Source organism: Pseudomonas sp. RG1, from assembly GCF_025910115.1.
Lineage (GTDB): Bacteria > Pseudomonadota > Gammaproteobacteria > Pseudomonadales > Pseudomonadaceae > Aquipseudomonas > Aquipseudomonas atacamensis.
The window spans coordinates 56,162-112,453 of record NZ_JAPCIK010000001.1 but is presented as its reverse complement, the minus strand read 5'-3'; the positions used below and the strand labels follow the sequence as shown (position 1 = coordinate 112,453).

At 58.2% G+C, this 56,292-nt stretch carries 56 protein-coding genes and 2 pseudogenes (2 of these 58 only partly in view); 30 read left to right on the top strand and 28 right to left on the bottom strand.

What is annotated here, in order from left to right; genetic code table 11:
* From OK411_RS00555 to OK411_RS00510, 10 genes are all read left to right on the top strand, one after another.
* Positions 1–2,203 carry the 3' portion of a hypothetical protein gene (locus OK411_RS00555; protein ID WP_264364259.1) on the top strand. The gene continues 944 nt to the left of window position 1, outside the view, so 2,203 of the gene's 3,147 nt are visible here — the last part of the coding sequence; the start codon falls outside the window, past its left edge; the stop codon is at positions 2,201–2,203.
* The gene (locus tag OK411_RS00550) at positions 2,200–3,300 is read left to right on the top strand and encodes a tetratricopeptide repeat protein (protein WP_264364258.1); all 1,101 of its coding nucleotides are present in this window, start codon (positions 2,200–2,202) and stop codon (positions 3,298–3,300) included. Before OK411_RS00555 ends, OK411_RS00550 begins: the two co-directional genes overlap by 4 nt.
* A gap of 134 nt (positions 3,301–3,434) precedes the next feature.
* Positions 3,435–4,022 (top strand): hypothetical protein, encoded by a 588-nt coding sequence (locus OK411_RS00545; RefSeq protein ID WP_186546054.1) that lies wholly within the window; start codon positions 3,435–3,437, stop codon positions 4,020–4,022.
* Positions 4,023–4,156: 134 nt separating this feature from the next.
* Entirely contained in the window at positions 4,157–4,768 is a 612-nt protein-coding gene (locus OK411_RS00540; RefSeq protein ID WP_122506234.1) for a hypothetical protein, read from the top strand.
* An 86-nt stretch (positions 4,769–4,854) separates the two neighbouring features.
* Complete coding sequence (locus tag OK411_RS00535; RefSeq protein WP_225922743.1) at positions 4,855–5,025, top strand: hypothetical protein; 171 nt, start codon at positions 4,855–4,857, stop codon at positions 5,023–5,025.
* A gap of 18 nt (positions 5,026–5,043) precedes the next feature.
* A complete protein-coding gene (locus OK411_RS00530) occupies positions 5,044–6,411 on the top strand; it encodes a lysozyme inhibitor LprI family protein (protein ID WP_264364257.1) in 1,368 nt (455 codons plus the stop codon).
* Between the two features lie 137 nt (positions 6,412–6,548).
* On the top strand, positions 6,549–7,004 hold the full coding sequence (locus OK411_RS00525; RefSeq protein ID WP_264364256.1) for a cell division protein: 456 nt from the start codon (positions 6,549–6,551) through the stop codon (positions 7,002–7,004).
* A 90-nt stretch (positions 7,005–7,094) separates the two neighbouring features.
* Positions 7,095–7,595 (top strand): lysozyme inhibitor LprI family protein, encoded by a 501-nt coding sequence (locus OK411_RS00520; protein ID WP_264364255.1) that lies wholly within the window; start codon positions 7,095–7,097, stop codon positions 7,593–7,595.
* Positions 7,596–7,608: 13 nt separating this feature from the next.
* Positions 7,609–8,040 carry a hypothetical protein gene (locus tag OK411_RS00515; RefSeq protein WP_264364254.1) on the top strand — a complete coding sequence of 144 codons (432 nt, stop codon included), beginning with the start codon at positions 7,609–7,611 and terminating at the stop codon, positions 8,038–8,040.
* 83 nt (positions 8,041–8,123) lie between these two features.
* Positions 8,124–9,227: a hypothetical protein gene (locus tag OK411_RS00510; RefSeq protein ID WP_264364253.1), complete on the top strand. Its 1,104-nt coding sequence runs from the start codon at positions 8,124–8,126 to the stop codon at positions 9,225–9,227.
* A gap of 57 nt (positions 9,228–9,284) precedes the next feature.
* Here the strand turns inward: OK411_RS00510 and OK411_RS00505 are convergent.
* Positions 9,285–9,655, bottom strand: a pseudogene (locus tag OK411_RS00505) (DUF6124 family protein).
* 584 nt (positions 9,656–10,239) lie between these two features.
* Here OK411_RS00505 and OK411_RS00500 point away from each other — a divergent pair.
* Both OK411_RS00500 and OK411_RS00495 read left to right on the top strand, forming a co-directional pair.
* Positions 10,240–10,623 carry an SCP2 sterol-binding domain-containing protein gene (locus OK411_RS00500; RefSeq protein ID WP_264364252.1) on the top strand — a complete coding sequence of 128 codons (384 nt, stop codon included), beginning with the start codon at positions 10,240–10,242 and terminating at the stop codon, positions 10,621–10,623.
* 163 nt (positions 10,624–10,786) lie between these two features.
* Entirely contained in the window at positions 10,787–12,145 is a 1,359-nt protein-coding gene (locus OK411_RS00495; RefSeq protein ID WP_264364251.1) for a hypothetical protein, read from the top strand.
* A gap of 62 nt (positions 12,146–12,207) precedes the next feature.
* Here the strand turns inward: OK411_RS00495 and OK411_RS00490 are convergent, their stop codons facing one another.
* From OK411_RS00490 to exbB, 6 genes are all read right to left on the bottom strand, one after another.
* Positions 12,208–13,608 carry an aminoacyl-tRNA deacylase and HDOD domain-containing protein gene (locus OK411_RS00490; RefSeq protein WP_041476626.1) on the bottom strand — a complete coding sequence of 467 codons (1,401 nt, stop codon included), beginning with the start codon at positions 13,606–13,608 and terminating at the stop codon, positions 12,208–12,210.
* A 79-nt stretch (positions 13,609–13,687) separates the two neighbouring features.
* Positions 13,688–15,763, bottom strand: coding sequence for an ATP-dependent DNA helicase RecG (gene recG, locus OK411_RS00485; RefSeq protein ID WP_264364250.1), 2,076 nt, complete (start codon positions 15,761–15,763; stop codon positions 13,688–13,690).
* Positions 15,764–15,772: 9 nt separating this feature from the next.
* Positions 15,773–16,702: a hydrogen peroxide-inducible genes activator gene (locus OK411_RS00480; RefSeq protein WP_264364249.1), complete on the bottom strand. Its 930-nt coding sequence runs from the start codon at positions 16,700–16,702 to the stop codon at positions 15,773–15,775.
* 263 nt (positions 16,703–16,965) lie between these two features.
* The gene (locus OK411_RS00475) at positions 16,966–17,712 is read right to left on the bottom strand and encodes a TonB family protein (protein ID WP_042608108.1); all 747 of its coding nucleotides are present in this window, start codon (positions 17,710–17,712) and stop codon (positions 16,966–16,968) included.
* Complete coding sequence (gene exbD, locus OK411_RS00470; protein ID WP_016772535.1) at positions 17,709–18,137, bottom strand: TonB system transport protein ExbD; 429 nt, start codon at positions 18,135–18,137, stop codon at positions 17,709–17,711. The genes OK411_RS00475 and exbD overlap by 4 nt, the downstream gene beginning before the upstream one ends.
* Positions 18,138–18,143: 6 nt before the next feature.
* A complete protein-coding gene (gene exbB, locus OK411_RS00465) occupies positions 18,144–19,097 on the bottom strand; it encodes a tonB-system energizer ExbB (protein WP_024014803.1) in 954 nt (317 codons plus the stop codon).
* Between the two features lie 188 nt (positions 19,098–19,285).
* Here exbB and OK411_RS00460 point away from each other — a divergent pair, with 188 nt between their 5' ends.
* The gene (locus tag OK411_RS00460) at positions 19,286–20,143 is read left to right on the top strand and encodes an SDR family oxidoreductase (RefSeq protein WP_264364248.1); all 858 of its coding nucleotides are present in this window, start codon (positions 19,286–19,288) and stop codon (positions 20,141–20,143) included.
* A gap of 140 nt (positions 20,144–20,283) precedes the next feature.
* Here OK411_RS00460 and OK411_RS00455 read toward each other — a convergent pair whose 3' ends face one another.
* The 6 genes from OK411_RS00455 to OK411_RS00430 all read right to left on the bottom strand — a co-directional run bounded on the left by OK411_RS00455 (position 20,284) and on the right by OK411_RS00430 (position 25,585).
* On the bottom strand, positions 20,284–21,024 hold the full coding sequence (locus OK411_RS00455) for a hypothetical protein (protein WP_125927416.1): 741 nt from the start codon (positions 21,022–21,024) through the stop codon (positions 20,284–20,286).
* A gap of 65 nt (positions 21,025–21,089) precedes the next feature.
* On the bottom strand, positions 21,090–21,470 hold the full coding sequence (locus OK411_RS00450; protein WP_014340863.1) for a RidA family protein: 381 nt from the start codon (positions 21,468–21,470) through the stop codon (positions 21,090–21,092).
* 24 nt (positions 21,471–21,494) lie between these two features.
* A complete protein-coding gene (gene spoT / locus OK411_RS00445) occupies positions 21,495–23,600 on the bottom strand; it encodes a bifunctional GTP diphosphokinase/guanosine-3',5'-bis pyrophosphate 3'-pyrophosphohydrolase (RefSeq protein ID WP_007920338.1) in 2,106 nt (701 codons plus the stop codon).
* A gap of 57 nt (positions 23,601–23,657) precedes the next feature.
* Complete coding sequence (rpoZ, locus tag OK411_RS00440; protein ID WP_008030604.1) at positions 23,658–23,921, bottom strand: DNA-directed RNA polymerase subunit omega; 264 nt, start codon at positions 23,919–23,921, stop codon at positions 23,658–23,660.
* Between the two features lie 168 nt (positions 23,922–24,089).
* Positions 24,090–24,710 carry a guanylate kinase gene (gmk, locus tag OK411_RS00435; protein ID WP_039757364.1) on the bottom strand — a complete coding sequence of 207 codons (621 nt, stop codon included), beginning with the start codon at positions 24,708–24,710 and terminating at the stop codon, positions 24,090–24,092.
* An 11-nt stretch (positions 24,711–24,721) separates the two neighbouring features.
* Positions 24,722–25,585, bottom strand: a complete 864-nt coding sequence (locus tag OK411_RS00430) for a YicC/YloC family endoribonuclease (protein WP_264364247.1) — start codon at positions 25,583–25,585, stop codon at positions 24,722–24,724.
* Positions 25,586–25,853: 268 nt separating this feature from the next.
* On the opposite strand from OK411_RS00430, the gene rph reads away from it, so the two are divergent.
* The 3 genes from rph (at position 25,854) to gltS (ending at position 28,548) form a co-directional block, all read left to right on the top strand.
* Positions 25,854–26,576, top strand: a complete 723-nt coding sequence (rph, locus tag OK411_RS00425) for a ribonuclease PH (RefSeq protein ID WP_024014799.1) — start codon at positions 25,854–25,856, stop codon at positions 26,574–26,576.
* Between the two features lie 24 nt (positions 26,577–26,600).
* Positions 26,601–26,969, top strand: a complete 369-nt coding sequence (locus OK411_RS00420) for a DUF4870 domain-containing protein (RefSeq protein ID WP_016772541.1) — start codon at positions 26,601–26,603, stop codon at positions 26,967–26,969.
* 370 nt (positions 26,970–27,339) lie between these two features.
* Complete coding sequence (gene gltS / locus OK411_RS00415) at positions 27,340–28,548, top strand: sodium/glutamate symporter (protein ID WP_264364246.1); 1,209 nt, start codon at positions 27,340–27,342, stop codon at positions 28,546–28,548.
* A gap of 65 nt (positions 28,549–28,613) precedes the next feature.
* On the opposite strand, the gene OK411_RS00410 is transcribed toward gltS, so the two are convergent.
* Complete coding sequence (locus OK411_RS00410; protein WP_016772543.1) at positions 28,614–29,393, bottom strand: exodeoxyribonuclease III; 780 nt, start codon at positions 29,391–29,393, stop codon at positions 28,614–28,616.
* Between the two features lie 82 nt (positions 29,394–29,475).
* On the opposite strand from OK411_RS00410, the gene pyrE reads away from it, so the two are divergent.
* Positions 29,476–30,120 carry an orotate phosphoribosyltransferase gene (gene pyrE, locus OK411_RS00405; RefSeq protein ID WP_016772544.1) on the top strand — a complete coding sequence of 215 codons (645 nt, stop codon included), beginning with the start codon at positions 29,476–29,478 and terminating at the stop codon, positions 30,118–30,120.
* Positions 30,121–30,261: 141 nt separating this feature from the next.
* Here the strand turns inward: pyrE and OK411_RS00400 are convergent, their stop codons facing one another.
* The 6 genes and pseudogenes from OK411_RS00400 to coaBC all read right to left on the bottom strand — a co-directional run bounded on the left by OK411_RS00400 (position 30,262) and on the right by coaBC (position 35,876).
* Positions 30,262–30,645 (bottom strand): hypothetical protein, encoded by a 384-nt coding sequence (locus OK411_RS00400; protein WP_125916843.1) that lies wholly within the window; start codon positions 30,643–30,645, stop codon positions 30,262–30,264.
* A complete protein-coding gene (locus OK411_RS00395) occupies positions 30,632–31,204 on the bottom strand; it encodes a hypothetical protein (protein WP_016772546.1) in 573 nt (190 codons plus the stop codon). Before OK411_RS00395 ends, OK411_RS00400 begins: the two co-directional genes overlap by 14 nt.
* A 436-nt stretch (positions 31,205–31,640) precedes the next feature.
* The gene (gene argB / locus OK411_RS00390) at positions 31,641–32,546 is read right to left on the bottom strand and encodes an acetylglutamate kinase (protein ID WP_264364245.1); all 906 of its coding nucleotides are present in this window, start codon (positions 32,544–32,546) and stop codon (positions 31,641–31,643) included.
* Between the two features lie 17 nt (positions 32,547–32,563).
* A pseudogene (locus OK411_RS00385) lies at positions 32,564–33,967 on the bottom strand (phosphomannomutase/phosphoglucomutase); the annotation flags it as partial.
* 239 nt (positions 33,968–34,206) lie between these two features.
* Entirely contained in the window at positions 34,207–34,662 is a 456-nt protein-coding gene (gene dut / locus OK411_RS00380; protein ID WP_016772550.1) for a dUTP diphosphatase, read from the bottom strand.
* A 5-nt stretch (positions 34,663–34,667) separates the two neighbouring features.
* On the bottom strand, positions 34,668–35,876 hold the full coding sequence (gene coaBC / locus OK411_RS00375) for a bifunctional phosphopantothenoylcysteine decarboxylase/phosphopantothenate--cysteine ligase CoaBC (RefSeq protein WP_016772551.1): 1,209 nt from the start codon (positions 35,874–35,876) through the stop codon (positions 34,668–34,670).
* Positions 35,877–36,009: 133 nt separating this feature from the next.
* Here coaBC and radC point away from each other — a divergent pair, with 133 nt between their 5' ends.
* Positions 36,010–36,684: a RadC family protein gene (gene radC / locus OK411_RS00370; RefSeq protein ID WP_041476636.1), complete on the top strand. Its 675-nt coding sequence runs from the start codon at positions 36,010–36,012 to the stop codon at positions 36,682–36,684.
* Positions 36,685–36,832: 148 nt separating this feature from the next.
* On the opposite strand, the gene OK411_RS00365 is transcribed toward radC, so the two are convergent.
* On the bottom strand, positions 36,833–38,419 hold the full coding sequence (locus tag OK411_RS00365) for an ABC transporter substrate-binding protein (RefSeq protein ID WP_130901949.1): 1,587 nt from the start codon (positions 38,417–38,419) through the stop codon (positions 36,833–36,835).
* 446 nt (positions 38,420–38,865) lie between these two features.
* On the opposite strand from OK411_RS00365, the gene rpmB reads away from it, so the two are divergent.
* Together rpmB and rpmG are read left to right on the top strand one after the other, a co-directional pair.
* Positions 38,866–39,099 carry a 50S ribosomal protein L28 gene (gene rpmB, locus OK411_RS00360; protein ID WP_007920377.1) on the top strand — a complete coding sequence of 78 codons (234 nt, stop codon included), beginning with the start codon at positions 38,866–38,868 and terminating at the stop codon, positions 39,097–39,099.
* Between the two features lie 11 nt (positions 39,100–39,110).
* Positions 39,111–39,266, top strand: a complete 156-nt coding sequence (gene rpmG / locus OK411_RS00355) for a 50S ribosomal protein L33 (RefSeq protein ID WP_016772554.1) — start codon at positions 39,111–39,113, stop codon at positions 39,264–39,266.
* A gap of 161 nt (positions 39,267–39,427) precedes the next feature.
* On the opposite strand, the gene OK411_RS00350 is transcribed toward rpmG, so the two are convergent.
* Positions 39,428–39,790 (bottom strand): cupin domain-containing protein, encoded by a 363-nt coding sequence (locus OK411_RS00350; protein ID WP_071172114.1) that lies wholly within the window; start codon positions 39,788–39,790, stop codon positions 39,428–39,430.
* A gap of 236 nt (positions 39,791–40,026) precedes the next feature.
* Here OK411_RS00350 and OK411_RS00345 point away from each other — a divergent pair, with 236 nt between their 5' ends.
* Positions 40,027–41,520 carry an aldehyde dehydrogenase gene (locus OK411_RS00345; protein ID WP_016772556.1) on the top strand — a complete coding sequence of 498 codons (1,494 nt, stop codon included), beginning with the start codon at positions 40,027–40,029 and terminating at the stop codon, positions 41,518–41,520.
* A gap of 260 nt (positions 41,521–41,780) precedes the next feature.
* On the top strand, positions 41,781–42,923 hold the full coding sequence (locus tag OK411_RS00340) for an MFS transporter (protein ID WP_136493181.1): 1,143 nt from the start codon (positions 41,781–41,783) through the stop codon (positions 42,921–42,923).
* 87 nt (positions 42,924–43,010) lie between these two features.
* Here the strand turns inward: OK411_RS00340 and OK411_RS00335 are convergent, their stop codons facing one another.
* Both OK411_RS00335 and OK411_RS00330 read right to left on the bottom strand, forming a co-directional pair.
* Entirely contained in the window at positions 43,011–44,579 is a 1,569-nt protein-coding gene (locus tag OK411_RS00335; protein WP_024014795.1) for a phospholipase D family protein, read from the bottom strand.
* Positions 44,580–44,640: 61 nt separating this feature from the next.
* Positions 44,641–46,062 (bottom strand): PLP-dependent aminotransferase family protein, encoded by a 1,422-nt coding sequence (locus OK411_RS00330; protein ID WP_041476641.1) that lies wholly within the window; start codon positions 46,060–46,062, stop codon positions 44,641–44,643.
* Between the two features lie 175 nt (positions 46,063–46,237).
* Here OK411_RS00330 and OK411_RS00325 point away from each other — a divergent pair, with 175 nt between their 5' ends.
* Positions 46,238–46,480, top strand: coding sequence for a DUF1127 domain-containing protein (locus OK411_RS00325; RefSeq protein WP_122692327.1), 243 nt, complete (start codon positions 46,238–46,240; stop codon positions 46,478–46,480).
* A 120-nt stretch (positions 46,481–46,600) separates the two neighbouring features.
* Here OK411_RS00325 and OK411_RS00320 read toward each other — a convergent pair whose 3' ends face one another.
* A complete protein-coding gene (locus tag OK411_RS00320) occupies positions 46,601–47,911 on the bottom strand; it encodes an NAD(P)/FAD-dependent oxidoreductase (protein ID WP_264364244.1) in 1,311 nt (436 codons plus the stop codon).
* A 146-nt stretch (positions 47,912–48,057) separates the two neighbouring features.
* On the opposite strand from OK411_RS00320, the gene OK411_RS00315 reads away from it, so the two are divergent.
* Positions 48,058–48,411 (top strand): YkgJ family cysteine cluster protein, encoded by a 354-nt coding sequence (locus OK411_RS00315; RefSeq protein WP_123441968.1) that lies wholly within the window; start codon positions 48,058–48,060, stop codon positions 48,409–48,411.
* A gap of 120 nt (positions 48,412–48,531) precedes the next feature.
* Here OK411_RS00315 and OK411_RS00310 read toward each other — a convergent pair whose 3' ends face one another.
* On the bottom strand, positions 48,532–49,020 hold the full coding sequence (locus tag OK411_RS00310) for an Lrp/AsnC ligand binding domain-containing protein (RefSeq protein ID WP_010465173.1): 489 nt from the start codon (positions 49,018–49,020) through the stop codon (positions 48,532–48,534).
* A gap of 153 nt (positions 49,021–49,173) precedes the next feature.
* On the opposite strand from OK411_RS00310, the gene dadA reads away from it, so the two are divergent.
* The 6 genes from dadA to OK411_RS00280 all read left to right on the top strand — a co-directional run bounded on the left by dadA (position 49,174) and on the right by OK411_RS00280 (position 55,294).
* Positions 49,174–50,478, top strand: coding sequence for a D-amino acid dehydrogenase (dadA, locus tag OK411_RS00305; RefSeq protein ID WP_122506211.1), 1,305 nt, complete (start codon positions 49,174–49,176; stop codon positions 50,476–50,478).
* The gene (locus OK411_RS00300) at positions 50,450–50,803 is read left to right on the top strand and encodes a RidA family protein (RefSeq protein ID WP_016772564.1); all 354 of its coding nucleotides are present in this window, start codon (positions 50,450–50,452) and stop codon (positions 50,801–50,803) included. The genes dadA and OK411_RS00300 overlap by 29 nt, the downstream gene beginning before the upstream one ends.
* Before the next feature lie 93 nt (positions 50,804–50,896).
* Complete coding sequence (alr, locus tag OK411_RS00295; RefSeq protein WP_051600813.1) at positions 50,897–51,970, top strand: alanine racemase; 1,074 nt, start codon at positions 50,897–50,899, stop codon at positions 51,968–51,970.
* A gap of 88 nt (positions 51,971–52,058) precedes the next feature.
* Complete coding sequence (locus OK411_RS00290) at positions 52,059–52,607, top strand: cupin domain-containing protein (protein ID WP_016772566.1); 549 nt, start codon at positions 52,059–52,061, stop codon at positions 52,605–52,607.
* A gap of 181 nt (positions 52,608–52,788) precedes the next feature.
* Positions 52,789–53,202, top strand: coding sequence for a c-type cytochrome (locus tag OK411_RS00285; RefSeq protein WP_039757383.1), 414 nt, complete (start codon positions 52,789–52,791; stop codon positions 53,200–53,202).
* A 169-nt stretch (positions 53,203–53,371) separates the two neighbouring features.
* Complete coding sequence (locus OK411_RS00280; protein ID WP_136493176.1) at positions 53,372–55,294, top strand: acetyl-CoA hydrolase/transferase C-terminal domain-containing protein; 1,923 nt, start codon at positions 53,372–53,374, stop codon at positions 55,292–55,294.
* Between the two features lie 132 nt (positions 55,295–55,426).
* Here the strand turns inward: OK411_RS00280 and OK411_RS00275 are convergent, their stop codons facing one another.
* The gene (locus OK411_RS00275; RefSeq protein WP_016772573.1) at positions 55,427–55,999 is read right to left on the bottom strand and encodes a xanthine phosphoribosyltransferase; all 573 of its coding nucleotides are present in this window, start codon (positions 55,997–55,999) and stop codon (positions 55,427–55,429) included.
* 57 nt (positions 56,000–56,056) lie between these two features.
* On the bottom strand, positions 56,057–56,292 hold the 3' portion of the coding sequence (gene rep / locus OK411_RS00270; protein WP_016772574.1) for a DNA helicase Rep. It continues 1,774 nt past the right edge of the window; the window shows 236 of its 2,010 coding nt (coding positions 1,775–2,010); its start codon lies off the right edge, out of view — the gene reads right to left on this strand; its stop codon occupies positions 56,057–56,059.

The window sequence follows — 56,292 nt, the reverse complement described above, 5'->3', positions numbered from 1 at the left end:
AATGCAGGTCAATGATTTTAAAGCATATGACGAATTGCCAGTGTCATCTAGTATTGTGTCTGTGGGTAAGTTAAACAAAGACTCGAAACTTGAAATCTTAGATCAAAGTCCGGTCGCGGGTACAGACCGAATTTATGCTAAAGGTAAAATCATATCTGGAAGTGTGCAGCTAAACTCACAAAAGACACGAGAAATAGGGAGTGAAGTCTGGTTTGCGTACTTAAAGGCCGGCGAACCCTATAAAAACAACGCCGGTGATAGAGTTTGGTTGGAAGAAAAGTTACCAGAGCGAGAGCGGCCAACCTATTGGCAGGGCAAGGTTCATGGGACAGTAGTTAATAAGCTTCCCCTTTTCGGTGCACCGTCAGATCCTACTAATGGCAAGCCAGCGGGTGCTTCGCTCGGTGCCTTGCAATTGATGATGAACAGCGTCGTAGCTTTTGATAGTCAAAAAGTTTTGAATTTAGTTGTCGGGCCATCCCTGCAGCGTATGGCCGAATGCACGCTGGTGAGTGGTGGTCCGGTCGCCACAGGAAATGTGCCACCGACATTCTGGGCGTGTGTTGAAAATACTTCGGAAAATAATGTTCTAAAATGGAGTTTAGCTGAACCGGCATCTGTTGACACTGTTTTGAACATAGGAGTTGGAATTAAGGCGGGAGATCCTGTCGGTTACCTTGGGCAAATGGAGAATGTCACTGAAGCTGGGGAGGTTAGTAGTAAGTTTCAAGCCCATATAGAAATTTTTACCGCTGATACAGGTATAGAAGACTTTTTGAATAATACTGCTGCCTTAAAAGTTGGCAGACAGTATTTGTATTTAGCCAAAAATTCTCTGGTTAAGTTAAAGGCCCCAGCCACTGGGGAAGTTTCTCTGAAAGAACTGCTTGTTGTAGAGTTAAGCAAAGCGCCGATTTATAAAGATGCACAAGAGTGGTATGAGATCAATGTAATAGACGAAGGGCAAAACGTGGTCGGTTTAGTACGTAAGGCTGGCGCCACTTTAATATCGCAGCATGATTGGGCGAAGCTGGGCTTTCAGATAGTGGAGGAGTCAAACGCTGCTGCTGATGGATTTCTCGATCCAAACGATATGCCCGTTTTCTTCAAAAGATTGTTTGAAAAAATCGATAAAGATAATAATAAAGAGATAGACGCATCAGAGTTGGCCGACGCGTTGAAGGATACTGACACACGCTCTCAATGGTCAAAGCTTGTCGCCAAGCATCCAACGGAATGGAAGGATAGAGCTAATCAACCAAAATGGGCTCGGCTGGATGATATTTTAGAGCATTCGCCAAAATTAAAGGCTCATGAAAAAGAGAGGATAGATAAATTTATCTTCTGGGATGAGCTATCTGGAAAAGCGTCAGTTGAATCCAGTCTAGTTTGGCACTTTCATCCGATAGAGTTCATAGCTGGGTTTACTTCGTCGGCCGCGGAACTGATCTCTTTCGATCAAATGAAGAAAATGTTCCCAGACTCTACCGATCAAAAGCGTGAGGAGGTAAGGGGGTTATTTAATAAGTATGCTGATCGATTTGAAATTAATACCGCGCCGAAAATGGCTCAGTTTTTTGCTCAAGTGAAGACCGAGGTTGGTAGCGCGTTGGTAGGTAAGGTAGAAGATCTTTGGTATTCAGCTGAAGCTCTCAGGTCTAAGTTTGGAAGGTATTTCAACACATATCCTGCGGAAGCTGAACTGTATGGATATAAACGCATTACAATGGCGCAGTATAATGCACTAAGCCCTGCGGCAAAGAGCGCCTATACGATTCGTAAAAATAAAGCATATTCTCAATTCCCAAATGAAGACGAGATCGCGAAGCGTATTTATTGCTGCAACTCAGTTCAAGGTGGATTTGTATTGACTGCGGGTGGCTGTGAAGAAGGTAAGAAGTATAAAGGCAAAGGTTTTATTCAGCTGACGTGGAAATCAAACTATCAGGCGGTAGAGGACCGCTTAAAGCAAAAAATACCTGAGGAAACCATTGAAATGGTTTCCAATCCAGACCAGTTGCTGGATACAAAAATAGGATTATTATCGGCTATGGGGTTTTGGGATGTAAATAATATAAATAATTTAGTCGCGCCAAATACGGACTCTACTAATAAAATTACTGAAGTAGTTAATAAGCATACTGATAGTTATGCGGAGCGCAGGACTAATTTTACAGCTATTTATCAGGAGCTTAATAAATGATTTTTTTAAAAAAATTTTGGTGTCTACAGATTTTTTTATTTATTTTTTTTGCTGGCCAGTCTTCACTTGGTACTGCAAACGATAGTCTTCCTCCTGCAGAAATGGTGAAGAAACAGTTTGATGTTGGTTTGGTTCCTGGATTAAAGTCTCCAAGACTCCTAGTCGTGAAAAATGAAGATGCTGCACTTCCCGACAAACTAGTCTTGGTTGCTGAGGTGTCTGGGGAAGACTCGGTTATATTGAGCGCAAAATCCGCATTGGCGAAAATTAATAATGTCTATTCGCCTAAAAGTTATGACGGCTTCAATGTTTCTGTTGTTAAAGGCGCCGATAAAACTATAGGTGTTGTGGATTCTCAAGGGGAAATATACACCTTCAATTCAGACGCTCACGTTGTGGGAGATGTTTTGAATTTGATTACAAAAAAAGAAGACCAAACGTCGCAGAATTTTAATGTTCAATTTGAATATGATGCTCCTCGCAAAAGTGTGGCAGTTAGCCGGGTTGTCTATACGGTTAATAATGAATCGTGCGATAGATCTCTTAAGAGCGCTTATATTTTACCTCTGAATGTTTTGATTTCTAAATCACTTGAAGATTTCGACGGTGCGACTGCATTTGAATATCTTCAAAAGTTAAATTTGGACATTCAGGCGGGGCGGGTGAAAGGTGAAAAACTCATGTCATCCTTTGTTGTCTTGACGGCAGACCAAGCACTCGTTGCATACAAAAATAATGATAAAAATAAGCTCATAGAATCTATGGGTTATCTTGTTGCCGATGGGGGCAGTAGTGAGTCGTGTGCACCTGAAAGCTACATAGCTGAAGCGTATTTCTATCCTGACAAGGTGGGTTGGTCCAATGATCTCGGATTTTTGTTTGCTGAGGCAGGATATTATTCAGAATCGGTTGAACTACTAAGAAAGGTGATTTCTGAAAACCCAGAGAGAACTGTCGCTTACTTGAATATAGCTGATGCATATTGGGGGTTGAGCCAAAAAGATTTGGCTGCAGAGAACTATAAAAAATATATCTCTATGATGCAGCAGTCGGGAAAAGCCATGAAAATTCCTAAGAGAGTTTTAGAGCGATCGTAATAAGAGGGACGGATTTATTTTTTTAGTCCGTCCCGCGGGCAACTCTTAGGGTGAAATTAGGACAGATCACGGTTTTAGTATTTGCCACGAAAAACGTGGTCTGTTCCTTTTTTTCCTCAAAAGGATATATAAAGTTGAAAAAATATTTAACTCTATTTAAGCGGCATTTTATTCCGTATGTAGTTTTTGGTTTCGTAGCGTCCAATGTGTTTGCGGATGCCGCACCCACAATAGGTGAATTCCATCCTACGGTGGTAGCCTCTTTGGGCGAAGAAAAGATCGCTGTATTTTTTTTGAAAAATAGTCTGAAGGCGATAGCTAAAGAAGAGCATGTTGCCGATGCTGAGATATATTACTCATCATTGAGCTCCGGTAAACCCTCTCTAAACTATGTATGGAAGGTTGAGGGGGATCAGATCGCTTCTGTATTTTTCTACGAGTGGAAGTCCCCTGCGAGAGCCGGAAAATCTATGTTTGTGTTGACAAAAAGAAAATTGTCGAACTCGGCATTTGACGGTTTTGCTTATTCGGTAATGGAGCTTCCAATAAGGAGAGATGGTGGACGTGTATCCTTGCTTCATTTTAGTGGCGATTTGCCTGACCCATCTCTAGATAATTGTATGGAGGGAGCAGATCTGGTTAGGGGAAATAAAGTGGTCTGTGCTTATAAAGATGCGGCGAGCATTAAAAATTACTTTAGCTTGCAGGACAAAAAACATTAAAAGTTGTGTGCGCGGCAATGGAGAAAACGGGGCGGTTCACTTTTAGCTGAATCCGTCCCGCGGAAATGGGGACAGACCACGATTATCCGAAAAACGTAGTCTGTCCCCTTTTTTTCGTTTCTGAGGTCAGCCGGATGATTCGATTAATTATATTGCTTTTGTCTGTTTATAGTGGCGCCGCTTATTCTGGCTCAGCTGAGCATAGCCTATTATGCAAAGAACCTGGTCAGAGTTCTGACGCGGCTAGGTTGACTCTTTCGTTTGAAGAGGAAATCTTTTTTCTTGACAACACTGATCGCGGATGTCGGTCAGATTATGTCGTTAGACAAGCGCAAGGAACGGAAAATGAGTCGATCATATTTTCTTATCCGACGAGTGACGATATGGGCTTAAATGCTCAAATAATGATTTTTGCTGCTCCAGCTAATGGCGGAGAAGCCCACTATATCGGAGATATTCCTGCTGGTGCTTCAGAACTAAAGGATGGAAATTATCAAGATATTCAGCAGGCTGGTGATTCAATCTACGAGAATATCTACCGTGTTGATGGTTCTAAAGTTATTACTTTGATGCCAGGGAAGGAGTTAATCATTTCCGGCGAACAGTGTGTTTATAAGAAAGCAGGTGACGCTGTTTGTCAGAAAATGCGAGGTAGCTTTGAAAAACCTATGTGTGTCCTTAATGATGGTACGCGTAAAATCCTCGCCGTTGCGAGTGACTGCACAGAGCTGAAAGAAAACCTTTAAGGTGAAATGGGGACAGACCACGGTTTTAGTAATTGCCCGACAACGCGACAACATGGTCTGTCCCCTTTTTTCACGACTACTACCGTGTGTTCATTTACCAAGTCAAAACCGGCACCTTCGAAGAGTTACAGCCGGACTGCGGCGACGACTTCGTTAACCTGCGCGTCGACAAAAAACGCAAAGCGTTGCTCAGCACTTACTGGGAAATGAACATCCCCAAGCAATGCATCACCCGATTCACCAAACGCAAAGTCTGAATGACTCAAGGATGAACAGTGAACCGTTTTGTTTTAACCCTGCTAGCCGCGCTGCTGCTGCCAGTTTCAGCGGCCTATGCGCAGAACGACTGCAGCCATGTCACCTCAAGCCTGGAAATGGTGCCCTGCTCGGAGGCGGCGAAGAAGGCTGCCGATGCGCAATTGAACGTCAGCTACAAGCAGTTGATGACGCGGCTTGAGTCTGACTATCGAACAGATCCGGCGTTGGGCGCGGAGTACGCGGCGAAGGTCAAGGAGTCGCAACGTGCGTGGCTGAAATTGCGCGATGCGAACTGCCCTTTGGAGGCATTCGAAATCGAGACGGGGATGCCGGCGCATGTGTTCGCTGTCAACTCGTGCATCGCCAGAATGAGTCGTGAGCGCTCGGCGTATCTGGACAAGATTGTCCCTGCTCTTGCATCCGACAAGAACTCGTCGACGGCTCCCACCAGGGACGCTTGCCCCTCGGAGGAATTCGCGCCTTTCATTGCGGCGTTTTCCGCCAACGGCGAATCACAACGCCGTCTCACTGCAATGACGGTCAAGTCGCTGGTGTTGAAACCGGTAGCGGGGAAGGATCGAAGTACCTTTGAGCCTTCGACCTCGGGTGTCAGTGGGGCTACTTTCACCTACCCGCTGATGGCCGCCATCACACCCGGTAAAACGCCTGAAGTCGAGATCGAAGAGGTCGACGACAGTCACGTCAACGTGGTGGATAAGCGGGCGGGCAACAGCAATATCAAGATCTTCAACTTCTCTCGTCAGGCGTGCTGGGTGCTTGAGGGGATTGAGGACTGGTCGATCAGCGAAAAGGATCTTGTTGCAACAGAAAACCCTGGAATGAGCCGCGCCGAAAACTTTTGTTATCAGCGTGCCGAAGCGTTAGGTGGGCTGGGGTTTCTTGAGCAATACCGGCTGAGTGCGGAGCTGATTGAAGCGTCCCTGGAGAATTTTGTGTGTGCTGCAGAGTCGGGTGATGCACAGGCGAGCCTGTCGGCGGCAAGCCTGAGTCTTTCGCAAATGGCGTCTCAGTTGGAAACCCCTAAGGTTGAGGCTTTGTTCAAAGCGGCTTCGAAAATACCAAAGGGTGCGATGGGCTATGCGACGTTTCTTTGTTCAGGAAACTCCACTGACTATAACGGCCCTTGCCTTCATCCCAAGCAGGCAGAGGAGCAGGTCATCCGCGCCATTGAGATGGGTTCAACGGACGCTATGGTTTATCTGGCTTCTACGTTCGAGGCTGGAGAGTTGGGAACAAAAGATCTGTCACGCGCACTGGCTTGTTATCAAATGGCGGCGGATAAAGATGAGCCCCGCGCGATTGAGCAGTTAAAACGTCTGGACTCGCATGGCCCGGAGCCGATCAAGGCCAGTCACTGTATTTGAAACCGGATCATGCTTGATGCTTATTCGCAGGCATCGCGCCTGAATGGGGCAGGGTAAAACGTTTAATTTTCGAGCATCAGACACATCCGGTTTTCATTTAAACTCCCCACCCCCAAGGAACGCGCTCAGGACACGGAATGCCAGCCTCTTCTTCCTCGCTTCGCCCAGCGTTGGTGCTTTGGCTATATGCCGCTGCCATCACGCATATCCTCGCCGGTCTTACCCTGACCTGGCCCGGTGACTCCGGCTTGCTCGATGGCTACCTGCAAGTCCTCGAACTGTCGTTCTGGGGCGCCGATGCGGTTCCCACCGCCGGCCACGAACAACAAGTCTGGTGGCTCGCGCTGTTCGGCGCGACGTTGCAAAGTTATTCGCTGTACATGTTCGCGCTGGTGCACTTGGGTAATCGCTTGAAAATCCCGGCAGTCTGGGGCTGGTTGATCGCTGGCATCCTGTTATGGGCCCCGCAGGACATGTGGCTCTCGGCGCAACAGCAGGTCTGGTCGCACGTGTGGCTTGACGGTTTTGCTCTGTTGGTGTTGTTGCCGCCGCTGTTTTGGCTGTACAGACATGACCGTCAAGGGAAGGAGTAACAGCGTGAAAGTATTTCGATTCTTCTCGGTTGCTTGCTCCCTGCTGCTTCATCCGCATTGTTTGCTGGAGAAGCGTGCAACCCAGACAGTTTGTCCAACCCGGACTTGATCACCTGCGGCCAGCAATCTTTCGAGAAGGTCGATGGTGTCCTGAACGAGCAATACAAAAAAGCGCTGTCGACTCTGGCTCCTGCGGAGCAAAGCCATCTGAGAGATGTGCAAAAGAACTGGGTGCGCTTCAAAGAATCGTTTTGCGAAGAGCTTTATGGAGCCGCGTTGCCGGGCGCTGAAGCGCCAATCGAAAAGCTTGGGTGTCTGGTGCAGACGACCAATGCTCGGCTGGGAGAGTTGGTCGCTCTACAGACGGGTTTACCGCTGGATGGTTTTTACAAAGCGGCATCCGCGATTGAAGGGAAGGATCGTCAGAGAAATTTAGCGGCCTCAATTGAGCGGCTGGGAGGGGATCAATTCGATGATCCGCTTTGGAAGAAGTACGCAGAAGGGCACTGCCAGATGGCTAGCCGTCTGTTGCGTGAAGACGTCGCCTACTGCGTGGTGAGGATGCGCTTTCAATTACCCATGAACCGCTAAAGGAATGTTCGGTTTGAAATTTTCGTCTGCATTGTTTTCCGCGTTGCTCGTTTTCGTTCCTCTGGCGGCTCATAGCGAGGTCACGACCGAGTTTTTTTGCTTCCGCTCCTACGAAGGCAAACCCATAAATTTTGAATTTCGAACCTATTACGACTCTGTCGCCAAATGGAGCGGTGCTGGCGTCAAGTACAGCAAGTCGAAAAAGGCTATCGGGCTGGTTCATCGCAGTACTGAACAAGAAGAACTCGTGTATGGCCGGCCTTACCAGTACACGACAACTTGGGTTGAAGTAGTTGATGGTGCACTGACAGGTGAGTATCAGATGGTCACTCAGGGTGGCCGGGTTGATGCGATGACGTATACAAATTACAAATCTGCGAAGAAGTATTCGTTTGAAAATGATTACAACGTGGATTCGAAACCTGAAACAGGTTGCCAGTGGTGAGACAGGGAATACTCACATAGGGGGCTTAACACCCCTTTTTTTCATTTTCAATCTGGCCCTTGAATCATCAGCAGGAAGGTGAGTTGAAAAGATTAGCTTTGGTCGCGTTATTGCTGTGCTCTTTCTCTGTGGCTGCGGGGCCAATGTTCCCGTCCCTCAAGTCATGCATGGAGGCCGACAGCGGCTGTGCGTTGGCGTTGAAAGAAAACCTTCTGGTGGACGCAAAATCCGGGCAACGTCTCTCCGACGAGGCGGAATCGGCCGGAGCAATGAGTGGTTTCTGGCTGTATCGAGATGGCGAGCGTTACATCCTGGAGAACGAAAACTACTCCCAGGCAAAGTCGCGTCGTTGGCTGGTTTTTACTTACGACGGCGGAAAAGTAGTACTCGACGGCGCCTATATTTTTTCAATAGACGTTAATCCGGAGACCGGTCCCTACTGGCACGGTTACGACTGCCGGGGTGATGCTCAGCCATTGGCAGTGCCAACAAAAGAACCCTTCAGTGACGTCGCTTTGGAGGCGTTGTGCGGGGGCGCCGAAGGTTGGGTCGTCTCAGGAAAAGATAAGACAGTGCCCGTATCAGCCAAGGGGCTGGCCGTGAGTGTTCCCGTTTACCACGCTCGCAACCGTGATGGTTCAGCGACGTACCTGTTTACTGAAAGCGATGTTCCGGATCTTTCGAAGCTGGTGTGTTTGTCCAATTGCGTCGTCGTCGCTCAAGCACCAGAACGCGTCTCGCAAGAAACAGCGTCATTGCAGGGCGGGCAGGATGAAACGTTGTGTTCCGCCGAAGAAGACATCTACTTCAGCTGTCCTTTGACAGGAGGTAAAACGGTTTCTGTTTGCGCGCAAGGGAATAACAAGCCCACTGCCGGATATGTTCAGTATCGTTACGGTGTTCCGGGAAAGATAGAAATGCTCTATCCGCAGAAGAGCGTGCCTCCCAAGGGCAAGTTCTTCGTAGTGGATGCGTCGGAAGGCAGCGTTAACCTGAACAACATCAAATTCAAAAAGGGCCCGTATACCTACCTCGTTAATCAGGCGTTTGTGAGTTTTTTGACGGTGCTCAAGGATGACAAGGTGGTGTTCCGGCAGTCCTGTAGCGCGGGTGGTTATTCATTTGTTAGTCGGGTTGCCCCTCAGGGTATAGAGGCACTGCCTAAAAGCGCTGAAGACTTGAGATAGCGAAGAAGACTGCAGAAAGGGGACTTAACGTCCCCCTTTTTTCATCCGCAAATCCCGCTACGGCTTTGCCGCCGCGCTCTTCACCTCAATATGATCAAGCGTCCCTTCCACCATCAGTCGCACACCGTCCGCCATTCTGCTCAGGGCCAGTGCAACTGAGCGGCGTGAGCCGTGGAGGTCGTCGGCGAGGTCGCAGGCGATGACGCTGATGGACAGGAGGTCTTCGGAGGCGTTGGCCATGAGGGCTTCGGCGTCGGTGCCGGGGAAAGTTTGAAGAGGCCGGTTTCGCGTCTGGGGTGGGGTTCGGTGGGCGGTTTGAAGTGGTGGTCGAGGGCGCGTTCGGCGGCTTCGTGGAATTTCTTCGATTCCAGTGATTCGTAGGGCGATATGTCCGGGGTTTCCGGGGGGTTGGGTGTTGGTTTCTTCATTCGGTCTTACTCCAGTTTCAGGAGCTGGCACCGTTTCGCTCGCACTTCGAAAGGGGTGGCAGCTGTGCATAGGTGTGCAAGACCGGTGGAGTCACCCGGCAGACCCGAAGGCCTCCCATACACAGCAGCCATAACGATCCGCGAGCATAGGAAAACGCTCGGCGAATTGCCATAACCAATGTGTACTCCCGCCGGACTTGCACGTCCGTATCGCCGATTTAGCGGCGACACACAAAGCCTATCCCTAGCGCACCAACTCGCCTAGTTCACGGACAGCCCGGTACTTTGCAGGAAATTTCCCATGGATTCGCGGGCCGGAAGAGCAAAAGATCGCAGGCTTCGCCAGCTCCTACAGGGATGTGTTTCAACAGGTGTAGGAAAGGTGAGTGGTGAGACGCGGAGCGTCTCGGGATGCATTCCCGAGCGGAGCGGGGGACCGATCAGGGGTGAACGTAGAGTCGTGACTTGGCAGTCATCGTGCGAGAAATGGTCTGCATCATCCTTCAACAGCGTTAGATACTGGCGTTATCGTCCGAATCCCTTACACTGCCCCGGCCGTTCATTTTCCTTTTGAGGCCGTGCGCATGAAATTTCGTTTTCTTCTGTGGATGATGGGTTTGTTGATGGGTAAGGCCAGCCGGACAAATCCTGCGTTCCAGCAGCAGTTGGGTGACAAGGATCTGGTGTTTCAGTTGCAGACGCTGGATGGGAAAGTGGCGCGGCATTTCGTGGTCAAGGATCAGCGCATCACCAGCAAGTCTGGGGTAGTGGCGGAGCCTGCGTTTGCGATTGCGTTTAAAGATGCCGGTTATGGCTTTGCGACGATGCAGGCGAAGAACAGGCAGTTGGCGTTTATGCAGGGGATTCAGGACAAGTCGATTCAGCTCAAGGGTAACCCGGCGCTGGTGATGTGGTTTCAGGGGTTGATGAAGTATTTGGTGCCGAGGAAGGCCAAGCCCAAGACTTGAAGCACCATCTTTCCAGTGTGATTGTTTGGCTCAATAAGTCGGTCAATTGGCACATAAGGCCCTGAACACCTGTCAGAAATGACAGGTGTTTTTGTTTGCATAATGATGCTTGATCGAGATGTCCAGCAGTAAAGGGACTTATCCGGATTGGAGAGTTATCAACATGACCATACAAGCAGGTGAGCTTGATTCAACATTTGCCGCTGACGGCATACTCAATTGGGAATTTCCCGAGTTTATCAGCATTGCTCCGCACGTTGTTCTTCCGTTGCCTGACGGCCGACTGTTCGTCGTGGCGAATGAATTAGGTATTTTCCCCGGCTTCGTAGTCGCACGGCTCACGGACCATGGCGAGCTTGATGTTGGCACCGGGTTTGGCGAGAACCAGCAAGGATTTGCGCGAATTTCGACAGGGGAGAAATTTTTATCAGGGAAGTTTGGCGCAAACTTGCTGAGTAACGGAGGGGTACTGATTACGGTCGAATACAGTACACGCCCTCCGAATGGTGAGAACGGTGTTGTGCTTATCCAGCTCCTGCCAGACGGGCGACTCAACGATAAATTCGGTGAAGGCGGTGTCGCCAAATTTCCGTACGGTTCAGGGCCCGTACCACTCGATGGAGCGCTAACGGCAGCTCGTGCACGCCAAAATATACCTGGGCATGAAAAGTCTGCAATCCAGAGCGGCGCCAGCTCTGGTGCGTCCGGTATCGAGTTGCCAGGGGGCAAAGTGGCTCTGGTTTATTTCGGTTTTGATCATGCTTCACAGCAAACTAAAGGCTTGGTCATGCGACTCAATCCTGACGGCAGTTTCGACAACACTTTCAACAAAATCGGTTCGGCCACTGTTGAATTGGCTGAGCTGGGTGCGACAGGTGATAACGCCGCCCGCGGAGTGGCCGCTCATGTAGACAGTGGCTTGGTGGTGTATGGCGACTTTGATGATGAAGGCACCTTCGGGACTTATGCTGTGCGCTTCACTGAACATGGAACGCGGGACAATGAGTTCGGCGAGTTCATCGTGAAGTCTGATCGGCTGCCGGTGTTTCGCGATATTGCTGTAAGAAAAAAGGACGGAATAATTGCTCTGGTTGGAGGCCAGGATGGCCAAGGGGTTTTTGATGGTGAGGGCGTGATTGTCGTGCTCAGTGCGGATGGCTCACCTCACCCTCTTTTCAATAATGGTCAGCCTCTATTTACAAAAATTGTGCCTGAAATCGGCCAAAACTGGACGAGTTGTACGTTTGATAACCCAGATGAAAGCAAGCTGATTGTCGCCGGCACCAGCGGCGGGGCGTTCGTAACTGACGAGATGCATGCCGTCTGTGCACGTTACAAGCTTACTGGCGAGCCTGACACGCAGTTCAGCGGTGGCTATGTAACAGTTAATACGTCAGAGAGGCTGGAGTCGACTCTGAATGTGCAAGTTACCGGGCAAAATAAAATTGTTATGTGCGGTGAATATTGGCGAGACCGGCTGAGTCTGCCTAAGAGCGGATGGATCGCACGCTTCATTGCTTGATAAATGACGAAGCTGCAATTGCCCGCGCTCAGGAAAAAGAATGATCCGTGAGCGCGGGTTTTTTATGCCTGGCTGAATTGCGAAGCCAGTTCACGCAGCAGCACTTCAGCCTCAAGCACTTTACTGACGACATCGTTGGCTTTGTCACGGCTCAAACCAACGCGTTCGAGCAACGCATCCGGAATGTCTTCATCCGGCCCGGAGCCGATCCCGCGGCTGCGCAGCAGGCGCACGGCCAGGCAAACGAGGTTCGGGTATTCGGCGTAGGCGCCGTCGTAGCTTGGGTCGTGCTGGAAGCGCAGGGCGGTGGCCAGTTCATCCGGCATGTCCCAGTAGCGCATCAGCCACGAGCCGATCTGTTCGCGGCTGATGCCCAGCAGGTGTTGCTCGATATAGCTGTGGCACAGATGCGGGTTGACCTCCAGGTGACGGCAGATCAGCGAGAAGTGCGGCGGGAACACGTGGGCCAGCAGCAGGTAGCCGAAGTTGTGCAGCAGACCGGCGAGGTAGGTCAGGCCGGCTTCCGGACGCTGGGCGCGTGGCATGGCGCGGGTCAGGCCTTCGATGACGGCGGCGGTGTAGATTGACTGCTGCCAGTACGGCGTGGTGTGTTGCGGGTGGTCTTTGGGCAGGCTCAGGGTCTTGCCGAGGGCCAGGCCCAGCGCGAGGTTGATCACCAGATCGAAGCCCAGTACGCGGACGATCGCGTCTTCCACCGAACGGATCTTGCCCGGCGAGGCGTAATACGGCGACGCCGCCCAGCTCACCACTTGCGCGGCCAACGCCGGGTCGGTTTCGACTACGCCGGTGATATCGTCGATGGTGGCGTTGGGGTCGACGCGCAGCTTGATGATTTTTTGCGCGGTTTCGGCCAGCGGGGGGATCTCGATGGTCGCTTCCAGACGTTGCTGAATGCGCCGCGCGGTGAACGCCTGCACGGCCTGGGTGATTTCCTCGCGGTCATCGTCCGGGCGGTCGAGGTTGGGGCGGATGCTGCTCAGGGCTTCGCCGAAGTTGGCCGCGCTGGCCTTGGTCAGCATCGATTTGAAGTCTTCGCTGCTAATTTCCAGCAGCAGGCCCGGCTCGCCGGAGTTGATCAGCAGCTTCGGCTCGCGCAGCAGGCTTTCTTCGTAGAGGCACGGCGAACTGGTCAGCGCCGGCAGGCCCGGCAGCAGGCTCAGATTATGTTTGCCGAGCATCTTTTCCAGGCGCTCGGTCGAGACGGCGGTCAGACGACGGCCAGTGAGTTCGGCGAGGCGATTGAGATCCAGCAACTGGCTCTGTGGAAACAGCACCATCAACGCGCCCACGGCGTCATCCAGCAACACGGCCTGCACTTTGCGCGAGGCATTGAGGCCGTGGTGGTCGAGCACTTCTTCGTAGGCAACGCCCAGCTTGTTGAGCAGCAGCCGAATAACAGACGGAGCTTGCGGAGATTCGGGGACGAGAGCAGCTTCGGTCATGGTCTGTATCCGTTTTTGAAACAATGGCAGGAGTATAACCAGCTCTGTAGGAACGATCCTGCACAAACTGCGACGGTGCTCACACTTGGCCGTATTGCTGCCCATGGCGCAGCCAACGGTCAAGCAATGGGCTGACGTGGGTCGGCCAGCGCTCCAGCAAAGCCTGGGCGGCGTCGCGCACGGCGGGCAGCAGGTCGGCGTCGCGCATCAGGTCGGCGACCTTGAATTGCAGCAGGCCGGTCTGACGGGTGCCGAGCATTTCCCCGGGGCCGCGCAGTTCGAGGTCTTTTTCGGCGATGACGAAACCGTCGTTGGTCTCGCGCATGATGCCCAAACGCTGACGGCCGATCTGCGACAGCGGCGGGTGGTAGAGCAGCACGCAGTGGCTGGCCGCGCTGCCACGACCAACACGACCGCGCAACTGGTGCAGTTGCGCGAGGCCGAGGCGCTCGGGGTTTTCAATGATCATCAGGCTGGCGTTGGGCACGTCGACGCCGACTTCGATCACGGTGGTGGCGACCAGCAGTTGCAGGTTGCCGGCCTTGAACTCGGCCATCACTGCGGCTTTCTCGGCTGGCTTCATGCGCCCGTGAATCAGCCCGACTTTCAATTCGCCGAGGGCGGCGGTGAGGTCTTCAAACGTGGTTTCGGCGGCCTGGCAGGTCAGCTCTTCGGATTCTTCAATCAGCGTACACACCCAATAGGCCTGACGACCTTCGGCGCAGGCGCTGCGCACGCGTTCGATGACTTCGACGCGGCGGGTGTCGGTGACCAGCACGGTGTTCACCGGGGTGCGCCCGGGCGGCAGTTCGTCGAGGATCGAGGTGTCGAGGTCGGCGTAGGCGCTCATCGCCAGCGTGCGTGGAATCGGCGTGGCGGTCATGATCAACTGATGCGGGCACATGCGCCCGCCGACGCCTTTCTGCCGCAATGCCAAACGCTGCTGCACGCCGAAGCGGTGCTGTTCGTCGATGATCACCAGAGCGAGGTTCTTGAACTGCACTTCGTCCTGAAACAGCGCGTGGGTGCCGACCACCATTGGCGTGCCGCTGGCAATCTGTTCCAGCGCGGCGACGCGATTCTTGCCCTTGAGCTTGCCGGCCAGCCACGCGACTTCAATGCCCAGCGGTTCGAGCCAGCGCTTGAAGGTGATGAAGTGCTGTTCGGCGAGGATCTCGGTCGGTGCCATCAGCGCGACCTGATAACCGGCCTCCAGCGCCTGCAACGCGGCGAGGGCGGCAACCACGGTTTTACCCGCGCCGACGTCACCCTGAATCAGGCGCAACATCGGTTCGTGCTGGCTGAGGTCGTAGGCAATTTCATTGCCGACGCGCTGCTGAGCACCGGTTGGGCTGAAGCCGAGGTTCTTCAGGTATTTCGGCGGCAGCTTGGTGGCTTTCGGCATCGCTGGCGCGCGCAGCGAGCGCATGCTTTCGCGCAGACGCTGCTGCGACAGTTGATGGGTGAGCAGTTCTTCGAAAGCCAGGCGATGCTGCGCCCAGTGATGGCCGAGGGCGAGCTCATCGACATCGGCGTCGGCGGGCGGATTGTGCAAGTAGCGGATCGCATCGGCCAGCGGCGCCAGTTGATAGTCGCGGGCCAGTTCGGTCGGCAGCCAGTCCGGCAGGGTGCTCGGCTTGAGCAGTGTCAGGGTCTGCATGCACAGCTGGCGCAGGCGCTGCTGGGTCAGGCCTTCGGTGAGCGGATAGACCGGGGTCAGGGTTTCGTCCACTGGCGGCGGTTCATCGCCGGTGATCGCGCGGTATTCCGGATGATAGATTTCCAGGCCTGAGGCGCCGGGCCGGGCTTCACCGTAGCAGCGAACCCGCGTGCCACGCTTGAGGCCTTCTTTCTGCGCATTGCTGAAATGGTAGAAGCGCAGACTCAGCCCGCCGGTGCCGTCCTGCAAGCGCACGACCAGGCTGCGCCGGCGACCCATGACCACATCGGCGCCGCTGACGGTGCCTTCAACCACGGCGTCCTGTCCCGGTCGCAGCGCACCGATCGGCACCACGCGGGTGCGATCCTGATAACGCAGCGGCAGGTGGAACAGCACGTCTTGCAGATTCTCGAGGCCGACCTTTGCCAGTTTCTCGGCCATGGCCTCGCCGACACCCTTGAGTGCCGTCACCGACACTTGCGACAGCTCCGTCATGACGCTCGCTTAACCGGCCGTAACCGGCGCCGTTGGCCTGGCCACCGAGCACAGGCGAATGGAGTCGGCGAGGATCTCGATGGCTTTCGGCCGTGGGAAGCTGGCGCGCCAGGCGATCGCCACGGTGCGGAACGGCACCGGCGCGGTCAGTGGACGCACTTCGATCACGCCGGGGGCGTAGTGATGGCTGTCCACTGCCGACAGCGGCAGGATCGAGATGCCCAGGCCGGACGCGACCATATGGCGAATGGTTTCCAGCGAGCTGGATTCCACCGTAGTGTGCTTGGCGCCGTCGTTGCCTTTGGTCAGGGTCGGGCAGGCCTCGAGCACCTGATCGCGGAAACAGTGGCCTTCACCGAGCAGCAGCAGGCTCTTGTCGTTGAGCAGGCCGGCGTCGATGGACTCTTTCTTGGTCCACGGGTGCTGGGCCGGCATCAGGACGTAGAACGGCTCGTCGTAAAGCGGCAGGGTCAGCACGTCGGCTTCATTGAACGGCAGGGCGATGATGATCGCGTCGAGCTCGCCGTTGCGCAGTTTGTCGCGCAGCACGTGGGTGAAGTTTTCTTCGATGTACAACGGCATCTGCGGGGCAACCCGGTGCAGTTGTGGGATCAGGTGCGGGAACAGGTACGGGCCGACGGTGTAGATGGCGCCGACTTTCAGCGGCGCGGTCAGCTGATTCTTGCCGGCCTGGGCCAGTTCGCGAATGCCTTGGGCCTGTTCCAGGACCTTCTGCGCCTGGGCGACGATGCCTTCGCCGACCGGGGTCAGGCGCACGGCGCTTTTGCTGCGCTCGAAAATCAGCACACCGAGTTCGTCTTCAAGTTTTTTCACGCCCACCGACAGCGTCGGCTGACTGACGTGGCAGCGCTCGGCGGCATGGCCGAAGTGCTGCTCTTGGGCGAGGGTAACGATGTAGCGTAATTCTGTGAGGGTCATAGCAAGCGTCCATGAAGATGCGCGCCAAGCATACCGGCTGCAATCGATAGACGCACGTTATCAGACTGCGGGCTGAGTGCGACACCGGTCGAGGACGGTTTGCCGCTGGCAGATACGCAAAAGGCACCTTTCGGTGCCTCTCCCTGTTTACGCTGAACCCTGTGGGAGCGAGCCTGCTCGCGAAAGCGGTGGGTCAGGCAAAAATGTGCTGACTGACACGACCTCTTCGCGAGCAGGCTCGCTCCCACAGATTGCGATATTGCTTAACGGCGACGCTCCAGCGAATAAACAAACGGCGCAACAATTTCGATCGAGCCGTTGTTGAGCATGTCGGCCGGCGGTTTTGGCAGCGGTTGGGCGCGGCGGATCATGTCCAGGGTGGCCCGGTCCAGATCAGCGTTGCCAGAGCGGCCCACCAGTTCGAACGACAGCACATTACCTTCGCCATCAACCACGAAGCGCAGACGATTCAAGCCTTCCTTGCCACGCGATTGCGCACTCTGCGGGTACTTCTTGTACTTCTGCAGATGCGCGAGCAGGGTGCCTTGCCAACTGGCCTTGGCCGCCAACTGAGCCGGCGACGGACCTGGTGCAGGCTGGGCGGATTTCTCCGTCGGTGCCTGGGTCGGCTGAGTGTCGGCCGGTTTTTCCTCGGAAGGTTTTTCCTTCGGCGGCTCGGGCAGCTTTTTCTCGACCGGCTTCGGCGGTTTCGGCTTGGGCTTCGGCTTGGGTTTGGGTACCGCGATTTCCGCTTTCGGTGCTTCAGCCAGTTTCGGAATCGGCAACTCTTCCACCGGAGCCGGTGGCTGCGGCGGTGTGACGACTTTCGGCGGAGCCGGCGGTGGCGGGGCAGGCAACGGGGCCAGCTCGACCATCATTGCCTGCGGCGGCAATTCGATGGGCGGGCGGGCAGTCCAGTTCAGCGCCAGCGCGATGGCCAGCGCATGCACGCCCAGCACCACGGCCAGGCTACCGCTGTAACGCGTCAGCTTATGGCGCGTCGTGATCATTTCTTGGCTGCCGTCTCAAGACCGACCAGACCAACCTTCAGGTAACCGGCGGCGCGCAGGCTGTCCATCACGCTCATCAGGTCGCCGTAATCCACGCCTTTGTCGGCCTGGAAGAAGATCGTGGTGTCTTTCTTGCCCTGGGTCTTGGCGTCGAGGGTGGCGCCGAGGGTTTCGGCTTTCACTTCGTCGTCACCGAGGAACAGGCGCTGGTCAGCTTTGACACTGAGGAACACCGGTTTCTCCGGCCGCGGCGCCGGTTTGGCGGTCGAGGCGGGCAGGTCGACTTTAATGTCCACAGTGGCCAACGGCGCGGCCACCATGAAGATGATCAACAGCACCAGCATCACGTCGATGAACGGCGTGACGTTGATTTCGTGGTTCTCGGCCAGATCGTCGTCTGCGCCTTCTTTCAAATGCAGGCCCATGGCCGATTACCCCACTTTAACCATGTGCGGCTGCGAGCTGCGCTCAGGCTGGTGGTCGAGATCGCGGCTGACCAGCAGCAGGACTTCTGCCGAGGCATCGGAGACCTGCGCCTTGTAACCGGCGATGGAGCGGGCGAAGACGTTGTAGATCACTACCGCAGGAATCGCCGCAACCAGACCCAGTGCAGTGGCCAGCAGGGCTTCAGCGATACCCGGTGCGACAACGGCGAGGTTGGTGGTCTGGGTTTTGGCGATGCCGATGAACGAATTCATGATGCCCCACACGGTACCGAACAGACCTACGAACGGTGCGGTCGAACCGATGGTGGCGAGGACGCCGGTGCCGCTGCTCATGTTGCGGCCGCAGGCAGCAACGAGGCGCTCGAGGCGGAAGCTGACGCGTTCCTTGATGCCTTCTTTCTCGCGGCTGTTGACCGACAGGCGCATCTCTTCGAGCGCGTCGTGCACCAGCAGGTTGGCGAGGGTGCCTTCTTTACCAGCGGTGGCGCTGGCTTCCTTGAGTGTGGTGGCTTTTTTCAGTGCGGCGATTTCGCCACGCAGACGACGCTTGGCGCCCATCAGCTCGAAGCCTTTGGCGATCCAGATGGTCCAGGTGATGATCGATGCGATGGCCAGACCGATCATCACGATTTTCACGATGATGTCGGCGTTCTGGTACATGCCCCACGGCGACAGGTCGTGGGCCATGCCCAAGGTGTTGTCGGCTTCGAGGACTTCAGGTGCGTCGGCCGCGTCGACAGCCTGCACCGGATCGGTGGCGGCCGGTGCAGCCGGAGCGGCAGCGGGTGCGCTCTGCTCGGTGGCGGCTGGGGTGGCGGGCGCTTGAGCGTCGGCGAAGGCGGCGGTCGGTGCCAGCATCAGGCTGAGCAACAGAGCCGCGACGGCGCTCCAGGCGCGAGGTCGAGTGGTTGGCGAAGCGGGAGTTTGATTACGTGTCATGCTGGCCGGACCTGAGATAGAAAAACGTTGTTGCTCTTCCAGGCCTCGTGAGGCCGAGAACAAAAGTGGCGTGCATTATTGCAAGTAATTCTTGTTAACAAAAGTAATAGAGTAACTTTTTTTCCTTCATCGCTAGCCGTTCGTCCTGTGCCAGAGCTAGTCTGTGCCTTTCCGATGGGAGTTTTCTGATGTCCGCGCCTTCTGTTTTGATTGCCGGTTGTGGTGATGTCGGCAGTCGTCTGGCCACGCAATTGCTGGCGGCTGGCTGGCAAGTCCATGGCCTGCGCCGGGATGTTTCCAAACTGCCGGAGGGTGTCATCGGCGTCGCCGGCGATCTGTTCAACGAAGAATGCCCGGCGACCTGGCCGGTGGGTGCCGTGGATTATCTGGTGTATTGCGCTGCGGCCACCGACCACGATGAAGAGGGCTACCGCAAGGCCTACGTGCAAGGCTTGCAGAACGTGCTGAGCTGGCTGGACGACTATGGGCAAGTGCCTGAGCGGCTGATCTTCGTGTCGAGCAGCAGCGTGTACGGCCAGCAGGATGGAGCATGGGTGGATGAGACCTCCGAGACGGTCGCGGCCGGATATTCAGGTCGCTTGATGCTCGAAGCCGAGCAGGTCGCGCTCAAAAGCGGCATCCCGGCTAGCGTGCTGCGCCTGACCGGCATTTACGGTCCGGGGCGCGAGTGGCTGCTGACCCAGGTGCGTCGCGGCTATCGCGTGGCAGTCGAGCCGCCGCTGTATGGCAATCGTATTCATGCCGATGATGCAGCGGGGCTGCTGGCGTTCTTGCTGGAAAAAGACCGCGAGGGCGTCAAGCTGGACCAGCTCTATATCGGTGTGGATGACGCGCCAGCGCCGTTGGCCGAAGTGGTGGGCTGGTTGCGCGAGTACCTGGGTGTGACTGAATGGGCCGAAGACGCCAGCGTGCGGCGCACTGGCAGCAAACGTTGCAGTAATGCGCGGGCGAAAGCGTTGGGGTGGGTGCCGAAATATCCCAGCTACCGCGAAGGCTATGCAGCGATCCTTGAAGGTAAGTGCTGAATTTCCAGCAACACAAAAACCACTGTGGGAGCGAGCCTGCTCGCGAATGCGGTATGTCAGTCATTATCTGTTTGACTGACCCATCGCGTTCGCGAGCAGGCTCGCTCCCACATTTGATCTTCTGAGATTTCGGAGGCAGGTTACTGCTTCTCCAGCAACCACTTGCGCTCACCTGCGGCGAACTGCGGTTGCTCATCCGCTAGCGCAGCGTTGACTGCTTGCAAAATCTCAAGCTCCTTGCCCTTGCGCACAAAGATCCAGTTATTGCCCTGGCCATTGAGTTGCAGCCACATGCTGTCGTTGCCATTGCTCATGGACGCGCAATCGCCGGCCAGACACAAGGCATAACGATCAACGCCCGGCAGGCCGGTCACCTGGCCGTCGGCTTGGAACTGCACGGTGCCGCCTTCACCCTGGCCGCTGGCGATGGTCCAGTTGCCGCCCAAATACGCTGAATACAGAGCGCGTTCGAAGCTTGCACCGATTGGCGCGCCTTCCGGCACCGGGATCTGTGCGCGATCGAAAAGCTGTTCGGGTTCGTTGTCGCTGGCAGCTTGCTGCAGGCGCCCGCCATCGCGTTTCAGTTCGCTGGCGGAGCTGCCGTAGAAGTCGACTTTCCAGGCGCCGGACTCTTCGCCCAGCAGCCGTCCTTCGACGTTCTCAAAACCGTTGGTGTAGCGGGCCTGACCGGCCTTGGTGTTGACGTCCCATTCCAGATTCGGGCCGTAAGCCTGCAGCGCTTCACGCAGGGGACCGCCCTTGGCGGCGGCATCGATCGCCACCTGGTTGATCCAGGTGCCGCTGATGTCACGGTCGGCAGGGTCGCTGGCGCAGCCGCCGAGAAACAGGGCGAGCAGCGAGAGAGCTAGCGCTTTGCGCATGGTGGAATCCTTTCAAAACCTTTTCTTGCGGCAGTCGGCGCGGCGTGGAGGCCGCGCCGTGCGCATCACTCGATGACCAGAATGGCATCCATTTCAACCTGCGCACCCTTCGGCAGGGCGGCCACGCCAATGGCGGCGCGGGCAGGGTATGGCTGGTCGAAGTACTTGCCCATGATCTCGTTGACCTTGGCGAAGTGGCTCAGGTCGGTGAGGAAGATGTTCAGTTTGACGATGTCCTTGAACGAACCGCCGGCGGCTTCGGCCACGGCTTTGAGGTTCTCGAAGACCTGGACGGTCTGGGCTTCGAAGCCCTCAACCAGTTCCATGGTTTTCGGGTCCAGAGGAATCTGGCCCGACATGTAAACGGTGTTGCCTGCCTTGATCGCCTGGGAGTAAGTGCCGATGGCGGCCGGGGCCTTGTCGCTGGTGATGACGGTTTTGGTCATGTAGGACTCCTTGTAATAGGCAGGTTATGCACGCATGCGGGTGATGCGGATCACCCCGGTCAAAGCGCGCAGTTTCTTGATCACGCGGGCCAGGTGCACACGGTCGTGAACGCTGACCACCAACTGCACGACGCTGATGCGACCATCGCGTTCGTCCATGCTGATTTTCTCGATATTGCCGTCGGCGGCGTTGACGCTGCTGGCCAGCAGGGCGATCAGGCCGCGCTGGTGTTCCAGCTCGACCCGCAGCTCGACGTTGAATTCTCCGGTGACATCCTTGGCCCACGAGAGCTGGATGCATTTTTCCGGGTTGTGCCTGATTTCACTGATGTTGCGGCAGTTATCCAGGTGCACGACCATGCCTTTGCCCGCCGACAGGTGCCCGACAATCGGGTCGCCGGGGATCGGCGTGCAGCACTTGGCGTAGCTGAGCACCAGGCCTTCGGTGCCGCGAATCGCCAGCGGACCTTCCGGGCTCGGCAGTTGCTCACCTTCGCCGAGCAGGCGACGGGCAACGACATAGGCCATGCGATTGCCCAGGCCGATGTCTTCGAGCAGGTCTTCGATCAGTTCGAGGCGGTACTCGGTAAGCATTGCTTTGACGCGCTCTGCCGGGATCTTCTCCAAGGAGCTGTCGAAACCGTTGAGGACCTTGTTCAGCAGGCGTTCGCCGAGGCTGATGGACTCGGAGCGGCGCTGCAGTTTCAGCGCATGACGAATGTGCGTGCGCGCCTTGCCGGTAACGACGAAGTTGAGCCACGCCGGATTTGGCCGTGCGCCGGGGGCGCTGACGATCTCGACCGTGGAGCCGCTTTGCAGCGGTTCGGACAGCGGCGCGAGACGACGGTTGATGCGGCAGGCGATGCAGCTGTTGCCGACATCGGTGTGCACTGCGTAGGCAAAGTCGACCGCCGTGGAGCCTTTCGGCAACTCCATGATCCGGCCTTTGGGCGTGAACACGTAGACCTCGTCCGGGAACAGGTCGATCTTCACGCTTTCGATGAATTCCAGCGAGTTGCCGGCACGTTGCTGCATCTCCAGCACGCCTTTGACCCACTGGCGGGCGCGGGCGTGCGTGCCTTTCGGTTGCTCGTCACCGCTGGATTTGTACAGCCAATGGGCGGCGATGCCGTTGTTGGCCATTTCTTCCATTTCGCGGGTGCGGATCTGGATCTCGATCGGTACACCGTGCATGCCGAACAACGTGGTGTGCAGCGACTGATAGCCGTTGGCCTTGGGGATCGCGATGTAATCCTTGAAGCGCCCTGGCAACGGTTTGTACAAATTATGCACAGCACCCAATACGCGGTAGCAGGTATCGACCTTGTCGACGATGATCCGGAACGCGTAGACGTCCATGATCTCGTTGAAGGCCCGACGCTTGCCGCGCATTTTCTTGTAGATGCCGTAGAGGTGTTTCTGCCGACCGCTGACTTCGCCCTGGATGCCGTCGATGGCGAGGCAGTGACCAAGGGATTCTTCGATCTTGTTGACGATTTCCTTGCGGTTGCCCCGGGCGCGCTTGACCGCCTGGTAGATCCGCGCGGAACGCATCGGGTGCATGGCCTTGAAGCCGAGGTCTTCGAATTCGATGCGGATCGCGTGCATGCCCAGCCGGTTGGCAATGGGCGCGTAGATCTCGAGAGTTTCCTTGGCGATGCGCCGGCGTTTTTCGCCGGACAGCACTTCCAGCGTGCGCATGTTGTGCAGGCGGTCGGCGAGCTTGACCAGGATCACCCGGATGTCGCGCGCCATGGCCATGGCCATTTTCTGGAAATTTTCCGCCTGGGCTTCGGCCTTGGTCTCGAAATTCATCTGGGTCAGTTTGCTGACCCCGTCGACCAGTTCGGCCACGGTTTCACCGAACTGCGCTTGCAGCGCTTCCTTGGCGATACCGGTGTCTTCGATCACGTCATGCAGCATCGCGGCCATCAGGCTCTGATGGTCCATGTGCATGTCGGCAAGAATATTGGCCACGGCAAGAGGATGCGTGACATACGCCTCGCCGCTGCGACGGCGTTGACCGTCATGGGCTTGTTCGGCGTAGAAATACGCTCGGCGGACCAGGTTGACCTGGTCGTTGCCGAGGTAGGTCGATAAGCGATCGGCGAGGGCGTCTATGCTCGGCATGATGATTCCTGCCGAAAGCTGTGACCCCGCGCCGTGCTACGTCGACCAGGCATAGGCTTAGACGGCCTCGTTCGACTCGTCCTCGAACGCTGCGAACAGCGGTTCATCCTGGACGATTTCCTGCTCGGCGATGAACTCGTAGCTCATCAGGCCTTCAGCAATTTCACGCAGCGCGACAACGGTCGGCTTGTCGTTTTCCCACTGCACCAATGGCTCTTTGCCGCCGGTGGCCAGTTGACGGGCACGCTTGGTAGAGAGCATGACCAGCTCAAAGCGGTTTTCCACGTGTTCTAGGCAGTCTTCAACGGTTACGCGGGCCATGGTATTCCTCGGAGCGAATGCAATATGCGCGCTGCCCGGTTGGGCGAGCGGACTGAGCAGTTTAAAAAATCACCAGCGATTAGGGAAGCGCTGATTTTTTGACCAGACCCTTCAACGCGCTGCAAGCACCAATGTAAAGCGCTTGCAGGCATTTTGGGAAGTGCTGTTTCAGCCGAGCAATTCAGCCAGCAATTTGCCGAAACGCACTTGCTGGCGTTTCTGTTGCAGCTGATTGGCGCGGAAAATCGCTTTCAGATCGTCCAGCGCGTGGGCGAAATCGTCGTTGATGATCAAGTAATCGTAATCGACGTAATGGCTCATCTCGCTGACTGCTTCGCGCATGCGGCCGTCGATGATCTCGTCGCTGTCCTGGCCACGGTTGGTCAGGCGCTGGTGCAGGGCTTGCAGCGATGGCGGCAGGATGAAGATCGAGCGCGCTTGCGGCATCAGCTTGCGCACTTGCTCGGCGCCTTGCCAGTCGATTTCCAAAATCAGGTCGTGACCTTCGTCCAGGGTCTGCTGCAAACGGCTTTGCGAGGTGCCGTAGAAGTTGCCGAAGACTTCGGCGCGCTCAAGAAAGTCGCCGTGCTCGCCCATCTTCACGAACTCTTCGCGGGTCACGAAGTGGTAATTCACGCCGTCCACTTCGCCCGGGCGCATGGCGCGGGTGGTGTGCGAAACGGAAACGCGAATCTCCGGATCGGCGTCGGTCAACGCCTTGACCAGACTACTCTTGCCCGCGCCCGATGGCGCGGAAATGATGTACAGGGTGCCGGTGTGTTGGGTCATGTCAGGTAGCCTTACTCAATATTCTGCACTTGTTCGCGCATCTGCTCGATCAACACCTTGAGGTTGACGGCGGCCTGGGTGCTGCGCGGGTCGAAGGCTTTGGAGCCCAGTGTGTTGGCTTCGCGGTTGAGCTCCTGCATCAGGAAGTCCAGACGCCGCCCGGCGGCACCACCGGACTTGAGCACCCGGCGAACTTCGATGATGTGAGTGCTCAGGCGATCCAGTTCTTCGGCCACGTCGCTTTTTTGCGCGAGGATGACCATTTCCTGTTCCAGGCGCTGCGGGTCGAGCTCGGCCTTCATGTCGGCGAAGCGGTCGAGGACCTTCTGGCGCTGGGTGGCGAGCATCTGCGGCACCAGTTCTCGCAGGGTCACCACGTCTTCTTCGATGGACGTCAGGCGGTCGTTGATCAAGCGAGCCAGCTCCGCGCCTTCGCGCTCGCGGCCAGCCTTCAGATCCTTCAAGCCCTGGTTGAACAGCGCCAGCGCTTCGGCGTTCAGCGCTTGCGGGTCGGTCGCATCGGCCACCAGCACGCCGGGCCAGGCCAGCACTTCCAGCGGATTCAGCGCGGCGGGACTCTTGATCAGCCCGGCGACGGTTTCCGCAGCGGCCACCAGTTGCGCGGCGCGCTCGCGGTCCACTTGCAGCGGTTTGCCGGTGCTTTCTTCGGTGAAACGCAGCGTGCATTCCAGTTTGCCCCGCGACAGGCCCTGACGCAGCGCTTCACGCACGGCGCCTTCGAGATCGCGGAACGATTCGGGCAAGCGCAGGTGCGGTTCCAGATAGCGGCTGTTGACCGAGCGCAGTTCCCAGCTCAGGGTGCCCTGAACGCCGGCTTTCTCGACGCGGGCGAAGGCGGTCATGCTGTGCACCATGGCGGTGACCTCGCAATGCAGATCGGCGCGAAACGCTGTTTCGCAGGCGCGATTTCAATGAATTTAAGCCGACTGGCAGCAAAGGCGCAGGATTGTAGCGCAGTGCGGCGAATGCGCCCAAACACACGGTGTGACAAAGCGCTGCAGCCCGTCGGTTATGCGCGCTTGAGGGGCTTCGGTCGTCGGCCGGCGGTTTTAACCAGTGCCCACTCGCGGTGCAGCGCTCTATAATGCTCGGCAGTTTTCCGTCCTCAGTACAGGTATCCCTATGAAACGTCCAAGTGGTCGCGCTGCCGATCAGCTCCGCTCGATCCGCATCACCCGCAACTACACCAAACACGCCGAGGGATCCGTACTGGTCGAATTCGGTGATACCAAAGTCATCTGCACCGTCAGCGTCGAAAACGGCGTGCCGCGTTTCCTCAAAGGTCAGGGCCAGGGCTGGTTGACTGCCGAGTACGGCATGCTGCCGCGCGCCACCGGCGAGCGTAACCAGCGTGAAGCCAGTCGTGGCAAGCAGGGCGGTCGTACTCTGGAAATCCAGCGCCTGATCGGCCGCTCCCTGCGCGCGGCACTGGATATGTCCAAGCTCGGCGACGTGACCCTGTACGTCGATTGCGACGTGATCCAGGCCGATGGCGGTACTCGCACCGCGTCCATCACCGGCGCCATGGTTGCGCTGGTCGATGCCCTGAAAGTGATCAAGAAGCGCGGTGGCCTGAAAGGCGGTGACCCGCTCAAGCAGATGATCGGTGCGGTCTCGGTCGGCATGTACCAGGGCGAGCCGGTGCTGGATCTGGACTATCTTGAAGATTCTGCAGCTGAAACCGACCTGAACGTGGTGATGACCAGCACCGGCGGCTTCATCGAAGTGCAGGGCACCGCTGAAGGCGCGCCGTTCCAGCCTGATGAGCTCAATGCCATGCTGGAACTGGCCAAGCAGGGCATGAACGAAATCTTCGAATTGCAGAAGGCTGCGCTGGCCGACTGAGATTTTGACCACAAGGAGGACGTGATGAGTGACGAGCAAGAGTTGCTGCCCAAACCGAGCCAGGAGGTTCGCCAGTGGGCGATGTTCTGTCACTTGTCCGCCTTGCTGGGGATCTGGATTCCGTTCGGCAATCTGATCGGGCCGCTGATCCTTTGGCAGATGAAGCGCGAGAAGGACCCGTTCATCGATGCACAGGGCAAAGAAGCACTGAATTTTCAGATCACGGTGGCGATAGCCTCAATGATCTGCTTCCTGCTCATGCTGCTGATCATCGGTTTCTTCCTCTTTGGTTTGCTGGCAATCGCGGCATTGGTCCTGACGATCATTGCAGGGGTCAAAGCCAACGAAGGTTTCCCGTACAGATATCCGTTCACTTGGCGACTGATCAAGTAACAGTCTGTTGTATCGCAATATGGAAATGCCCCGGCTTATCGGGGCATTTTTATTTGTGCAACTCAATAATTGGTTTTTGTTGTAGGACTAGTCTGTTGTCGATGTGCGGTTTGGCATTTATTTGCTGATGTTTCTCTATTACATCTTTGGTCACAACTGATCGACCGCGTGCTTATTCTCGTTCTTGTTATTGGCGCGAGCTGGTTGTTAAAGTTGCCCGATGTAATGTTTCGGTTGAAACATTCCGATATGTTCAAGCCATCGATGGCACTTGAATTCCCCAGTAATCAGTGTTGATAAAATCAGCCGGTTCACCCGTCGAGCCCAGGTAAACGCTCGCCTCGTGAATACTTAGCCAAGAATAATCCACATGATTGAGCTCGATTTCTACGGCACGCTCGTGGCCGCTTCTTTAGTACTACTGCTCGGACGCGGACTTGTTGCGCGTGTCGGCTTTCTGCGAAGTTACAATATTCCTGAACCGGTAGCGGGTGGCCTGGTGGTTGCTGTGCTCCTGTTGATATTGCGTACGTTCGATATTGAAGTTCGCTTCGATACATCATTGCAAACACCGTTGATGTTGGCGTTCTTTGCCACGATTGGCTTGAGTGCCGACCTTGCCAGCCTGAAAAAGGGCGGGCGCATCGTCGGCATCTTCCTGCTGGCGGTCATTGGCTTGCTGGTGGTGCAGAACGCCATGGGCATCGGATTGGCAACCTTGCTCGGACTCGATCCTTTAATGGGCTTGCTGACGGGTTCGATCACATTGGCCGGAGGCCACGGTACGGGCGCCGCATGGGGCGCGGTATTCAGCGAGAAATATGGCCTGGCCTCGGCTTCGGAACTGGCGCTGGCCTCAGCGACGTTCGGTCTGGTGCTCGGTGGGCTGATCGGTGGTCCCGTCGCGCGGTTGCTGATCAAGCGCGTGCAAGTGCCGGGCTGCAGTCCCCAGCAAGCGCCGCGACTGCCGAAAGGCTTTGAACAGCCAAACAAGGAACGCTCGATCACGCCGTTTTCGTTCGTCGAGACGCTGGCGCTTATTGCCGTCAGCCTGCTCGCAGGCAACCTTCTAAATGGCTTGCTGCATGGCACTGCATTCGAACTGCCGACGTTTGTTTGCGTGCTGTTTGTGGGTGTGGTGTTGCGCAACAGTCTGTCAGCGCTTGGCTTGTATCAGGTATTCGAGCGCGAAGTTTCCGTGCTCGGCAATGTCAGCCTCTCGCTGTTTCTGGCGATCGCGCTGATGTCGCTGAAGCTTTGGGATCTGGCGGCGTTGGCATTGCCGATCTTTATCATTCTGGCCGTGCAGGCGCTGGTCATGGCGCTGTTCGCTATTTTCGTGACGTTCCGGGTGATGGGCAGCAACTACGATGCCGCAGTGCTGGCTGCGGGACATTGCGGCTTCGGTCTGGGCGCCACGCCTACGGCCATTGCCAACATGCAAGCGGTGACGCAGCGCTATGGCCCTTCGCAGATCGCGTTTCTGGTGGTGCCGATGGTAGGAGCGTTCTTCATCGATATCGTTAACGTCATCGTGATCAAGTTGTACCTGACCTTGCCATTCTTCGCGGCCGTCTAGACAGCCGGCGCATAAAAAATGCCCGCATCTCACGATGCGGGCATTTTTTTTGGCTGCGAGGACGCTTAGATGGTCAGCGTCCAGTCGTAGTCGACGATCAACGGCGCGTGCTGCGAGAACCGTGGCTGACGCGGCAGGCGTGCACTGCGCACCGAGCGACGCAGGCCCGGGGTCAGGATCTGATAATCGAAACGCCAGCCCAGATTGAGCATCTCGGCCTGTTCGTTATCCGGCCACCAGCTGTACTGGTCGCCTTCGCGGCTGACTTCGCGCAGCGCATCGACATAGCCCATGTTGCCGACAATCTCGTCCATCCAGGCGCGCTCCGGCGCCAGGAAGCCTGGAGATTGCTGGCTGTCTCGCCAGTTCTTGATGTCGAGTTTCTGCTGCGCAACGTACAGCGAGCCACAATAAATGTACTCGCGACGTTTGCGTCGCTGTTTGTCCAGGTACTTGCCGAAATCGTCCATGAGCTTGAACTTCTGGTTCAAGTCTTCATCGCCGTTCATCCCCGAAGGAAACAGCAAGGTGGCAATACTGACTTTGTCGAAATCTGCTTGCAGGTAGCGCCCGTAGCGGTCGGCCGTCTCGAAACCGAGACCGCTGATGACAGCCTTCGGTTGCAACCGCGAATACAAAGCCACGCCGCCTTGGGCAGGGACTTCAGCATCGCAGGCATAAAGGAAGTAGCCATCCAGTTGGAAGGCTGGGTCATCCAGTTCAAAGGCGGAGGCACGGGTGTCCTGCAGGCAGATGACGTCGGCATTCTGGGCTTGCAGCCAACTGAGCAAACCGCGCTCGACTGCCGCCTGAATACCATTGACGTTCACACTGATGATCCGCATAAATGGCCCCAAAAATCGCGTGCGTGTATGATACACGGCGTCAAGCTAATTAGCTAAATCCGTGGTATTTGGGGTTTTTTTCATGCAAGCGTATCAGCGCGATTTCATTCGTTTTGCCATCGATCGCGGCGTTTTGCGCTTCGGTGAGTTCACCCTGAAGTCCGGGCGCACCAGTCCCTACTTCTTCAATGCCGGCCTGTTCAACTCCGGTTCGGCCCTGGCGCAGCTGGGGCGTTTCTACGCCGCCGCCATCGCCGAAAGCGGCATCTCCTTCGACGTCCTGTTTGGCCCAGCTTATAAAGGCATTCCGCTGGCGGCCACGACCGCCGTTGCGCTGGCCGAACATCACGGCCGTGACCTGCCATGGTGCTTCAACCGCAAGGAAGCCAAGGCCCACGGCGAGGGCGGCAGCCTGGTTGGCGCACCGCTGACTGGCGAAGTCTTGATCATTGACGACGTAATCACCGCCGGCACCGCGATTCGTGAAGTGATGCAGATCATCGCTTCTCAGGACGGCGCCAAGGCCGCCGGTGTGCTGATCGCACTGAACCGTCAGGAGCGTGGCAACGGCGAGTTGTCGGCAATCCAGGAAGTCGAGCGCGACTTCGGCATCCCGGTGATCAGCATTGTCTCGCTGAATCAGGTGCTGGAGTTCCTCGCCGACGATCCGCAGCTCAAACAGCATTTGCCAGCCGTGGAAGCGTACCGCGCGCAGTTTGGCGTGTGACCAATATGGGAGCGAGCCTGCTCGCGAATGGCCGTCACCTGTCAGCGATGTGAGGCACATTAGGCGTTCGCGAGCAGGCTCGCTCCCACAGAAAAAAGACCCGGTTCAGGCAGGCTGAACCGGGTCTTTTTTTGTTGGCGATCAACGCAGATTTCGCCATTTCATCAGCAGTCTCAGCGCCAATGCAGCGTTCACTAGCGCAAACACCAGCAGCGCAACCACCACCATCACGTACAACGTGCGATCCACATCGAAATCCCAAAGCTCCAGCGTGCTGCTGCGCATGATCCCGACTGCTGCCGGCAAGTTAACGTAAAACAGCGCCACGAAAGCGCACGTCAATGGCAATGCTCGCCAGTAGAAAGCAGCCATCACCTTGTCTCGACTGCGCTTGCGGCCCTGCGAACCTTTTTGAAATTCATCCTCAGCCAGCGCTTCATTGAGCGCCGGCCACGCCAGATTGAACATGAACGTGGTCAGGGTCAGCAGCAAGCCACTGACCGCGACGATGTCACTGAACGGCATTCAGACCCAGCGTTGCACAGAGCAATGCGTGGGAATCTTCGCTGATCTCGAACTGCCCGGCGCTGCCCTTGCGTTTGGTGATGGGTTTGAAGGTCGGCTCGTTCTGGGTGATGAGCATGTTCAATTCATCGCGGATCACGTCCGAGCTGATCACCACCAGAAACACGTTTTGCGCATGCTCGGCGGACTGGATTACGGCGCGCATGCTGTGCTGCAGGATGTCGTCGAGCTGGTTGCGAAAACGCGAAACGGTGTTTTTCAACAGGGTTTTGCTTTGGCTCTGGGTCAGCTGAAAGATCGTCGAGATCTGCGATTCGGTCGGCAGGGTTTGCCCGAAGTAACTCTGAATCAGATACAGCAGGCGATCTTGCTTGGCTTCGTCGGCCCGGCTGGGCATGCCGCCCTCGACCAGCATTTTCAGGTATTCGGTCAGGCTGGCTTTGGCGATGCGCTCCAGCGCATGGGCGATTTCAGCGTCGCCGATGCGCAAGGTCTTTTTCACCGGTTCCTTCTGTTCCTGCTCGAAAGCGTCGGCGTCGATCGTGAACGAGATCTGCATGAGTCGCCGCTCCGGTTATTTGTCGCTGGCGGCTGGGTAGGGATCCTGGGGTGCATCTCCTTGGCCGGTGAGCACTTTCCAGCCCTTGAGTGGGTGAGAGGCTTCGGTGAAGTCAGGGCAGGGCGGCATCGAAGTCTGCGAAGGGGCTGAATATTCTCGGCCGCAGTCCACGCAGGCGTAAGTGCCAGCCGAAATGTCACTGCCGTAAGGAACGCTGTTTTTTTGCATGGGAAGATCTCCGTTGGATGAGGGGAAGATCCTATGGAGATTTATTCTGAAGGGATGTCGGACGTTTCGCTGTGTGGAGTCAGGCTTTTCCTGCGCGCATAAAAAGATCGCAGCCTTCGTCAGTTCCTACAAAAGCGGATTCTCGCGTGTGCGAAATCCCTGTAGGAGCTGTTGAAGGCTGCGATCTTTTGCTTTCAGCGATCAGCCATCAAGGACGCTTGCGATTACTGATCAGCGTGCCCACACCGGTATCAGTGAAGATTTCCAGCAGGATCGCGTTCGGCACACGACCGTCGATGATCAACGAACTACCTACGCCACCCTGAACCGCTTCCAGTGCGCAGCGGATCTTCGGCAGCATGCCGCCGTAGATCGTGCCATCGGCGATCAGGTCGTCGACCTGCTGCGTGCTCAGGCCGGTCAACACGGTGCCCGACTTGTCCATCAGGCCGGCAATGTTGGTCAGCAGCATCAGCTTTTCAGCTTTCAGTGCTTCGGCAACCTTGCCCGCCACCAGGTCGGCGTTGATGTTGTACGACTCGCCGCTCTCACCGACGCCAATCGGCGCGATGACCGGGATGAAGTTGCCTTTGACCAGCAGGTTCAGCAGTTCGGTGTTGATGCCGACGACTTCGCCAACGTGGCCGATGTCGATGATTTCCGGCTGAGTCATCTCCGGGGTCTGGCGGGAAACGGTGAGCTTCTTCGCGCGAATCAGCCCGGCATCCTTACCGGTCAGGCCGATGGCGCTGCCGCCATGGCGGTTGATCAGGTTGACGATGCTTTTGTTGACCTGACCGCCAAGGACCATTTCCACCACGTCCATGGTCGCCGCGTCGGTGACGCGCATGCCGTCGACGAAATGGCTTTCGATCGACAGGCGCTTGAGCAGATCACCGATCTGCGGGCCGCCACCGTGCACGACCACCGGGTTGATGCCCACGGCTTTCATCAGCACGATGTCGCGGGCGAAGCCGGTTTTCAGCTCCTCGCTTTCCATCGCGTTGCCGCCGTATTTGATCACCAGGGTCTTGCCGACATAGCGTCGGATGTAAGGCAGCGCTTCGGACAGGACCTTGGCAGTGTTGGCGGCGGCTTCGCGTTCGAGGGTCATTCAGGGCTCCGGGTGGATCAGAACGGTAGTTGGAGATCAGGTGCAACGCGTTTCAGTTGGGCGTGGAACACATCCTTGATGCGCTGCAATTCAGCCTCGTCATCGGCCTCGAAGCGCAGCACCAGCACCGGTGTGGTGTTGGACGCGCGCACCAGGCCCCAGCCTTTGGCGTAATCAACCCGCACGCCGTCGATGGTGGTCAGGTCGGCGCCTTCGCCCCACTGAGCATCGTGCAGTGCATCAATGATGCTGAATTTGCTCTCTTCGGTCACATGGATATTGATTTCCGGCGTGGAAATATCGTTCGGGAAGGTCGCAAACAGCTCTTCCGCGGTGGATTTTTCCTTGCTGAGGATCTCCAGCAGACGTGCGGCGCTGTAGATGCCGTCGTCGAAACCGAACCAGCGCTCCTTGAAGAAGATGTGCCCGCTCATTTCGCCGGCCAACAGCGCGCCGGATTGCTTCATTTTCTTTTTGATCAACGAGTGACCGGTCTTCCACATTAGCGGCCGACCGCCGTATTCCTTGATCAGTGGCACCAGGCGACGGGTGCATTTAACGTCGAAGATGATTTCCGCGTCCGGGTTACGCGCCACTACGTCGCGAGCGAACAGCATCAGCAGACGATCCGGGTAGACGATACTGCCGGTGTTGGTCACCACGCCGACGCGGTCGCCGTCACCGTCGAAGGCCAGACCGATATCGGCGTTGGTTTCCTTGACCTTGGCGATCAGGTCGACAAGGTTTTCCGGTTTGCCCGGATCCGGGTGATGGTTAGGGAAGTTGCCGTCGACTTCGCAGAACAGCGGGATGACTTCGCAGTTCAGCGCTTCGATCAGTTGCGGGGCGATCACACCGGCCGCGCCGTTGCCGCAGTCGACCACGACTTTCAGGCGACGAGCGAGTTTGATGTCCTGGACGATTTCGGTGTTGTAGCGGTCGAGGATTTCGACCTGAGTGACGCTGCCCTGGCCGCTGCTCAGGTCATTGTTCTTGATGCGTTCGTGGAGCACCTGAATCTGTTCGTTGGCCAGGGTGTCGCCGGCGATGACGATTTTGAAACCGTTGTAGTTCGACGGATTGTGGCTACCGGTGAGCATCACCCCGGACTTGCCGGCCAGCACGTTGGCGGCGTAATACAGCGCTGGCGTTGGCACCAGACCGACATCGCTGACGTGGCAACCGCTCTCGGCGATGCCGCGAATGAGTTCCGCGACCAGCTCCGGGCCGGACAGGCGGCCGTCGCGACCGACCGACACATTCGGTTCGCCCTGGGCCAGGCTCTGCGAGCCGATGGCACGGCCGATCCAGTAGGCGGTTTCGCCGTTGAGGAATTCCGGCACGGTGCCACGAATGTCGTAGGCGCGGAAAATGCTGTCAGGCAGCTTCGGGGCGATCTTGGCGGGGGTGCTCATCTGTGGACATGCTCCATCTCGAAAAGGGCGGGACAGACCGGCGAATGATTCGACGGCAGGCTCAAACTGAAGGGTATGACGGCGTTTTCCACAGAGAGTTCGTGCTATGAAAGGGCCATGACGCCTCGACTGGCGTGGCTTTCGGCCGGCAAAACCTTGAATTACGGTGTTAAAACCTGCTGCCGATGTAGCGCATTTTTTGTGGCGAGGGGATAAACCCCCTCACCACCATAATTTCTATCCGGTTATTTGGTGCCAGTGTGGCCAAAGCCGCCGGTACCGCGCTCGGTCTCGACAAACTCTTCAACCATTTCGAAATGCGCCTGAACCACCGGCACGAGCACCAATTGCGCCAGGCGTTCGCCGACAGTCATGGTGAAGTCGCTCTGGCCGCGGTTCCAGCAGGAAACCATCAGCGGGCCCTGGTAATCGGAGTCGATCAGGCCGACCAGATTGCCCAGCACGATGCCGTGTTTGTGGCCCATGCCCGAGCGCGGCAGGATCAGCGCGGCGAGATTCGGGTCGCCGATATAGACCGACAGGCCGGTGGGAATCAGCACGGTTTCACCCGGTTTGATCACGATGTCCTGTTCCAGCATGGCGCGCAGGTCGAGGCCGGCGGAGCCCGGCGTGGCGTATTGCGGCAGCGGGAATTCGGTACCGATGCGTGGATCGAGGATCTTGGCTTGCAAAGCGTGCATGTAAATTAAACCTGGTTCAGACGTTCGGCGATAAAAGTGACCAGTTGGCGAGCGATCTTGCTCTTGCTGGTCTGGGCGAAAACCGTGGCGTGCAGCTCACGGTCGATGACGCTGCAGGCGTTTTCTTCGCTGTTGAAACCGATGCTCGGGTTGGCGACGTCGTTGGCGACGATCAGATCGAGATTCTTGTCCTTCAGCTTGCGTGCAGCGTAGTCGAGCAGGTGTTCGGTTTCGGCAGCGAAGCCGACACTGAACGGACGGTCGGGACGGGTCGCGATGGTGGCCAGGATGTCCGGGTTGCGCACCATTTGCAGGACGAAGCCGTCACCGCTCGTAGGATCTTTCTTGAGTTTGTGCGGGGCGACGACTTCAGGGCGGTAATCCGCCACCGCTGCCGACGAGATGAACACATCGCAAGGCATGGCCGATTCGCAGGCGGCGAGCATGTCGCGGGCGCTGACCACATCGATCCGCGTCACGCGATCCGGCGTCGGCAGGTGCACCGGGCCGCTGATCAACGTCACACGGGCGCCGGCTTCCACGGCTGCTTCGGCGAGGGCAAAACCCATTTTGCCGGAGCTGTGGTTGGTGATGTAACGCACCGGGTCGATGTTTTCCTGAGTCGGGCCGGCGGTGATCACCACATGCTTGCCGGTCAGGGCCTGGCGCTGGAAGCAATCGGCGGCGAGCAGTGCCAGATCGGTGGCTTCCATCATGCGGCCCATGCCGACGTCGCCGCAGGCCTGGCTGCCCGAGGCCGGGCCGAAAGTCTTCAGGCCACGGCTCTCCAACAGTTGCAGGTTGGCCTGGGTCGCCGGGTCGCGCCACATCGCCTGGTTCATCGCTGGTGCGACGGCAACCACGGCATCAGTGGCCAGCACCAGCGTGGTCAGCAGATCGTTGGCAATGCCTTGGGCCAGACGGGCGATCAGGTCGGCGGTGGCCGGGGCGATCAGCACCAGATCGGCCCATTTCGCCAGCTCGATATGGCCCATGGCGGCTTCGGCGGCAGGGTCGAGCAAGTCGAGGTGAACCGGGTGGCCCGACAGGGCCTGCATGGTCAGCGGGGTAATGAATTCGGCGCCGCCATGGGTCATGACCACGCGCACTTCGGCACCCTGGTCGATCAGGCGGCGAACCAGATCGGCGCTCTTGTAGGCCGCAATGCCGCCGCCGACGCCCAGAACGATGCGTTTCCGATACAGCCGCTGCATAGGTCTGCCTTTCATTTCGTTGATGACTGCGGTGCGATGCCCCTCCCCAGGGTTGAATCGACCGCCAAAAAGATGGGCTACGATATCACAGCGACCGCTACGGAACAGCGGCGCCCACAGACAAGGAGGTGCTATGAGTATTCGCGATTGGCCGGCGGCGGAACGGCCGCGGGAAAGGCTGTTGGAACACGGCGCAGGGAGTCTTTCGGACGCTGAGCTGTTGGCGATTTTTCTGCGCACCGGATTGCCCGGAAAAAGCGCAGTCGACCTTGCCAGACATCTGCTGACGCAATTCGGTGGCCTGCGTTTGCTGCTCGAGGCCGATCAGGACGCATTCAGCAAACAATTGGGCCTCGGCCCGGCCAAGTTCGCCCAACTGCAAGCCGCGCAGGAAATGAGCAAGCGCCATCTGGCCGAGCGCTCACGGCAGAAACCGGCGCTGGAGAACCCTCAGGTCGTCCGCGATTACCTCAAGGCGATGCTGCGGCATGAGCCGCACGAGGTGTTCGGCTGCCTGTTTCTCGATTCGAAACATCAGGTGCTGAATTTCGAGGCGCTGTTTCGCGGCTCGATCGACAACACCAGCGTGCACCCCCGGGAGGTGGTGAAGCGCGCGCTGGCCAATAACGCCGCAGCGGTGATCTTGTGTCACAACCATCCGTCCGGCAACACCGATCCGAGTCAGGCCGATCGGCTGCTGACCAAGCGCCTGCAGAAAGCGCTGGAGCTGATTGACGTGCGAGTGCTCGATCACTTCATCGTCGGAGACGGCGAACCGCTGTCGATGGCGGAGTGTGGCTGGATGTAGTTCTCGGCGCCAATTCTGGACCTTGTGGGAGCGAGCCTGCTCGCGAAGGCGTTGTATCAGTCAGCATCATTGTTTGCTGACAGACCGCTTTCGCGAGCAGGCTCGCTCCCACAGATTGTTTCCATCCACGGGTTGTATGTCAGGCAGGTTATTTGAGGCTGATCTTGGAATAATCCTGCCGGCCAAACGGGCTGACGGAATAACCCTGAACATCCTTGCGCGTCAAAGCGTAAGCCGTCGGGTGCGCCAGTGGCAGCCACAACGCCTGCTGCTGGATCTGTGCCTGTGCCTGTTCATACAGCTTGGTGCGCACGCCTTGCTCGCTGGTGGTCTTGCCGGCGCTGATCAGCTTGTCCAGATCGGCGTTGCAGTACCGCGCGAAGTTGGTCCCGGATTTCACCGCCGCGCAGGAAAACTGCGGGGTGAGGAAGTTGTCCGGGTCGCCGTTGTCGCCGGCCCAGCCCATGAACAGCAGGTCGTGTTCGCCGGCCTTGGCGCGGCGAATCAGTTCGCCCCACTCGATCACGCGGATCTCCGCCTGGATGCCGATCTCGGCCAGATCCGACTGCAGCATCTGCGCGCCGAGACTTGGGTTCGGGTTGAGCAGGCTGCCTGATGGACGCGTCCAGATTGTGGTCTGGAAGCCATCCTTCAAGCCGGCCTTGGCCAGCAGCGCCTTGGCTTTGGCCACGTCGTGTGGATAGCCCGGCAGGTTCTTGGCATAGCTCCAGGTGTTCGGCGGGTACGGGCCGTTGGCCGCTTCGGCGGTGTCTTCGAACACGGCTTTGATGTAGTTGGCCTTGTCGAAAGCGAGGTTGATCGCCTGGCGCACTTCCGGTTTGTCCAGTGGCGGATGCTGGCTGTTGATGCCCACGAAAGCGGTCATGAAGGCGTCAGTCTTTTCGACTTTCAGCGTCGGCTCCTTCAGCGCAGCCTGTACGTCCAGTGGTTTTGGCGACAGGGCGATCTGGCATTCGTTGCGCCGCAGCTTTTGCAGGCGAACGTTGGCGTCCGGTGTGATGGCGAAAATCAACGGGTCGACGGCAGGCTTGCCACGGAAATAGTCCGGATTGGCCTTGTAGCGAATCGCCGCGTCTTTCTGGAAGCGATTGAACACGAACGGGCCGGTGCCGATTGGCTGGCTGTTGAGTTTGTCCGTGGCGCCGGCCTTCATCAGTTTGTCGGCATATTCGGCGGAATAGATCGAGGCGAAGCCCATGCTCAGGGTCGCGAGGAAGGTCGAATCCGGATGGTCGAGGGTAAAGCGCACGGTCAGCGGGTCGAGGGCGTCGATCTTCTTGATCAGGGTCGGCAGTTGCATCGACTGCGCATGGGGGAAGCCGCTCTGGGCGACTTTGTGCCAGGGGTTGGCCGGGTCGAGCATGCGGTCGAAGCTGAATTTGACGTCTTCAGCACTTAGTTCGCGGCTCGGCTTGAAATAATCGGTTGTATGAAATTTCACCTGCGGGTGCAGCTTGAACACGTAGGTCAGGCCGTCGGTGCTGACTTCCCAGCTGTCGGCCAGGCTCGGGATGACCTTGCCACTGGCGGTGTCGAAATCCACCAAGCGGTTCATCAGTACGTCAGCCGAAGCATTGGTGGTGGTCAGCGAGTTGTACTGCACCACGTCGAACCCTTCGGGACTGGCCTCGGTACACACGCTCAACGCAGCGGCCTGGGCGAGGGGGCTCAGCAACAGCGGAGCGAGTAACAGGGGTAGGGCAGCGAGGCGCATGGTCGGTTTCCTTTACAGATCGAAGGCCCATCTGCAAGTGCAGTCTGGAAAAGTCCTACCCTAGAGCTCTGAATTGCAAATGACTATCCCCTTTTTGCATTTTCAGGCGCACTCTTGAGCGGTTTCGAGCGTGGGGAGCCAGATGAAAAGTCTGAATCGGCTGCAGGGCGGGATTTCTGCGACGAGTGGTCAAAACTGGCCGCAGCCTTTGTCCAAGGCGTCTGCGGCGGAAAAAATCGCCCTTTTGCCGATTGATTGCACACCGATTGTTGTTGCACCCCGGTCTTTCTGGTATAAAGCAGCGCTCTTTTCTAGGGGCCCGGTTCCTTCACTGTAGGTGTAGCCGGTAAGACCTCTAAAGAAACGCGGCGCCTGGCGCCAAATGACTGAGAGATTAAGCGGCCAACCCATGCCGGGTTGGGCATGTGGTTTTAGAGGGCTGAGGCATGTCGAGAGTATGTCAAGTTACCGGTAAGGGTCCGGTGACTGGGAATAACATTTCCCACGCAAACAACAAAACCCGTCGTCGTTTCCTGCCGAACCTGCAGCATCACCGCTTCTGGGTTGAAGAAGAGAAACGTTTTGTGCGTCTGCGCGTATCTGCCAAAGGCATGCGTATCATCGACAAGCGTGGCATCACTGTCGTGCTCGCCGAACTTCGCCGCGATGGCAAGATTTAAGGGAGCTAATCATGCGTGAATTGATTCGTTTGATCTCGAGCGCCGGTACTGGTCACTTCTACACTACCGACAAGAACAAGCGTACTACCCCGGACAAAATCGAGATCAAGAAATATGATCCGGTTGTTCGCAAGCACGTGATGTACAAGGAAGGCAAAATCAAGTAATTGATTTTTCCTGACTGCGAAAAAGGCCCGTATCGTGAGATGCGGGCCTTTTTTGTTTGCCTTGCATTTGGTGTTGCCTGTCCTGCACTCCCACAATGGAATACGTTCGAATGTGGGAGCGAGCCTGCTCGCGAAGAGGGCGGTGAAATCAGCGCAAAGACTCAAGCCTTCTGTTCAAAGATCACATAAACCTTGCGGCAAGCCTCCAGCACTTCCCAGGTGCCGCGAAACCCCGCCGGGATCACGAAGCGATCGCCAACGCGCAAGGTCTTGGCATTGCCATCGCTGTCACGCAATACCGAAACCCCCTGCAGAATCTCGCAGTACTCATGTTCGGTGTAATTAACCGTCCACTGACCCACCGCGCCTTCCCACACACCCACGCCCATTTGCCCACAAGGGCTTTCGTATTGATGAAACACCGCCTGCTCAGGATCGCCCTTTAGCACTTTCGCCGGGTCCGGCCGATAGCGCTCGGCTTCGCTGCTGGCGAGGCTGATGTCGACGACGTTCTGGATGTTCATTGTTGTTTTCTCCGCTAGTGACGGCGCATTGGCTGGAATGGGCCAAAGTCTATGTTTATTAAAATGAACACCGCAAGGCCGTATGGCCAGCTTATGTCAAATATATTGAAACAAACCCGGTCGCTGGTTTAGGGTGGCGGGTGCCTCGGGCCGAAAGTGCAGGCTGGCCGGGCAGAATTCTTGAACAGCGCCGCAGCGCTTGCGGCGCTCGTATTCAATAAGAGGAGGACACCCGAATGACCACCCTGACTCGTGCCGACTGGGAACAACGCGCCCGCGATCTGAAAATCGAAGGCCGCGCCTTCCTGAATGGCGAATACACTGACGCCGTCTCCGGCGAAACCTTCGAATGCATCAGCCCGGTCGATGGCCGCCTGCTCGGCAAGATCGCCAGCTGTGACGCCGCCGACGCCGACCGTGCTGTAGAAAACGCCCGCGCTACTTTCAATTCCGGCGTCTGGTCGCGCCTGGCGCCGACCAAGCGCAAAGCCACCATGATCCGCTTCGCCAGCCTGCTGAAACAGCATGCCGAAGAACTGGCGCTGCTGGAAACCCTCGACATGGGCAAGCCGATCAGCGATTCGCTGTACATCGACGTACCGGGCGCAGCGCAGGCGTTGAGCTGGAGCGGCGAAGCGATCGACAAGATCTACGACGAAGTTGCCGCCACCCCGCATGACCAACTAGGTCTGGTGACCCGTGAGCCGGTGGGCGTGGTTGGCGCTATCGTGCCGTGGAACTTCCCGCTGATGATGGCTTGCTGGAAGCTCGGCCCGGCGCTGTCGACCGGTAACTCGGTGATCCTCAAGCCGTCGGAAAAGTCGCCGCTGACTGCCATCCGCATCGCTGCGCTGGCCATTGAAGCCGGGATTCCGAAAGGCGTGCTCAACGTGCTGCCGGGCTATGGCCACACCGTCGGCAAGGCGCTGGGTCTGCACAATGACGTCGACACGCTGGTGTTCACCGGTTCGACCAAGATTGCCAAGCAACTCATGGTCTATGCCGGCGAATCGAACATGAAGCGCGTCTGGCTGGAAGCCGGCGGCAAGAGCCCGAACATCGTCTTCGCCGATGCGCCGGATCTGCAGGCCGCCGCTGAATCCGCCGCCAGCGCCATCGCCTTCAACCAGGGCGAAGTGTGCACCGCCGGTTCGCGCCTGCTGGTCGAGCGTTCGATCAAGGACAAATTCCTGCCAATGGTGATCGAGGCGCTGAAAGCCTGGAAGCCGGGCAATCCGCTGGACCCGGCGACCAACGTCGGTGCGCTGGTCGATACCCAGCAGATGAACACCGTGCTGTCGTACATCGAATCCGGCCATAGCGATGGCGCTAAACTGGTCGCCGGCGGCAAGCGCATCCTCCAGGAGACCGGTGGCACTTACGTCGAGCCAACCATTTTCGATGGTGTGAGCAACGCGATGAAGATTGCCCAGGAAGAGATTTTCGGCCCGGTGTTGTCGGTGATCGCTTTCGACAGCGCCGAAGAAGCCATCCAGATCGCCAACGACACGCCATACGGTCTGGCCGCAGCGGTGTGGACCCAGGACATCTCCAAGGCGCACCTGACCGCCAAAGCCTTGCGCGCCGGTAGCGTGTGGGTCAACCAGTACGATGGCGGCGACATGACCGCGCCGTTCGGTGGCTTCAAACAGTCGGGCAACGGTCGCGACAAATCGCTGCATGCCTTCGACAAGTACACCGAGCTGAAGGCCACGTGGATCAAGCTGTGATTCATTAAGAGAGCCTGAGTTAATCAGGCTCTCGAACCTACAGAGATCCCCTGTGGGAGCGAGCCTCTGTGGAGAGGGGATTTATCCCCGTTCGGCTGCGAAGCAGTCGCTAAACCATTGCACGCGGTGTACCTGGTACATCGTGGATGCAGGTTTTGGGGCCGCTGCGCGACCCAACGGGGATAAATCCCCTCGCCACAGGGGCTCGCTCCCACAGTGATTTTGTGGTGCATATAAAAATATCCACAGGAGCGTGGAACATGCGGTGGGCGACGTATTTCGCCGTGTTGGCGTCTGTCTTGAGTGTCGGCCTGGCCCTGGGGGTCAGCATGCCGCTGGTGTCGTTGCGCCTGGAGGGCTGGGGCTACGGCTCGTTCGCCATCGGTGTGATGGCAGCCATGCCGGCAATCGGCGTGCTGCTGGGGGCGAAGATTTCCAGCCACCTCGCCGCGTATTTCGGCACGGCGAACCTGATGCGTCTGTGCCTGTGGGCCGGGGCATTGTCGATCGGCCTGCTGGCGCTGTTGCCGAGTTACCCGATCTGGTTGCTGCTGCGGTTGCTGATCGGGGTGATCCTGACCATCGTGTTCATTCTCGGCGAGAGCTGGATCAATCAATTGGTGGTCGAGCAGTGGCGCGGGCGTCTGGTAGCGCTGTATGGCAGCAGCTATGCGCTGAGCCAACTGTCCGGTCCGTTGCTGCTGGGGGCGCTCGGTACCGAGCATGATTACGGTTTCTGGGTCGGGGTCGGTCTGCTGACGCTCTCGCCCCTTCTGCTGCTGGGGCGCAGCGGGGCGCCAAGCAGTGAGGCCAACAGCGTCACGTTTGGCGATCTATGGGGCTTCGCCCGCGAGTTGCCGGCGATTGCCTGGGCGGTGTCGTTGTTCGCCGCGTTCGAGGCGATGATCCTGACACTGCTGCCGGTGTACTGCCTGCAACAAGGGTTCACCGCCGAAATCGCGCTGGCCATGGTCAGCACTGTGGTGGTCGGCGATGCGCTGCTGCAATTGCCGATCGGCGCGTTGGCCGATTACCTGTCGCGGCGCACGCTGTTCGCCGGATGCGCGGTGGTGTTGATGCTGTCGAGTCTGGCCATTCCGATGTTGCTCGACACGCTGCTGATCTGGCCGTTGTGGGTGCTGTTCGGCGCCAGTGCCGGCGGCTTGTTCACCCTGTCGCTGATTCTGATTGGCGAGCGTTATCGAGACGATGCGCTGGTTCGCGCCAATGCGCATATCGCGCAATTGTGGGGTGTCGGTTGTCTGGTCGGGCCGCTGGCGGCAGGGGCGGGAAGTCAGTGGATCAATGGGCATGCGTTGCCACTGTTGATGGCGGCTGGGGCGTTTGGTCTGGTGCTTTTGTTGTTGCGCCAAGGCGCCTTCGGCAAGGTCCAGACTGCTTGAGATCAAAAGATCGCAGCCTTCGGCAGCTCCTACAGGGCAAACGCATTTCCGAATGTAGGAGCTGCCGAAGGCTGCGATCTTTGCTTTTTACAGCATCCGCTCTAGGCCGACGCTGGTGCTGAACCACGAGTTGAAGCGCCGCCACCAGCTCCCCGGCTCCTTGGTCAGAGTGTGCATCTGGCCGTTGTCCTCGGTGACCCAGACGACCTTGCCGTCCTCGAGTTTCGCCTGATAACTCAAGGTCGGCGCCATGCCTTGCAATGCCAGTGCGCGCACATGCTCGGCCAGTTCCGGGCTGTCGACGAGCACGCCGACTTCGGTGTTCCACAGCACCGAGCGCGGGTCGAAGTTGAACGAACCGATAAACGATTTGCGCCGGTCGAAGATCATCGCCTTGCTGTGCAAACTCGAATCCGAACCGCGAAACGACTTGCTGTAGAACACCCGCGGCCCGCTGCCATAGTTATCCCCAGGCTGGCGGCGCAGTTCATAGAGTTTCACCCCGTGTTCAAGCAACGCCTTGCGATAAGGCGCGTAACCGCCATGCACCGCCGGCACGTCAGTGGCCTCCAGTGAATTGGTCAGCAGGCTCACGGAGACCCCGGCATCGGCGCGCCCGGTCAGGTAGACCAGCCCCGGCTGGCCGGGCACGAAGTAGGCGGAAATCATGATCAGCTCTTTGCTGACGCCGGTCAGTTCCGGCGCCAGCTGCGTGGTCAGCAGCAGATGCGGATCCGGTTCGCCCTTGGACAGGACCTTGCTCGGCGCGTCCCACAAGGCCTGGTTCCAGGCCCAGATCAACTCTTTACGCCAGATGTCCATGCGCGGGTCGGTTGTGAACTTCATCAACTGTTGATAGAGCGCGTGGTTCTGCTTGCGGGTTTCTTCCAGTGATTCTTCCAGGCGCGTGCGCGTGTTTTCCAGGTCGGCGGCGGTCGGCTGGCTGGAGAGGAATTCGTCGATCGGCTTGCTCAGCGCGCTGTTCCAGTACTGGTCGAAACTGTGTCCGAGCTGTTCGGCCACCGGGCCGATGCTGAGCATGTCGATGTCGGTGAAATTCAGGTTGGGTTCGGCGTCGAAATATTCATCGCCCAGATTGCGCCCGCCGACGATGGCCGCGCTGTTGTCCGCCAGCCACAACTTGTTGTGCATGCGCCGATGCTGCACGGACAGATTGAACAGTCGCCCGGCCGCGCGCGTTACGCCGGTGCTGCGCCCCAGGTGCAACGGATTGAACAAACGAATCTGGATCTGCGGATGTGCCGCCAGGGTGGCGATGATCTGGTCGAGGCCGTCGCTGGTGGTGTCGTCGAGCAGGATGCGCACGCGCACGCCACGGTCGGCAGCCTTGAGCACTTCCTCCACCAACATCCGCGTGCTGATGCCGTCGTGGACGATGTAGTATTGCAAATCGAGGCTGACCTGGGCATGGCGAATCAGCTCGGCCCGGGCGGTAAAGGCCTCACCGCTGTCCGAGAGCAGACGAAACCCCGATTGCCCTTTGTAGGGCGCGGCCTGAGCCTGAATCGAACGGCCGAAGCTGGAGTCCGACGCCGGCAGGGCCTGGCTTGGTTCGCGCGGCACATCGAGGCTGGCGCAGCCGCTGAGGAACGAGGCGAGTATCAGTGAAGCGAGTAAGGGCTGTCTGAAGCTCACGTAGGATCGTTCCGGTTGGCGGCTGAGGTCGGCAATTTGGACGCCGGGCGCGCAAAAAAGGTCAGTCGGTCTCAGCGAGTAGTTTGATTGCCGCAGCGCCGACCTTGCGCACCGCTTCTTCGATCTGCGCTGTTGGTTTGGCAGCGTAGTTCATCCGTAAACAATTGCGGTACTTGCCCGAGGCGGAAAAGATGCTGCCAACGGCAATCTGTACGCCCTGATCGTGCAGCGCGCGATTCAGTTTCAGCGTGTCGAAACCTTCCGGCAGCTCCACCCAGAGCATGAAGCTGCCCTGCGGGCGACTCGCGCGGGTGCCGGCGGGAAAGTAGCGCGTCACCCAGTCGATCATCGCGTCACGATTGCGTTGGTACTGCATGCGCATACGCCGCAAGTGCGGCTCGAAATGGCCGGCCTTGATGAATTCGGCGATGGCGATCTGCGGTTGTGGTGCGGTGGAGCCGGTGCTGATGTATTTCATGTGCAGCACTCGCTCCAGATATCGGCCCGGCGCCACCCAGCCGATGCGCAGCCCCGGCGCCAAGGTCTTGGAGAACGAGCTGCACAGCAACACGCGGCCGTCTTCATCGAAGGATTTGATCGTGCGCGGGCGCGGGTAGGTATAGGCCAGTTCGCCATACACATCGTCTTCAATGATCGCCACGTCGAAACGCTGGGCGAGCGTCAACAGCGCGCGTTTGCGCGACTCGGGCATCACGTAGCCGAGCGGGTTGTTGCAGTTGGGGGTGAGCTGAATGGCCTTGATCGGCCACTGTTCCAGCGCCAGTTCAAGGGCGTCGAGGCTGATCCCGGTGAGCGGGTCGGTGGGAATCTCCAGGGCTTTCATGCCCAGGCCTTTGAGGGTCTGCATGGCGCCGTGGAAACTCGGCGAATCCACCGCGACGATGTCGCCCGGCTCGCAGATCGCGTGGATGCTGGTGGACAGCGCTTCGTGGCAGCCAGTGGTGATCACCAGATCGCTGGCGCTCAACTGGCAGCCGGAATCGAGCATCAGCCGTGCGATCTGTTCGCGCAGTTCAAGGTTGCCGTGGATGTTGTCGTAATACAGACCGGGCATGTCCTGCCGCCGGCTGATTCGCGCCAGTCCGCGCAGCAGCGGCTTCATGGTCGGCGAGCCGACATCGGGCATGCCACGGCCCAATTGCACGACATCCTTGCGTGGCACCGCGCGAATGAGTTCCAGCACCTGATCCCATTGCGAAATCTCTACTGGCCGTTGCGCGGGGCGGCCTACTGCAGGCAGCTCCGGCAACTCGCGGCCGACTGGGACAAAATAGCCAGACTTGGGTTTCGGCGTGGCCAGACCGCTGTCTTCAAGCACGCGATAGGCCTGCTGCACCGTGCTCAGACTGACACCGTGCTCGACACTCAAGGCGCGCACCGACGGCAAGCGATCGCCGGGGCGATAGAAACCTTGTTCGATGCGGGTGCCGAGCAATTCGGCGAGGTTTACATACAGAGTCATGGCAGCCTCGGTGCGTCTTGGTGGAAACCAGTACAGATGCGGCAAAAATCAGTCATTCAGTCGGTGAATCGGCAAATCTGTATGGAGTTAATACAGGTTCTTTGAGTCTGTAATGGTTTTGCTCGCCCGCGCATCATGGAATCTCTGGCTACCCAAGTAAACAGGAGCAACGAAAATGAACGGCTTGAGCGATGTGCGGCTGACGTTACACAGTCAGGAACTGGCGGCAGGGCAGAAGGACAGCGCGCGCAATCTGCTGCGTAACGCACCGTCCGGCCTCAGTCGCTGGGGTCTGTTCTGGCATCGTCTGCACACGCGCAAGGCGTTGCTAGGCCTGACACCGGAGCAACTCAGGGATGTCGGGTTGACGCGGGAGCAGGCAAGGGAGGAGGGATTGAAGCCGTTTTGGCGGATATGAATACCACAGAGCGTTCCCACGCTCTGCGTGGGAACGCCGCCCCGGACGCTCTGCGTCCGCTGTGACGCAGAGCGTCACTGGATGCATTCCCACGCGGAGCGTGGGAACGATCCTGATTCGTCAGACCAACTCTTTCAGCCGATGCCACAACATCCCCAACGCCAACAACGGCGAGCGCAAATGCTTGCCGCCGGGGAAGGTGATGTGCGGCACCTTGGCGAACAGATCAAAGCCGCCGCCGTGCTGCCCGCTGATTGCTTCGGCCAGCAGCTTGCCGGCCAGGTGCGTGGCATTCACCCCATGCCCGGAATAGGCCTGGGCGTAATACACGTTCGGCTGGTCGGCGAGCCGGCCAATCTGCGGCAAGCGGTTGGCACCGATGCCGATCATCCCGCCCCACTGATAATCGATTTTCACCCCGGCCAGTTGCGGGAACACTTCAAGCATCTTCGGTTGCATATAGGCGCCGATGTCTTTCGGATCGCGCCCTGAATAATGGCAGGCGCCACCAAACAACAAACGTCGATCCGCCGAGAGCCGGTAGTAATCCAGCGCCACCCGCTGGTCGCAGACCGCCATGTTCTGCGGCAGCAGGTTGTGCGCCTGCTCTGCGCTCAGCGGTTCGGTGGCGATGATGTAGCTGCCGGCGGGCAGGACCTTGCCGCTCAGTTGCGGGTTGAGGTCATTGAGATAGGCATTGCAGCCCAGCACCAGAGTTTTGGCCCGCACCGAGCCTTGGGCGGTGTGCACCTTCACTTCGGGGCCGTAATCGATGCGCGTCACTGCCGAACGCTCGAACAGCTGCACGCCCAGTTGCTGCGCCGCTGCCGCTTCGCCCAGTGCCAGATTCAGCGGATGCAGATGTCCGGAGCCCATGTCGATCAAGCCGCCGACATAGCGCTTGGAACCGACCACGGTGTGCATTTCACTGGCCTGCAACAGACGGGTTTCGTAGCGGTAACCGAGGCCGCGCAACTCTTCGGCATCTTCGGCAAAACCGTCGAGATCGGAAGGCTTGTTGGCGAGGTCGCAGTAGCCCCAGGTCAGGTCGCAGGCAATGCCGAAACGCTCGACGCGCCGGCGGACAATCTCCACCGCTTCCAGGCCCATGAGTTTCATCTCGCGCACGCCCTCGGCACCGATGACATTGGCGAACTGATCAAGGCCGTGACCGACGCCGCGAATCAACTGCCCGCCGTTGCGACCGCTGGCGCCCCAGCCGATCCGGTGCGCTTCCAGCAACACCACGCTGAAACCGCGTTCGGCGAGTTCCAGCGCCGTGTTCAGCCCGGAAAAGCCACCGCCGACCACGCAGACATCCGCCACCACCTCGCCTTGCAGCACGGGATGGTCAGGCTGCGGCAGGCTGCTGGCGGCGTAATAAGAGGCAATGTGGGGTTGGCTCGCGGTGGTCTGGGCGCGGGCGGTCATGGGCATCATCCAACGGCTGAGTGTCGAGAAAATTTGACGGAGCATAAGCCGCACGCCCGAACGTGGGCAACATCGGTCGGCCTGCGGTGTCTGGATCCGGGCTTTTGCGGCACAATCATCAGCCCGCCACTTTGGTCACCGTTTCGATGAGCTGCAACAGCCAGAAAATCCGCAACCTGCGTCAGCAGATCCCCACGTTCGACTGCGTGCCGGGCTGCCACGACTGCTGCGGGCCGGTGACCACGTCGCCCGAGGAAATGGCCCGGCTGCCGCGCAAGACCCGCGCCGAGCAGGATGCCGCGCTGGAAGAACTCAATTGTGTGCACCTGGGGCCGAATGGCTGCACGGTGTATGAAGAGCGACCGCTGATCTGTCGATTGTTTGGTACGACCAAGACGCTGCCATGCCCGAACGAGCGGCGGCCGGTGGAGCTGATTCATCCGCGGGTGGAAAAGCAGATATTCGAGTACATGGCGGCGAATCGGCAGGTGTTGGTGTAAGCGATCGTTCCCACGCTCTGCGTGGGAATGCCTCTTCGGACGCTCCGCGTTCGGCCTTTGGGACGCAGAGCGTCCCGGGCTGCATTCCCACGCAGAGCGTGGGAACGATCATTGCGGTGATCAGTCCGGAATTGGCAGGCACAGGCTCTCTTTCACCTCTTCCATGACGATATAGCTCTTCGATTCACGCACATGCGGCAGCTTCAAGAGAATGTCGCCGAGCAGTTTGCGATACGAGGCCATCTCGGAAATCCGCGCCTTCACCAGATAGTCGAAATCCCCTGACACCAAATGGCACTCCAGCACATGCGGCAGCTTCAGCACCGCGCGTCTGAATTCTTCGAATGTGTCGCCGGATTTGTAGTCGAGGCTGATCTCGACGAACACCAGCAGGCTACCCTTCAAATGCTGCGGATTGAGCCGGGCGTTGTAGCCCATGATGATCCCCTCGCGCTCCAGACGCCGCACGCGCTCGGTGCACGGCGTGGTCGAGAGGCCGACCTTTTCCCCCAGTTCGGTGAAGGAAATCCGCCCGTCCGCCTGGAGGATGCGCAGGATATTGCGGTCGATCTTGTCCAGCTCACGTTTGGTCTGAGTGTTGGTACGCATAGGGGATGCGCCTCCGTGAAAAGGGTTTTTGCCGAGAATTGTCGCCAAATATAGGCGCTTATATAGTGAAAAGCACTGGCATTTCTTTTTTACACTGCGCCCATCATTGCTCTAACAAACAGTTCGGCGAAAAGCCGCGATGAGGGATTGAAAATGCGCGTCATGGTCTTGGGTAGCGGCGTCATCGGTACCGCCAGTGCTTACTATCTGGCCCGTGCCGGGTTTGAAGTGGTGGTGGTCGACCGGCAGCCTGCTGCGGCCATGGAGACCAGTTTCGCCAACGCCGGCCAGGTCTCGCCGGGTTACGCTTCGCCGTGGGCCGCGCCGGGCGTGCCGCTCAAGGCCATCAAGTGGTTGCTGCAACGCCATGCGCCATTGGCGATCAAGGCCACCGCCGATATCGACCAATACCTGTGGATGGCGCAAATGCTGCGCAACTGCACCGCCAGCCGTTACGCGGTGAACAAGGAGCGCATGGTGCGTCTGTCCGAGTACAGCCGTGACTGCCTCGATGAATTGCGCGCCGAAACCGGAATCGCCTACGAAGGCCGCAGCCTCGGCACCACGCAGTTGTTCCGTACTCAGGCGCAACTGGATAACGCCGCCAAGGACATCGCCGTGCTGAAAGAGTCCGGTGTGCCGTTTGAAGTCCTCGACCGCGCCGGCATCGCCCGCGTCGAACCGGCGCTGGCAGGCGTGACTGACATTCTCGCTGGCGCCCTGCGTCTGCCCAATGACCAGACCGGCGACTGCCAGATGTTCACCACCCGTCTCGCTGAAATGGCGCGCAAGCTCGGCGTGGAATTCCGTTTCGGCCAGGACATCCAGAAACTCGACTACGCCGGTGATCGAATCAACGGCGTGTGGATTGACGGCAAGCTGGAAACCGCTGACCGCTACGTGCTGGCGCTCGGCAGTTACTCGCCGCAGCTGCTCAAGCCGTTGGGCATCAAGGCCCCGGTGTATCCGCTCAAGGGCTACTCGCTGACCGTGCCGATCACCAACCCGGACATGGCGCCGACGTCGACCATTCTCGACGAGACCTACAAGGTCGCGATCACCCGTTTCGACAACCGCATCCGCGTCGGCGGCATGGCCGAGATCGCCGGTTTTGATCTGTCGCTGAACCCGCGTCGGCGCGAAACCCTGGAGATGATCGTCAACGACCTTTATCCTCAGGGCGGCAATCTGGCCGAAGCGAGTTTCTGGACCGGCCTGCGCCCGACCACGCCGGACGGTACGCCGATCGTTGGCGCCACGCCGTTCAAGAATCTGTTCCTCAACACCGGTCACGGTACGCTCGGCTGGACCATGGCCTGTGGTTCCGGCCGTTTGCTCGCCGACCTGATGGCGAAGAAAAAGCCGCAGATCAGCGCTGAAGGCCTCGATATTTCCCGTTACGGCAACCAGACCCAGGAGTCCGCAAAACATGTCAATCCAGCGCCAGCTCACCAATGAGCGCATGAGTCAGATCGTCAGCCACAACGGCACCGTGTATCTGGCCGGGCAGGTCGGCGACGACTTCGACGCCGGAATTGAACAGCAGACCCGCGACGTGCTCGCCAATATCGAACGTCTGCTCGATCTGGCCGGGACGGACAAACAGCATCTGTTGTCGGCAACGATCTATTTGAACGACATCGAAGCGCACTTCGCCGGGATGAACGCGGTGTGGGACCAGTGGCTGCCCAAAGGCGCTGCGCCGGCCCGCGCCACCGTCGAAGCGAAGATGGCCAAGCCGAGCATTCTGGTGGAGATCTCCATCGTCGCCGCGCTGCCATAACGTTCCCAAGATCCCTCTCCCGGTGCTGTTGGCGGTTCACGTCGTCAGTCAGCGCCGGTTTTTCTTCCCATGACCGCCCAGAAGTCTGCCGCCATGCGTCCTGCCCGTGCCCTGATCGACCTTCAAGCCCTGCGTCACAACTACCGAATTGCCCGTGAAGTCACCGGCGCCAAGGCGCTCGCGGTGATCAAGGCGGACGCCTATGGCCATGGCGCGGTACGTTGCGCCCAGGCGCTGGAAGCCGAGGCTGACGGGTTTGCGGTGGCCTGCATTGAAGAAGCACTGGAGCTGCGTTCCGCCGGGATTCGCGCGCCGGTATTGCTGCTGGAAGGCTTCTTCGAAGCCGATGAGCTGGCGTTGATCGTCGAGCATGATTTCTGGTGCGTGGTGCATTCGCTGTGGCAGCTCGAAGCGATCGAGCAGGCAGTCCTGAGCAAACCGATCACGGTATGGCTCAAGCTCGATTCCGGCATGCACCGCGTCGGCCTGCATCCGAAAGACTACCCAGCGGCCTATCAGCGTCTGCTGGCCAGCGGCAAAGTGGCAAAAATCGTGTTGATGAGCCACTTCGCCCGCGCCGATGAACTGCATGCGCAAAGCAGTGCCGAGCAGGTCGCGGTGTTCGAAGCGGCGCGTCAGGGTCTGGCGGCGGAAGTCAGCCTGCGCAACTCGCCAGCGGTGCTCGGATGGCCAGAAATCCAAAGCGATTGGGTACGCCCGGGCATCATGCTCTACGGCGCGACCCCGTTCGAAGAAGCCAACGCCGTCGCTGAACGCCTGCAACCGGTGATGACCCTCGAATCGAAAGTCATCAGTGTGCGTGAATTGCCGGCCGGCGAACCGATCGGCTATGGCGCCAGGTTCATCACCGACAAGCCAATGCGCATCGGCGTGGTCGCCATGGGCTACGCCGACGGTTACCCGCGTCAGGCGCCGACCGGCACACCCGTGCTGGTGGCGGGCAAACCCAGCCGCCTGCTGGGGCGCGTGTCGATGGACATGCTCTGCATCGATCTGACCGACGTAGCGGAAGCGGGGCTTGGTTCAACTGTCGAGCTGTGGGGTAAAAACATCCTCGCCAGCGACGTGGCAAAGTGGGCCGATACCATCCCGTATCAGATCTTCTGCAACCTGAAACGGGTGCCAAGGCTCTATTCCGAGGGTTGACGCCGCTGCGGGGGCCAGCTGTTGTAAATACTGAACGCTGTCGCCATGATAACGCTCAATATTCTTACAACATCAGGAGGCTCCCGCCTTGGACGTCGGTGAACGACTGCAATCGATCCGCAAGCTCAAAGGGCTTTCCCAGCGTGAACTCGCCAAACGCGCGGGCGTCACCAACAGCACCATTTCGATGATCGAAAAGAACAGCGTCAGCCCTTCGATCAGTTCGCTGAGAAAGGTGCTCGGCGGCATTCCCATGTCGATGGTCGAGTTCTTTTCCGAAGAGATCCTGCAGGACCAACCGACCCAGATCGTCTACAAGGCCAATGAGCTGATCGACATCTCCGACGGCGCCGTGACCATGAAACTGGTCGGCCGCGCCCACCCGAGCCGCGCCATCGCCTTCCTCAACGAAATCTACCCGCCGGGCGCCGACACCGGCGAAGAAATGCTCACCCACGAGGGCGAGGAAACCGGGATTCTGGTGGAAGGCCGCCTCGAACTGGTGGTGGGACTGGAAACTTTTATCCTCGAAGCCGGCGACAGCTACTATTTTGAAAGTACCAAGCCGCATCGTTTCCGTAACCCGTTCGACGTGCCGGCGCGACTAATCAGCGCAGCCACTCCGGCGAATTTTTAAGCAGAAGGCGCCAGGCCATGGCGGCGAAGGTGCCCGAACCGATTTACCGATGGGCAACAAGACCCCTCTAACCATGGGGTTGTTTCAGTACAGCGGCCTACCCGCTATACTTGCGCCCGCCTGCGAACCGTGGCCGCAGGCGTGAATAGCCACCATTGAGGGTGAACGCGTGAACCTAATTATGAAAATGCTGGCTGCACCAGCAACCGTACTGGCCCTCTGGGCTGTCAGCGCTCAAGCTGCGACAAATGACGACATCGCCAAACGCCTCGAGCCCGTCGGCCAGGTGTGTGTTCAAGGGCAGGAATGCAAGGGTATGGAAGTGGCTGCTACCGCTGGCGGGGGCGGCGGAGCAAAGGCCCCTAAAGACGTGATCGCCAAGCACTGCAACGCTTGTCACGGCACGGGCCTGCTCGGCGCGCCGAAGATCGGCGACAAGGCAGCCTGGAAGGAGCGCGCCGATCATCAGGGTGGTCTGGACGGCATCCTCGCCAAGGCCATCACCGGCATCAACGCCATGCCGCCAAAAGGCACCTGCGCCGATTGCTCCGATGAAGAGCTCAAGGGCGCGATCAAAGAGATGTCCGGTCTGTAATCAGCGCCGGCTTTGAAAAAAACCGTCTTCGGACGGTTTTTTTGTGCCTGTGGTTTCTGGTTTCCGATTCATTCAGGCCCTGATCCCTCCAAACCAAATGCTGTCCTTTGCAGCAAACTCAAGGCAATCTCGGTCTACCCCTATCAACGGAACGGGCGGGAGGCTTCAGATGGTGCAGTTGTGTTCGATCGAACAGGCGGTGGACGATGTGCTGGCGCGTTTGCCTGCGCACATCCACATGGGCCTGCCGCTGGGGTTGGGCAAGCCGAATCACTTCGTCAACGCGCTGTACCGGCGCATCAAGGACCTGCCCGAGCGGCAGCTGACGATCTATACCGCGCTGTGCCTCGGTCGGCCGAATCTGGGCGATGGCTTGCAGAAGCGCTTTATCGAGCCCTTCGTCGAGCGCGTGTTTGGTGATTATCCGGAGTTCGATTTCCTCGCCGATCTGCAGCGCGATAGCCTGCCCGCCAACATCCGCATCCAGCAGTTCTTCATGCAACCCGGTAGTCTGCTCAACAGCGCGTCGGCGCAGCAGGATTACGTCAGCAGCAATTACAGCCATGCCGCTCGCGACATCAACGCAGCGGGTCTCAATCTGGTGGCGCAATTGCTCGCCAGCAGCAGCGAACACCCTGATCGCTTAAGCCTGAGCTGCAACCCGGACATCACCCTCGACCTGTTGCCGATGATCGCCAAGCGCCGCGAGGCGGGGGAGACCATTGTGCTGGTCGGCCAGGTGCATACGGATCTGCCGTACATGCCCGGCGATGCGGAAGTGGATATCGACACGTTTGATCTGCTGATCGACGAAAAGGACAGCAGCACGCTGTTTTCCACGCCGAACATGCCGGTGGGGTTTCAGGATCATTTCATTGGCTTGCATGCGAGCACGCTGGTGCGCGATGGCGGTACATTGCAGATTGGTATCGGTTCGATGGGCGATGCGTTGACTGCTGCGCTACTTGCCCGTCAGGCCGATAACGCCGGTTATCAGGCGTTGCTCGATGACATCAACCTCAGCCAATGGGCGCAATTGATCCAGCGCGAGGGCGGCACCGCGCCATTTGCCAAAGGCCTTTACGGTTGCAGCGAGATGTTCGTCAACGGGCTGTTGGTATTGGCGGATGCCGGGATCATTCGGCGCAAGGTCTATCCGGATGTGCCGACTCAGCAGCAGGCCAACGCCGGTACCCTCGACGAAGCCGCGCAGCCCGACGGTATCTCGGTGCACGGCGGCTTCTTCCTTGGCCCGCGCAGTTTTTATGAGCGGCTGCGCGAGTTGCCGCAAAGCAAGCTGCTGGAATTCAACATGACCCGCATCAGCTACATCAACGAGCTGTACGGCCAGGAAGAGCTCAAGCGCTTGCAGCGCATCGATGCGCGCTTCATCAACACCGTGTTCACCATGACTCTGCTCGGCGCCGGCGTGGCTGATCAATTGGCGGACGGACGCGTGCTCAGCGGGGTAGGCGGCCAGTACAACTTTGTTGCTCAGGGCCACGCGCTGGAGGGCGCGCGATCAATGTTGATCCTGCGCAGCTGGCGCGAGTCCGGCGGCGAGGTCAGCTCCAATATCGTCTGGGACTACGGCCACTGCACGATCCCGCGGCACCTGCGCGACATCGTCGTCACCGAGTACGGCATCGCCGACCTGCGCGGCAAAACCGACGCGGCGGTGATCGAAGCGTTGCTCAATATCAGCGACTCGCGGTTCCAGCCGGGACTGATCGAACAGGCGCAGACAGTCGGCAAGCTGCCGAAGGACTTCCGTCTCGATCCACGGTTTGCCGACAACACACCGCAACGCTTGCAGGCGATTGCCGCACGGCATCCGAACCTGTTTCCGGAGTATCCGCTGGGGTGTGATTTCACCGCCATCGAACGGGATCTGCTGCGGGCGCTGAACTGGCTGAAGAGCAAGTTCAAGCTGACCGAGATTCTCGACTTGGGCAAGGCAGCGCTGGATGCGCCGGAGGCCTCAGTGTTCCCGGAACATCTTGAGCGGATGCAACTGACGAATCCGGAGGGCCTGAAGGAGGACCTTTTCCAACGCCTGCTGCTCACAGGCCTGAAAGCTACCGCACAGTAACTGACCACCCCCAGAACCCACTGTGGGAGCGAGCCTGCTCGCGAAAGCGGTGTGTCATTCACTCAACAGGGTGACTGACACACCGCTTTCGCGAGCAGGCTCGCTCCCACAGGGGTAACTCGGTGCCGCTGGTTACTCGATGAAGGTAACGACGCCATCCTTCAGCGATTGCACGCGAGCCAGCGACTCGACGCGGTAGCCCTGCGAGTCCAGTTCGGCGCGGCCGCCCTGGAACGACTTTTCGATGACGATGCCCAGACCGGCAACGGTGGCGCCGGCCTGTTTGATGATCGAGATCAGCGCTTGCGAGGCCTTACCGTTGGCCAGGAAGTCGTCAATGATCAGCACGCGGTCGCTGCTGGTCAGGTGGCGCGGGGAGATGGCCACGGTGCTTTCGGTCTTCTTGGTGAACGAGTAGACGGTCGCCGAGAGCAGGTTTTCAGTCAGGGTCAGCGACTGTTGCTTGCGGGCGAAGATCACCGGCACGCCGAGGTTCAGACCGGTCATGATCGCCGGGGCGATGCCCGAAGCTTCGATGGTGACGATCTTGGTGATCCCCGAATCCTTGAAGAGCGCGGCGAATTCGTCACCGATCAGCTTCATCAGGGCCGGGTCGATCTGGTGGTTCAGGAAAGCGTCGACTTTCAGGACCTGATCGGAAAGCACGATGCCTTCTTCGCGGATTTTTTTGTGCAGTGCTTCCACAACAGCTTCCTCTGTTGGCGCGATGGGCGCCGAAGGTAGATTAAAAAGTAGTCGATTCTAGCGCTTTAACATCGCGCGTATGTCGGCCAATGCGCTATTGCCACGCACGGCTTTGACTTCAGTTGGGGTGTCGTCGTTGCCTTCCCAGGCCAGATCGTCCGGCGGCAGTTCATCCAGAAAGCGACTCGGCGCGCAGTCGATGATTTCACCGTACTGCTTGCGCTTGGCTGCGAAGGTGAAGGCCAGGGTCTGGCGGGCGCGGGTGATGCCCACATAGGCCAGGCGGCGTTCTT

Bases quoted from the DNA above. Each gene is read 5' to 3' on its own strand.
- OK411_RS00495 (WP_264364251.1), top strand. From the start codon at position 10,787: ATGACCATACAAGCAGGTGAGCTTGATTCAACATTTGCCGCTGACGGC.
- OK411_RS00395 (WP_016772546.1), bottom strand. From the start codon at position 31,204: ATGCAGATCTCGTTCACGATCGACGCCGACGCTTTCGAGCAGGAACAG.
- OK411_RS00340 (WP_136493181.1), top strand. From the start codon at position 41,781: ATGCGGTGGGCGACGTATTTCGCCGTGTTGGCGTCTGTCTTGAGTGTC.
- OK411_RS00330 (WP_041476641.1), bottom strand. From the start codon at position 46,062: ATGACTCTGTATGTAAACCTCGCCGAATTGCTCGGCACCCGCATCGAA.
- coaBC (WP_016772551.1), bottom strand. From the start codon at position 35,876: ATGCAGCGGCTGTATCGGAAACGCATCGTTCTGGGCGTCGGCGGCGGC.
- OK411_RS00430 (WP_264364247.1), bottom strand. From the start codon at position 25,585: ATGGTGCACAGCATGACCGCCTTCGCCCGCGTCGAGAAAGCCGGCGTT.
- OK411_RS00450 (WP_014340863.1), bottom strand. From the start codon at position 21,470: ATGACCAAAACCGTCATCACCAGCGACAAGGCCCCGGCCGCCATCGGC.
- OK411_RS00285 (WP_039757383.1), top strand. From the start codon at position 52,789: ATGAAAATGCTGGCTGCACCAGCAACCGTACTGGCCCTCTGGGCTGTC.
- OK411_RS00345 (WP_016772556.1), top strand. From the start codon at position 40,027: ATGACCACCCTGACTCGTGCCGACTGGGAACAACGCGCCCGCGATCTG.
- OK411_RS00280 (WP_136493176.1), top strand. From the start codon at position 53,372: ATGGTGCAGTTGTGTTCGATCGAACAGGCGGTGGACGATGTGCTGGCG.
- rpmB (WP_007920377.1), top strand. From the start codon at position 38,866: ATGTCGAGAGTATGTCAAGTTACCGGTAAGGGTCCGGTGACTGGGAAT.
- OK411_RS00540 (WP_122506234.1), top strand. From the start codon at position 4,157: ATGATTCGATTAATTATATTGCTTTTGTCTGTTTATAGTGGCGCCGCT.
- OK411_RS00455 (WP_125927416.1), bottom strand. From the start codon at position 21,024: ATGCGCAAAGCGCTAGCTCTCTCGCTGCTCGCCCTGTTTCTCGGCGGC.
- OK411_RS00300 (WP_016772564.1), top strand. From the start codon at position 50,450: ATGTCAATCCAGCGCCAGCTCACCAATGAGCGCATGAGTCAGATCGTC.
- exbD (WP_016772535.1), bottom strand. From the start codon at position 18,137: ATGGGCCTGCATTTGAAAGAAGGCGCAGACGACGATCTGGCCGAGAAC.
- OK411_RS00475 (WP_042608108.1), bottom strand. From the start codon at position 17,712: ATGATCACGACGCGCCATAAGCTGACGCGTTACAGCGGTAGCCTGGCC.
- OK411_RS00460 (WP_264364248.1), top strand. From the start codon at position 19,286: ATGTCCGCGCCTTCTGTTTTGATTGCCGGTTGTGGTGATGTCGGCAGT.
- OK411_RS00325 (WP_122692327.1), top strand. From the start codon at position 46,238: ATGAACGGCTTGAGCGATGTGCGGCTGACGTTACACAGTCAGGAACTG.
- spoT (WP_007920338.1), bottom strand. From the start codon at position 23,600: ATGCCGAGCATAGACGCCCTCGCCGATCGCTTATCGACCTACCTCGGC.
- gmk (WP_039757364.1), bottom strand. From the start codon at position 24,710: ATGACCCAACACACCGGCACCCTGTACATCATTTCCGCGCCATCGGGC.
- OK411_RS00480 (WP_264364249.1), bottom strand. From the start codon at position 16,702: ATGACCCTCACAGAATTACGCTACATCGTTACCCTCGCCCAAGAGCAG.
- dadA (WP_122506211.1), top strand. From the start codon at position 49,174: ATGCGCGTCATGGTCTTGGGTAGCGGCGTCATCGGTACCGCCAGTGCT.
- pyrE (WP_016772544.1), top strand. From the start codon at position 29,476: ATGCAAGCGTATCAGCGCGATTTCATTCGTTTTGCCATCGATCGCGGC.
- exbB (WP_024014803.1), bottom strand. From the start codon at position 19,097: ATGACACGTAATCAAACTCCCGCTTCGCCAACCACTCGACCTCGCGCC.
- OK411_RS00365 (WP_130901949.1), bottom strand. From the start codon at position 38,419: ATGCGCCTCGCTGCCCTACCCCTGTTACTCGCTCCGCTGTTGCTGAGC.
- gltS (WP_264364246.1), top strand. From the start codon at position 27,340: ATGATTGAGCTCGATTTCTACGGCACGCTCGTGGCCGCTTCTTTAGTA.
- recG (WP_264364250.1), bottom strand. From the start codon at position 15,763: ATGACGGAGCTGTCGCAAGTGTCGGTGACGGCACTCAAGGGTGTCGGC.
- OK411_RS00410 (WP_016772543.1), bottom strand. From the start codon at position 29,393: ATGCGGATCATCAGTGTGAACGTCAATGGTATTCAGGCGGCAGTCGAG.
- OK411_RS00320 (WP_264364244.1), bottom strand. From the start codon at position 47,911: ATGACCGCCCGCGCCCAGACCACCGCGAGCCAACCCCACATTGCCTCT.
- OK411_RS00350 (WP_071172114.1), bottom strand. From the start codon at position 39,790: ATGAACATCCAGAACGTCGTCGACATCAGCCTCGCCAGCAGCGAAGCC.
- OK411_RS00500 (WP_264364252.1), top strand. From the start codon at position 10,240: ATGAAATTTCGTTTTCTTCTGTGGATGATGGGTTTGTTGATGGGTAAG.
- OK411_RS00550 (WP_264364258.1), top strand. From the start codon at position 2,200: ATGATTTTTTTAAAAAAATTTTGGTGTCTACAGATTTTTTTATTTATT.
- rpmG (WP_016772554.1), top strand. From the start codon at position 39,111: ATGCGTGAATTGATTCGTTTGATCTCGAGCGCCGGTACTGGTCACTTC.
- OK411_RS00400 (WP_125916843.1), bottom strand. From the start codon at position 30,645: ATGCCGTTCAGTGACATCGTCGCGGTCAGTGGCTTGCTGCTGACCCTG.
- OK411_RS00525 (WP_264364256.1), top strand. From the start codon at position 6,549: ATGCCAGCCTCTTCTTCCTCGCTTCGCCCAGCGTTGGTGCTTTGGCTA.
- OK411_RS00315 (WP_123441968.1), top strand. From the start codon at position 48,058: ATGAGCTGCAACAGCCAGAAAATCCGCAACCTGCGTCAGCAGATCCCC.
- OK411_RS00310 (WP_010465173.1), bottom strand. From the start codon at position 49,020: ATGCGTACCAACACTCAGACCAAACGTGAGCTGGACAAGATCGACCGC.
- alr (WP_051600813.1), top strand. From the start codon at position 50,897: ATGCGTCCTGCCCGTGCCCTGATCGACCTTCAAGCCCTGCGTCACAAC.
- OK411_RS00420 (WP_016772541.1), top strand. From the start codon at position 26,601: ATGAGTGACGAGCAAGAGTTGCTGCCCAAACCGAGCCAGGAGGTTCGC.
- radC (WP_041476636.1), top strand. From the start codon at position 36,010: ATGAGTATTCGCGATTGGCCGGCGGCGGAACGGCCGCGGGAAAGGCTG.
- OK411_RS00490 (WP_041476626.1), bottom strand. From the start codon at position 13,608: ATGACCGAAGCTGCTCTCGTCCCCGAATCTCCGCAAGCTCCGTCTGTT.
- dut (WP_016772550.1), bottom strand. From the start codon at position 34,662: ATGCACGCTTTGCAAGCCAAGATCCTCGATCCACGCATCGGTACCGAA.
- argB (WP_264364245.1), bottom strand. From the start codon at position 32,546: ATGACCCTCGAACGCGAAGCCGCCGCCAACACTGCCAAGGTCCTGTCC.
- rph (WP_024014799.1), top strand. From the start codon at position 25,854: ATGAAACGTCCAAGTGGTCGCGCTGCCGATCAGCTCCGCTCGATCCGC.
- rpoZ (WP_008030604.1), bottom strand. From the start codon at position 23,921: ATGGCCCGCGTAACCGTTGAAGACTGCCTAGAACACGTGGAAAACCGC.